Annotated in this window: 36 protein-coding genes, 1 tRNA gene and 1 pseudogene; 22 read left to right on the top strand and 16 right to left on the bottom strand. The window is 73.6% G+C overall.

The genetic code is table 11. From position 1 onward, the window contains the following. The first annotated feature begins 247 nt into the window (after positions 1-247). From FRAQA3DRAFT_RS36310 to FRAQA3DRAFT_RS31790, 4 genes are all read left to right on the top strand, one after another. Positions 248-1,639: a hypothetical protein gene (locus FRAQA3DRAFT_RS36310; protein WP_198286970.1), complete on the top strand. Its 1,392-nt coding sequence runs from the start codon at positions 248-250 to the stop codon at positions 1,637-1,639. Positions 1,640-2,012: 373 nt separating this feature from the next. Beyond that, entirely contained in the window at positions 2,013-3,128 is a 1,116-nt protein-coding gene (locus FRAQA3DRAFT_RS24710; RefSeq protein ID WP_009741782.1) for a PP2C family serine/threonine-protein phosphatase, read from the top strand. Then, positions 3,128-4,483: a VWA domain-containing protein gene (locus FRAQA3DRAFT_RS24705; RefSeq protein ID WP_009741781.1), complete on the top strand. Its 1,356-nt coding sequence runs from the start codon at positions 3,128-3,130 to the stop codon at positions 4,481-4,483. Before FRAQA3DRAFT_RS24710 ends, FRAQA3DRAFT_RS24705 begins: the two co-directional genes overlap by 1 nt. A 379-nt stretch (positions 4,484-4,862) precedes the next feature. Then, complete coding sequence (locus tag FRAQA3DRAFT_RS31790) at positions 4,863-5,858, top strand: FHA domain-containing protein (RefSeq protein WP_009741780.1); 996 nt, start codon at positions 4,863-4,865, stop codon at positions 5,856-5,858. Between the two features lie 151 nt (positions 5,859-6,009). Here the strand turns inward: FRAQA3DRAFT_RS31790 and cysS are convergent, their stop codons facing one another. The 5 genes from cysS to FRAQA3DRAFT_RS24675 form a co-directional block, all read right to left on the bottom strand. Then, complete coding sequence (cysS, locus tag FRAQA3DRAFT_RS24695; protein ID WP_009741779.1) at positions 6,010-7,536, bottom strand: cysteine--tRNA ligase; 1,527 nt, start codon at positions 7,534-7,536, stop codon at positions 6,010-6,012. Between the two features lie 47 nt (positions 7,537-7,583). Next, entirely contained in the window at positions 7,584-7,976 is a 393-nt protein-coding gene (locus FRAQA3DRAFT_RS24690) for a PPOX class F420-dependent oxidoreductase (protein ID WP_009741778.1), read from the bottom strand. A gap of 104 nt (positions 7,977-8,080) precedes the next feature. Then, positions 8,081-8,563: a 2-C-methyl-D-erythritol 2,4-cyclodiphosphate synthase gene (gene ispF / locus FRAQA3DRAFT_RS24685; protein WP_035923446.1), complete on the bottom strand. Its 483-nt coding sequence runs from the start codon at positions 8,561-8,563 to the stop codon at positions 8,081-8,083. Positions 8,564-8,634: 71 nt separating this feature from the next. Further along, positions 8,635-9,429 (bottom strand): 2-C-methyl-D-erythritol 4-phosphate cytidylyltransferase, encoded by a 795-nt coding sequence (gene ispD, locus FRAQA3DRAFT_RS24680; RefSeq protein ID WP_009741776.1) that lies wholly within the window; start codon positions 9,427-9,429, stop codon positions 8,635-8,637. A 276-nt stretch (positions 9,430-9,705) separates the two neighbouring features. Next, a complete protein-coding gene (locus tag FRAQA3DRAFT_RS24675) occupies positions 9,706-10,188 on the bottom strand; it encodes a CarD family transcriptional regulator (RefSeq protein WP_009741775.1) in 483 nt (160 codons plus the stop codon). A gap of 752 nt (positions 10,189-10,940) precedes the next feature. Here FRAQA3DRAFT_RS24675 and FRAQA3DRAFT_RS24670 point away from each other — a divergent pair. The 4 genes from FRAQA3DRAFT_RS24670 to FRAQA3DRAFT_RS24655 all read left to right on the top strand — a co-directional run bounded on the left by FRAQA3DRAFT_RS24670 (position 10,941) and on the right by FRAQA3DRAFT_RS24655 (position 15,494). Further along, positions 10,941-11,696, top strand: coding sequence for a copper chaperone PCu(A)C (locus FRAQA3DRAFT_RS24670; protein WP_009741774.1), 756 nt, complete (start codon positions 10,941-10,943; stop codon positions 11,694-11,696). 133 nt (positions 11,697-11,829) lie between these two features. Further along, positions 11,830-13,287 carry a DNA repair protein RadA gene (gene radA, locus FRAQA3DRAFT_RS24665; RefSeq protein WP_009741773.1) on the top strand — a complete coding sequence of 486 codons (1,458 nt, stop codon included), beginning with the start codon at positions 11,830-11,832 and terminating at the stop codon, positions 13,285-13,287. 129 nt (positions 13,288-13,416) lie between these two features. Beyond that, positions 13,417-14,496 (top strand): DNA integrity scanning diadenylate cyclase DisA, encoded by a 1,080-nt coding sequence (gene disA / locus FRAQA3DRAFT_RS24660; protein ID WP_009741772.1) that lies wholly within the window; start codon positions 13,417-13,419, stop codon positions 14,494-14,496. 35 nt (positions 14,497-14,531) lie between these two features. Then, on the top strand, positions 14,532-15,494 hold the full coding sequence (locus FRAQA3DRAFT_RS24655) for an A/G-specific adenine glycosylase (protein WP_009741771.1): 963 nt from the start codon (positions 14,532-14,534) through the stop codon (positions 15,492-15,494). A gap of 17 nt (positions 15,495-15,511) precedes the next feature. On the opposite strand, the gene FRAQA3DRAFT_RS24650 is transcribed toward FRAQA3DRAFT_RS24655, so the two are convergent. The 5 genes from FRAQA3DRAFT_RS24650 to pstS form a co-directional block, all read right to left on the bottom strand. Beyond that, positions 15,512-16,315, bottom strand: a complete 804-nt coding sequence (locus tag FRAQA3DRAFT_RS24650) for a response regulator transcription factor (protein WP_009741770.1) — start codon at positions 16,313-16,315, stop codon at positions 15,512-15,514. 32 nt (positions 16,316-16,347) lie between these two features. Continuing rightward, positions 16,348-17,124 (bottom strand): phosphate ABC transporter ATP-binding protein PstB, encoded by a 777-nt coding sequence (pstB, locus tag FRAQA3DRAFT_RS24645; protein WP_009741769.1) that lies wholly within the window; start codon positions 17,122-17,124, stop codon positions 16,348-16,350. A 127-nt stretch (positions 17,125-17,251) separates the two neighbouring features. Further along, entirely contained in the window at positions 17,252-18,319 is a 1,068-nt protein-coding gene (pstA, locus tag FRAQA3DRAFT_RS24640; RefSeq protein WP_009741768.1) for a phosphate ABC transporter permease PstA, read from the bottom strand. After that, complete coding sequence (gene pstC / locus FRAQA3DRAFT_RS24635; protein WP_009741767.1) at positions 18,316-19,359, bottom strand: phosphate ABC transporter permease subunit PstC; 1,044 nt, start codon at positions 19,357-19,359, stop codon at positions 18,316-18,318. The genes pstA and pstC overlap by 4 nt, the downstream gene beginning before the upstream one ends. Positions 19,360-19,675: 316 nt before the next feature. Then, positions 19,676-20,785, bottom strand: a complete 1,110-nt coding sequence (pstS, locus tag FRAQA3DRAFT_RS24630; RefSeq protein WP_035921447.1) for a phosphate ABC transporter substrate-binding protein PstS — start codon at positions 20,783-20,785, stop codon at positions 19,676-19,678. Positions 20,786-21,891: 1,106 nt separating this feature from the next. On the opposite strand from pstS, the gene FRAQA3DRAFT_RS24625 reads away from it, so the two are divergent. The 7 genes and pseudogenes from FRAQA3DRAFT_RS24625 to FRAQA3DRAFT_RS37620 form a co-directional block, all read left to right on the top strand. Continuing rightward, positions 21,892-22,200, top strand: coding sequence for a hypothetical protein (locus FRAQA3DRAFT_RS24625; protein ID WP_009741765.1), 309 nt, complete (start codon positions 21,892-21,894; stop codon positions 22,198-22,200). 139 nt (positions 22,201-22,339) lie between these two features. Beyond that, positions 22,340-23,746, top strand: coding sequence for a proline--tRNA ligase (gene proS / locus FRAQA3DRAFT_RS24620; protein WP_035923443.1), 1,407 nt, complete (start codon positions 22,340-22,342; stop codon positions 23,744-23,746). A gap of 219 nt (positions 23,747-23,965) precedes the next feature. Beyond that, positions 23,966-24,886: an acetyltransferase gene (locus tag FRAQA3DRAFT_RS24615; RefSeq protein WP_009741763.1), complete on the top strand. Its 921-nt coding sequence runs from the start codon at positions 23,966-23,968 to the stop codon at positions 24,884-24,886. Between the two features lie 53 nt (positions 24,887-24,939). Beyond that, entirely contained in the window at positions 24,940-26,568 is a 1,629-nt protein-coding gene (locus FRAQA3DRAFT_RS24610; RefSeq protein ID WP_232291741.1) for a long-chain-fatty-acid--CoA ligase, read from the top strand. Beyond that, positions 26,565-27,023, top strand: coding sequence for a hypothetical protein (locus FRAQA3DRAFT_RS24605; RefSeq protein ID WP_009741761.1), 459 nt, complete (start codon positions 26,565-26,567; stop codon positions 27,021-27,023). The genes FRAQA3DRAFT_RS24610 and FRAQA3DRAFT_RS24605 overlap by 4 nt, the downstream gene beginning before the upstream one ends. 95 nt (positions 27,024-27,118) lie before the next feature. Next, positions 27,119-27,544, top strand: coding sequence for a hypothetical protein (locus tag FRAQA3DRAFT_RS24600; protein WP_009741760.1), 426 nt, complete (start codon positions 27,119-27,121; stop codon positions 27,542-27,544). Positions 27,545-27,746: 202 nt separating this feature from the next. Continuing rightward, positions 27,747-27,961, top strand: a pseudogene (locus tag FRAQA3DRAFT_RS37620) (response regulator transcription factor); the annotation flags it as partial. 93 nt (positions 27,962-28,054) lie between these two features. Here FRAQA3DRAFT_RS37620 and pyrH read toward each other — a convergent pair. The 3 genes from pyrH to FRAQA3DRAFT_RS24585 all read right to left on the bottom strand — a co-directional run bounded on the left by pyrH (position 28,055) and on the right by FRAQA3DRAFT_RS24585 (position 30,292). Continuing rightward, a complete protein-coding gene (pyrH, locus tag FRAQA3DRAFT_RS24595; protein ID WP_009741759.1) occupies positions 28,055-28,849 on the bottom strand; it encodes a UMP kinase in 795 nt (264 codons plus the stop codon). A 387-nt stretch (positions 28,850-29,236) separates the two neighbouring features. Continuing rightward, positions 29,237-29,313: transfer RNA gene (locus FRAQA3DRAFT_RS24590), tRNA-Pro, on the bottom strand. Positions 29,314-29,383: 70 nt separating this feature from the next. Continuing rightward, complete coding sequence (locus FRAQA3DRAFT_RS24585; protein ID WP_369809476.1) at positions 29,384-30,292, bottom strand: metallophosphoesterase; 909 nt, start codon at positions 30,290-30,292, stop codon at positions 29,384-29,386. A 344-nt stretch (positions 30,293-30,636) separates the two neighbouring features. Here FRAQA3DRAFT_RS24585 and FRAQA3DRAFT_RS24580 point away from each other — a divergent pair, with 344 nt between their 5' ends. Next, positions 30,637-31,113, top strand: coding sequence for a GatB/YqeY domain-containing protein (locus FRAQA3DRAFT_RS24580; RefSeq protein ID WP_009741757.1), 477 nt, complete (start codon positions 30,637-30,639; stop codon positions 31,111-31,113). Positions 31,114-31,284: 171 nt separating this feature from the next. On the opposite strand, the gene FRAQA3DRAFT_RS24575 is transcribed toward FRAQA3DRAFT_RS24580, so the two are convergent. Beyond that, positions 31,285-33,969 carry a penicillin-binding protein gene (locus tag FRAQA3DRAFT_RS24575; RefSeq protein WP_009741756.1) on the bottom strand — a complete coding sequence of 895 codons (2,685 nt, stop codon included), beginning with the start codon at positions 33,967-33,969 and terminating at the stop codon, positions 31,285-31,287. Positions 33,970-34,521: 552 nt separating this feature from the next. On the opposite strand from FRAQA3DRAFT_RS24575, the gene FRAQA3DRAFT_RS24570 reads away from it, so the two are divergent. After that, positions 34,522-34,878: a WhiB family transcriptional regulator gene (locus FRAQA3DRAFT_RS24570; protein WP_009741755.1), complete on the top strand. Its 357-nt coding sequence runs from the start codon at positions 34,522-34,524 to the stop codon at positions 34,876-34,878. Between the two features lie 192 nt (positions 34,879-35,070). Here the strand turns inward: FRAQA3DRAFT_RS24570 and FRAQA3DRAFT_RS24565 are convergent, their stop codons facing one another. After that, positions 35,071-36,408 (bottom strand): ArsA-related P-loop ATPase, encoded by a 1,338-nt coding sequence (locus FRAQA3DRAFT_RS24565; RefSeq protein WP_198286969.1) that lies wholly within the window; start codon positions 36,406-36,408, stop codon positions 35,071-35,073. Next, complete coding sequence (locus FRAQA3DRAFT_RS24560; RefSeq protein ID WP_009741753.1) at positions 36,405-37,472, bottom strand: ArsA-related P-loop ATPase; 1,068 nt, start codon at positions 37,470-37,472, stop codon at positions 36,405-36,407. The genes FRAQA3DRAFT_RS24565 and FRAQA3DRAFT_RS24560 overlap by 4 nt, the downstream gene beginning before the upstream one ends. A gap of 162 nt (positions 37,473-37,634) precedes the next feature. On the opposite strand from FRAQA3DRAFT_RS24560, the gene FRAQA3DRAFT_RS34270 reads away from it, so the two are divergent. The 5 genes from FRAQA3DRAFT_RS34270 to FRAQA3DRAFT_RS24540 form a co-directional block, all read left to right on the top strand. Then, the gene (locus tag FRAQA3DRAFT_RS34270; protein WP_009741752.1) at positions 37,635-37,802 is read left to right on the top strand and encodes a DUF4177 domain-containing protein; all 168 of its coding nucleotides are present in this window, start codon (positions 37,635-37,637) and stop codon (positions 37,800-37,802) included. A 1-nt stretch (position 37,803) separates the two neighbouring features. Continuing rightward, positions 37,804-38,277 (top strand): RidA family protein, encoded by a 474-nt coding sequence (locus tag FRAQA3DRAFT_RS24555; protein ID WP_009741751.1) that lies wholly within the window; start codon positions 37,804-37,806, stop codon positions 38,275-38,277. Positions 38,278-38,357: 80 nt separating this feature from the next. Then, positions 38,358-39,308 carry an NUDIX hydrolase gene (locus tag FRAQA3DRAFT_RS24550; protein WP_009741750.1) on the top strand — a complete coding sequence of 317 codons (951 nt, stop codon included), beginning with the start codon at positions 38,358-38,360 and terminating at the stop codon, positions 39,306-39,308. A 68-nt stretch (positions 39,309-39,376) separates the two neighbouring features. Next, the gene (locus tag FRAQA3DRAFT_RS24545) at positions 39,377-40,219 is read left to right on the top strand and encodes an MBL fold metallo-hydrolase (RefSeq protein ID WP_009741749.1); all 843 of its coding nucleotides are present in this window, start codon (positions 39,377-39,379) and stop codon (positions 40,217-40,219) included. A gap of 490 nt (positions 40,220-40,709) precedes the next feature. Next, on the top strand, positions 40,710-44,256 hold a 3,547-nt coding region (locus FRAQA3DRAFT_RS24540), incomplete at its 3' end, for an adenylate/guanylate cyclase domain-containing protein (protein WP_009741748.1).

The following is a 44,256-nucleotide window of genomic DNA, read 5'->3' as shown; positions in this document are numbered from 1 at the left end:
ACGCAGCCGGCCCCGACCCGCCCCGCGGGCCGGCCAGGGGCCCCCGGCCGGGGGTCCGGCGGGCCCGAACCCGGCCACCTGCCGCGACATGGTCGTTCGGGGCTTCCCGGCGCCCTATCCTGAGGCGGCAGTCCCACGCCGGTGACCTGGGTGGTCCCGGCTGCCCTCGGCCAGGTCAGGAGGGTCCGGTGCACGTCGTTCGCCAGGCGTGGTCACGCGGTCGCGGGCCGTGGCCCAGGCGCGTGCCGTGCTGAGAGCCGGCGGGGGGCGGGTCACCCTCGATGACGTCGATGCCGACCTCACCATGCTCGGCGGGATGGTCGCGTCCCAGGCAGCGCTGTTGCTGGAGCTGGACGGCCATCCGGGCCGCTCGCTTCTCGACCCGGCCCACCTGACCGGCCGGACCAGGGCGCACGCGGTCGAGCTGGCCGCGCTGCTCGCCGACGCCTGGGCCGCCTTCATCGTGCTGCGCGACGCCGTCCACACCGCCCACCGGCTGCGCGGGCGCCGCAACCGGATCGACGCGTCGGCGCTGACCGAGCTGGGCGCCCTACTGCACGAGCCGTCGGTGCCCGCGCTGCTACCGCCCGCGGCACCCGCGCCGGCGGCGCGGCCGGGATCGGCGACGGCGACGGCGACGGCGACGGCGACGGCGACGGCGACGGCGACGGCGACGGCGACGGCGACGGCGACGGGTCGAGGATCGGGCCAGGATCCGGCCGGCGGGCGGCTACGGCCGCGCGAGCTGGCCCACCGGCTGGACCGGGCTCTCCTGATGATCAGATCCGCGCTGGCCGCTCACCGCGACCGTCAGGCCGCCCGCGTGGCCGCCGTTGCGGAGGCGGTCCGCGAGCTCGCCGCCGTCGAGGCCGCCGCCGACCGGGTCGGGGCGGATCCGGGCGACGCGGGGCTGGCCGTCGCCCGGCGGTTGGTAGGCGAGCTGGCAGAGCGGACCCGGCACGACCCCCTCGGGATCACCCCCGACCTGCCGGCCCGGGTCGAGGCCGCCCTCGCCGCCGCGGACGCGGCGCTCACGGACCTGGCCCGCCGGCGCGAGCGGCTGCCCGCCGAGCTCGACCGGGCCGGCGCGCTGCTGGCGGAGCTCGTCCGGCTCGACCACGCAGCCCGGCCGCGCCACCGCGCGCAACCCCGGGCCCGCCGACTGGCTCGACGATCCGCACCTCGGCCTGCGGCCGTGGCTGGCGCGGCTGCGCCGGCAGGCCACTGCGGGCCGGTGGAAGGAGGCCAGCCGCGGCCTCGTCGCCTGGCGGCAGGCAGCCGATGCGCTGACGGCGAGCCCGGCGCCGGCCGACGCGGCGCAACGGCGCCGGCAGGAGCTGCTCGGCCTGCTCGGTGCCTGGGAGGTCAAGGCGCGGCGACTGGGCGTCGCCGGCGCCGCCGAACTGCCGGACCTGGGCGCGCGGGCGCGGGCCAGCCTCGTGGCCGGGCCGCCGCAGGCGCCGGCGCCGTCGGTGGCCCGGGCGGAGCGGCTGGTCTCGGCCTACGGCGCCGCGCTGGGCGCGCTGCTCGCGCGGCCCGGGGATGGCGGGGCACCGCGGTCGGGGAGCGCCGGCCGCGGCGGCGTACTCACCTACGACACCCCCGGCCGGTCCGGCCCGAGCGGAGGTCCAGCCGATGATCGACGAGCCCGACCCCGAGTCGGCCGGCATGGCTGACGCCCCGGCAGCGGCATGGCCGCCGCCATCGTCGACACTCGACCCTTACGCTCTCTTAAGGTTGCGCGCCGGCGAAAGGGGATGCGCCGGGAACTCGCTCGCCCACGGCGATCTACGTCGTCGACGAGCCCCGGGGGAAGCTGGGAGAATACGTCCCCATGAATCCAGGATGACCAGCTCGACGCGTGTGACCAGTTCGTCCGGGCGCCGGCCGTGCGCCCTCGGCGTCGCGCAGCGACGGCGGCGAGCTCCGATGACCGGACCAGCAGGGGCAGGAGGCACCCAGCACATGGCTCTGCGCACACCGCCCGCACGCGAACGTTCCCTCCCGGCGGCATGACAGTGGACCTCAACCCGCACGACGACGCCCCCACGGTGGCTTATCAGCTCACCGGGAGCGGGGCCTTCGACCCCGATGACGACCTGGGCCGCTGCCCCGTGTGCGCGGCGCCGGTGTACTCGGACGACCACTACTGCGAGGTCTGCGGGCATCCGCTGGAGGGCCCGGACCCGGCGCACGGCGACGCCGACCACGCCGAGGTCGACCTCGGCGAGCTGGCCGGCGTGTGCGACCGGGGGGTGCGCCACACGACCAACGAGGACGCGATGGGGCTCGCCGTCGTCTACGGCACGCTCATCGCGGTGGTGTGCGACGGGGTCTCGACCACGCCCGGATCCGGTCAGGCATCGGCCGCCGCCGCGGCCACCGCGATGGCGGTGCTGGCGGACGCGGTGCGGGCCCACGGGCCCGGCCATCCGGTCCACCACGACACCCGCCCGCCCCGCGGCGGCAGCGCGGCCGACGACATGCTGGACATCCTGGAGCCGGCGTACCCGGGGTACGACGAGCCGCGCACGGCGCCGCGCGCGATCGTCGGGGGATTCTCCCCGGAGGACGCGGAGGCCGCGCTGCACGCCGCCGTCGACGCGGCGCAGGCCACGATCGCCCAGCTCAGCGCCGCCGAGGGGCGAATGGCCCCGTCCTGCACCTTCGCCGCCGCCATCGTCACCCCGCCCACACCGGACGGTCCGGGCATGGTCACCGTCGGCTGGGTCGGCGACAGCCGGGTCTACCTGCTCGGGCCGCGCTGGTGCGAGCGGCTGACCTCGGACGACACCTGGGCCGCCGAGGCCGCCCGGGCGGGTCTCATCCCGGCCAACGAGGCCGAGACGCATCGGCGGGCGCACACGCTGACCCGCTGGCTCGGCGGCGACGTCGAGGATGTGGCCCCGCACACGGAGATCTTCCCGATCGAGGTGCCGGCCACGGTGGTCGTCTGCTCCGACGGGCTGTGGAACTACGCCTCTCGGCCGGACGTCATGGCCTCGCTGGTCAACCAGCTCCCGCCGCACTGCACGGCGATCGAGGTCGCCCGCCACCTGGTCGACTTCGCCATCGACGCCGGCGGCCACGACAACATCACCGTGGTCGCCGCCAGGGTGGAGCACTGATGGGCGCATTCACCGCGGAGGTCTACCAGAACGAGTACCTCCCGGCCGGTGGGACGGACGTGCACGCCGTCATCACCGTGACGTCGACCGGCCGGCCCGACGGCCCGGACGGCCTCGCCGACCCCACCACCACGTACGGCTCCCCGTCACCGGAGGGCTCCCCCCCACCGGACGGCTCCCCGTCACTCGACGGATCGCGGCGCCCGGAGCTCGCCGAGGTCCTCCTGCTCGACTGCTCGGGCTCGATGGCGAACCCACCGGAGAAGATCGCCCAGGCGCGCCACGCGACGTGCGCGGCCCTCGACTGCGTGCCCGACGATGTCTGGTTCGCCATCGTGCGCGGCACCGGCGCCGCCAGCATGATCTACCCGGACAGCCCGCGCCTGGTGGCGGCCTCGCCCGCCACGCGCGAGCAGGCCCGCCTCGCGGTGGAGCGGGTGGAGCCGCACGGCGGCACCGCCATCGGCCGCTGGCTGGACCTGGCGCGGGCGCTGATGGCGACCAGGCCGCGGGCCATCGCGCACGCACTGCTGCTCACCGACGGCCAGAACGGTGAGCTGGCGAGGGACCTGGCAGCGGCCGTCGCCGCGTGCCGCGGGCGGTTCCAGTGCGACTGCCGGGGCATCGGCACCGACTGGCGCATCGACGAGCTGCGGCTGATCGCGACGAGCCTACTGGGCACGGTCGACGCGATCGGCAGCCCGGATGAGCTCGTCGCGGACTTCACCAGCGTGATCGCGACCGCCACCAGCCGAACCACGGACCGAGTGGCGCTGCGGGTGTGGACCCCGCGGGGCGCCGAGGTGGGGTTCCTGCGAGAGGTCTCCCCCATGCTGCGCGATCTGAGGGCCGAGGCGGCCACATCCGACGATCACAGCGTCGACTACCCTACCGGCGCGTGGGGAACCGAGTCGCGCGACTACCACCTGAACATCCGGGTGCAGGCCCGGCCGGTCGGGACCGAGGCGCTGGCCGCACGGGTCAGCCTCGTCATCGACGGCCGGGAAACGTCTCAGGCGCTGGTGAGAGCGATGTGGACGGACGACGAGACGCGGTCCGCTCCGGTCAGCGCGGCCGTCGCCCACTACACCGGACAGGCCGAGCTCGCGGCCTCGGTGCTGCATGGCCTGGAGGCGCGTCAGTCCGGCGACGAGGCCACTGCAACACTGTTGCTCGGACGCGGGGCCCAGTTGGCGCTCGCCTCCGGCAACGAAGACACCTACCGCCTCCTACAGAAGGTGGTTCACATCGACAATGCCACAACAGGTACGGTTCGGTTGAAGAAGAACGTCAAGAAGATCGATGAGATGGTCCTTGACACACGGTCGACGAGGACCCTCCGGGTGAACCGGTGATCAGGTGAGGGCACGTTGCCCTGCGGGGCACCTGTCTCACGACCCGACTACTGCGATCGGTGCGGAATTGGGATCATGAGTGGTCAGGAGAGGTACGAATACCGTCCGGACGACGGCGGTCGGTCTCCCTACGGAACGGACGAGCCAGGCGGCCAACGCCGGCGCGGCCCGTCCCAGCCAGACGGCCCGGACGCGGCCGAGGCCGGGGGGTACGACCCGCTGGGCATCCGGCGCTCGCCGGCCGACCAGTCCGGCGTGGCGGACCCGCCGCGCGGCGGCGACCCGTACGGCGGGTACGGCCGCGACGGCTACGCCGACCAGCCTCGCGGCGGTCGCGGCTACCAGGCGGACCCGTACGACGAGCCGGGCGGGTACGACCGTGATCCCTACGCCCGCCGGCGCGACGACCGGCCGGGCGCCGACGAGCGGGCCGACCGCGGACGCGACCCCTACGGGCGCGACGGGCGCGACGACCGCGCCCCGGCCGGGTACCCCGACGCCGACCGCGACCCCTACGGCCGCGCCCCCGACGACCGGGCCGACCGCGGACGCGACCCCTACGGGCCGCGACGACCGCGCCCCGGCCGGGTACCCCGACGCCGACCGCGGCGGGTACCCGCCGGCCCGGGAGGGCCGCGGGGCGGGTGGGTACGGCGAGGACCTGGATCGCGAGTCCGACACCCATCGCCGCACCCGGCGCGACGACGGGTACGGCTACGGCGCCGATCCGCTGGGCCTCGACCCGGGCGCCGCGCCCGCGGGCGCGCCCGATCGGAGCCTGCCGGGCCGCGGCGGGGATCCGCGGCACACCACCGACCCCCGCTACGCCCGGCCAGGAGGCGATCCGCGGCTCGACGACCCGCGGCTGAGCAACCCCGACCTCGGCGACCCGCGCCACGACGCGGGCCGGGGCGGCCGGCGCGATCCGATCGCCGACGACCCGCGTGGCGCCGGCGGGTGGGATCGTGACCGTTCCCCGGCGGGGGCCACCGTCTGGGAGGCCATCGTCGAGGCGGAGCGCGAGTACTACGACAGCGGCGACGACCACCGGGTGCCGTTCCCGACCTTCTACCCGCGCCGCGTCTTCGCGCTCGCCGGCGCGCAGATGCTCGTCGGACGGCGCAGCGAGTCGCGTGGCATCCACCCGGACATCGACCTGTCCGGCGCGCCGGAGGACCCGGGAATCTCGCGCAGCCACGCGCTGTTCGAGCAGCTCCCCGACGGCGGCTACGCCGTGCGCGACCCTGGCTCGACGAACGGCACCCGGCTCAACGACGAACCGGACCCGATCGAACCCGGGCAGCCCGTCCCGCTCCGGGACGGCGACCGCGTCTACCTGGGTGCCTGGACGCGCATCACGCTGCGCGCACGCTGATCGCCGGGCGCCGGCCCGTGGCTCAGGCCGGCGCCAGGGACGCCGCGCGGTTGTCTGCCCGGGTGCGACCGGCAGGCAACCCGCGCGCCGGCCATGACCCGGGGCCTGGCCGGCGCGGCGGCCCCGGTCACAGGACCGCCGCCGGCCGGCCTCAGGCCAGGTGCCAGCGCTGCCCCTCGGGGGTGTCCTCGACGATGAGGCCGGCGGCCGCGAGCCGCGAGCGGATCGAGTCGGCCTCCGCGTAGTCCCGCCGCGCCCGCGCCGCCGAGCGCAGATCCAGCGCGATCTGCATGACCCCGTCGAGCGCCGGCCGAAGCTCGGCACCGGCGGAGGGCCACTGCTCGTGCGGGTCGAGCCCGAGGACACCGAGCATCCGGCGGGTGACGTTGACCCAGCCCGCCAGCTTGCGGCTGTGCGCCTTCGACAGCACCTGGTTGCCCTGGCCCACCGCGCCGAAGATGGCCGCCAGCGCCCGGCCGACGGCGAGATCGTCGTCCATGGCCGCCGCGAAGTCCGCCCACGCCTGTTGCGGGGTCAGCCCCGCCTCGGCATCCGCCGCCGCGCCGCCCACGGCCTCGCTGCCGGGCCCACCTCGGGCCGCCCGTCCCCGCGCGCCCCCGGCCGGGGACGCGCCGTCGTCGGCCGCCAGCGCCGCCGCCTCACCCGGCCCGCCGAGGATGTCCAGCGCGTTGCGGACGAAGGTCTCCACCCGGTCGTGCGCCGCGGCTGACTCGCCCAGCGCCTCCGGGGTGTACTCCAGCGTCGAGCGGTAGTGCGCCGACAGCAGGTGGTAACGCAGCACCTGGGGGCGGACGGCGTCGAGGGCGTCCGCGACGAGCACCGAGTTCCCGAGGGACTTCGACATCTTCGTGCCGCCGGTGGTCAGCAGCCCGACGTGCATCCAGTACCGGGCCATCTCGCCGGTCTCCCCGGCAGCGGCGCCGCCCGCCGCGCAGACCGTCTGCGCCCGCTCGTTCTCATGGTGCGGGAAGACCAGGTCGAGCCCGCCGCCGTGGATGTCGAAGACCGGGCCGAGGTACTTCCCGGCCATCGCCGAGCACTCCAGGTGCCAGCCGGGACGGCCATCACCCCAGGGTGAGGACCAGAACGGCTCGCCGGGCCGGGCGGCTTTCCACAGCGCGAAGTCCCGCGGATCGGCCTTGCCGGGTTCCGACTCCGCCGAGGGCAGCATGGCATCCGGCCGCTGGTGCGACAGGGCCCCGTAGCCGGCGAAGAAACCGACCCGGAACCAGACCGAGCCCCCGCCGGCGTAGGCGTAGCCGCCGTCGATCAGAGCGGAGATCAGCGCGATCATCTCGGGGATGTGGCCCGTCGCGCGCGGCTGGATCGTGGGCGGCAGGATGCCGATCGTGCGATAGGCGTCGTCGAAGGCCCTGGTCTGGCGGGTGGCGAGCTCCCAGACCGAGGTGCCGTCCCGGTCCGCGTTAATAATGATCTTGTCGTCGATGTCGGTCACGTTCTGGACGAGCGTCACCTCGTGCCCGGACTGCACCAGCCACCGGCGCAGCAGGTCGAACGGCAGCGCCGTGCGGACGTGGCCCACGTGCGGCGGCGACTGCACGGTGGGTCCACACACGTAGACGCCCACGTGACCGGGGCGCAGCGGCTCAAATGGCCGCACGCGCCGCCTGCGCGTGTCGTAGAGGTGAAGACCCATCTGTCAAGGGTACGGCTCCCGCCCCCGTGGCGGGTATGCAGCCCGTGTCAGCCGACCGTCAGCACCCGGTCTGCCACGACCCGGATGACGACCCGGACCTCGCCCGGATCGTCCCACCGGTAGATGTCGCCGGTGTACTTCAGCGACAGCCGGTCGATCAACTCCCGGCCCCCCTGCTCGGTCAGCGTGGCGGTGCCGCGCACCTCCACGTACGAGTAGGGATCATCCTGGTCGAGGAACATCAGCCCGACCCGCGGATCACGGGCGATGTCCCGTTCTTTCGCACGCCCGCGCGCCGTGGACAGCAGCAGCTCGTCCTCGTCGCGATCCACCCAGAGCACGGTCATCCGCGGCGAGCCGTCGGCCTGGACCGTGGCCAGGACGACGTAGGTCCGCGCGTCCGCGAGGGCCCGCACCGGCTCGGGAAGGCGACCAGCCATCAGACTCCTCGGGGAGCGGCCAACGACGGCCCAGCCTTTCACTCACCGCCGGCACACTACCGAGCGATGACAGATCGGCATACCCCACCGGGCGCGGCCAGCGCTCAGGCGCGCACGACCAGGGCCGTGGCGATCGCCGCGAGCCCCTCGCCCCGGCCGGTCAGGCCGAGCCCGTCGGTGGTCGTCGCCGACAGGCTCACCGAGGCGCCCAGGGCCGCGGACATCGCCGCCTGGGCCTGCTCGCGGCGCGCCGCCATCCGCGGGCGGTTGCCGATGACCTGGACCGACACGTTCCCGATCACCCAGCCGCCGACGGCAAGCAACCGGGCCGTCTCGGCCAGCAGGACCGCGCCGGAGGCGCCCGCGTACTCCGGCCGGTCGGTGCCGAAGACCTTCCCCAGATCGCCGAGACACGACGCGGTGAGCAATGCGTCACAGGCCGCGTGCGCGGCGACGTCCCCGTCCGAGTGCCCGGCGAGGCCCGTCTCCCCCGGCCATTCCAGACAGGCGACCCAGCACGGCCGGCCGGCCGCGAACGGATGCACGTCGACGCCGATGCCGACGCGCGGCAGCACCACCGTGGTCACCGTGCTCGAGGCCGGGGCCGGTCGGTCGGTGGGTGCCACGCCGCCGTCCGCCGGCGCGGGCGTGTCCGGGCTCACCCGAGGCTCCGGACATCCGAGCCACCGCGCACGTCCGCGCCCCCGCGGGAGTCGGCCCCACCGCGGGGGTCCGCACCCGGGCGGGCGTCGCCCGGGGCCCAGCGGGCCAGCAGCGCCTCGGCGAGTATGAGATCGGACGGTTGGGTCACCTTGAACGCCTCCTGAGCGCCGGGGACGGTCGTCACCGGCACCCCGAGAGCCTCCACCAGACCGGCGTCGTCCGTCGCCGGAATGTCCTGCAGGGCATACGCGGCGGCGAGCACGTCACGCCGGAATCCCTGCGGGGTCTGCACGGCCCGCAGCCCGTCGCGCGGCGGGGTACGGATCACCCGGCCGTCCGGGCCGACCTCCTTGACGGTGTCCGTCAGCCCGAGCACGGGGATCACCGCCGGGTGGCCGGCGAGCACCGCCGCGGCGACCGCGTCGACGAGCGAGGGTGGAGTCAGGGGCCTGGCCGCGTCGTGGACGAGGACGACGGAGATGTCGTCGTCCACCGCGCGCAGGGCCCGGCGGACCGAGTCCACCCGCTCCGCGCCGCCGGCGATCACGCGCACGTCCTGCCCGAGCAGCTGAGCCACGACCTCCACCAGGGTGGGCGGTGCCGCCACGACGATCTGCGTCACCGACTCCGAGCGCCGCAGCGCCTCGATCGAACGCACCAGCATGGGCCGACCGCCCAGGGCCCGCAGCGCCTTCGGGGTGCCTCCACCCAGCCGCTCGCCGCGGCCAGCGGCCGGCACGATCGCCGCGACCCGCGGGCCGACCGCCCGCGACCGGAGACCTTCGCCCATCACCAGACCTCCCGTGTGCCATCCACCACGAGAGCATGGCCTATCCGGCCGACCGGATGCGAGCCGGCCGACCGGTACGCCGATCGGGCGTGCGCAGCCGGATGGGTGCGGGCGCCGCCATCGGACCGCGCCGGCCGGCGAACCCGGCCCACCGGACGACAGGGCGTCCGGAAGGGCCGACCTCCCGACCGGAAATCATATTTCCGTCAGTATCACGCCGACCCGAATTGATCGACCGGCGCCCGATCTATTACGACCGGGTCGACAAGGTCTGGATCAGCCGGCGAGAACCTCGTCGAGCATCGCCTCGGCCTTGTCCTCGTTGGTGCCCTCCGCGAGCGCGAGCTCACTGACAAGGATTTGCCGAGCCTTGCTCAACATCCGCTTCTCGCCCGCGGAAAGACCGCGCTCGCGATCACGGCGCCATAGATCGCGGACGACCTCGGCGACCTTGTTCACGTCACCCGAAGCGAGCTTTTCAAGATTTGCCTTGTAACGCCGGGACCAGTTCGTGGGCTCCTCGGTGTGGGGTGCCCGGAGCACCTCGAACACCCGTTCCAGCCCATCCTGCCCGACGACGTCGCGAACCCCGACCATGCCGACGTTGTCGGCTGGCACCCGGACAGTCAGATCGCCCTGGGCGACCTTCAGCACGAGATAGAGTCTTTCCTCGCCCTTGATGACGCGGGTTTCAATCGCGTCAATCAGAGCAGCACCATGATGCGGGTAAACAACGGTCTCGCCGACTTGGAACGCCATGTGTCACGTGCCCCTTCCGCCTCTACCAGCGTAACACGCACGCATCGCCGCAGGTCAGACGCGCGCTGCAAGCGCAAGGGCCGCAACGCCAAGCTGAGGGGCCCGCCGGCGTCTTCCGGTCGCCGTTCGCGACGACGGACACCGCCCGACACGGATCCACGCACCGGGCCCACATCCACGCGCAACGACACCGAACAGCCCTACCAGGTAAAACGGGCGACAGGTCGACGGATGTTGGCTGCGCGTTGAGTGTGAACCGCCCGGCGAACGTAGCGCGGCCGGACCCCGCCCGCGCGCCGACACGGCGGTGCTCGGCGCGGCGGCGGCGTGGCCCGCCGGCCGGGTCACGGCGGGCGACCGTCCGCGCGCCGGTCCGGTGCAGGGCGTGACTCTGCCCACGTCCCCGACCGGCCCTTCGTGGCCTGTCGGGCCGGTCAGCGCCGATGCCGACGCCCGGGCGCCGCCCCGGCGCACGTCGCCCACCGGCCCACGCGGGCTGGTCGGGGCCGGCGGCCTGGGCACGTGGCGCTGCCGGGTGGCTAGTGTTAGCCCCGCACGGAGGCACCCGCGGACGGACCATCAGCACCGGACCGTCGGCGGCGGGTCATCCGGGCACCGGGGGTGACCCCTGCACGCCGGGTCCGATTACCGGCGCCGGGGCGCGCCGCCGGGTGGCCGTCCCGCGTGACGGCCGTCGACCAGCACCGGCGCCGCCTAACGCGCCGGTCTTGTGCAGGAGGAGCCACCGAGCTGTGAGCCGCCGTCCGGGTGCCCGTTTCTCGTCAGTCACCGCCGTCGCCGATGCGACGCCCGCCGCCGCGGCACCCCGCGACGACGCCGCCCCGCGCTCCGCGTTCCGGCGGCGGATGACCTCCCGCCGGGTGGGCGTCGCCCTGCTGGCCTCGGTGATCGGTTCGGCCGGCCTGGCGAGCTGCGCCTCCGGCAACGACGCGATGACGAACCTCTCGCGGACCACGACCAACAGCGTCGCGGGGTCCGTCGGTCCCATCACCCTGCGCAATATCTACGTCGCCGGGCCCGTGTCCCAGGGCGACTCCGCACCGATCGTGTCGGCGTTCTTCAACGCGGGCGGCGAGCCGGACACCCTCGTCTCGGTGTCGTCGCCGGAGGCCGGCAGCGGCCAGCCGCCGAAGTCGGCGGACCTCCCGGCCGGCGGTGGCCGGATCTTCACCGCCGACGACTCCGCGCCGGCCCTGCGGGACGTGAAGAGGAATCTGCTGATCGGCTCCCAGCTCCCGATCACCTTCACCTTCGCGAAGGCCGGCAGCGTGACCCTGGACGTGCCGGTGGAGCCGCCCGCTCCGGGCGCCTCCGGCGCCCCGGGCGAGATCTTCGAGAGCCCGGTCGCGGCCACCAGCCCGGCGCAGCAGACGCCGGCCACCGAGTCGGCCACGCCGACCACCGGCGCCACCGCCAGCCCGGCCGCCGGCAGCGCCAGCCCGACCACCGGCGCCACCACCCCCGCCGCGACGGCGACCGCGGGCTGACCGCCGCAGCCTCCCGGCTCCGCCGCACCGCGCGGCACCGCCCTGCCTGCCGGTAACAGCCGGTACGGCGTCCCCGGGGCCGGTCCTGGTCACACAGCACCTGTGGGCGCCCCCACGCGCGGCTGGCTCCGACATGTCGGACCGGCCGGTTAACGTGGCGCCCATGACATCCACTCGGCCGGCGGCCGGCGGTCGCGCGTCCGGTCGCGCGGCGTCGGGCGGGTTCCGATGTAGCGGCTGCGGGACGGAGTCCGTCCGCTGGGCCGGGCGCTGCCCGCGCTGCCAGGAGTGGGGGACGCTCGAGGCTCAGGCGCCGGCGCCGCGCCGGGCCCAAGGCCTCGGCGGCGCGGGGCGGGCGGTGGCGGCCACGGAGGTCACGGCGCCGGCGCTGCCGGTGGTGTCCGTCGACGTCACGGCGGCCCGCCGCCGGCCCACGGGCATCGACGAGTTGGACCGGGTGCTCGGCGGTGGTCTCGTCCCCGGCGCGGTGATCCTGCTCGCCGGCGAGCCGGGCGTCGGCAAGTCCACGCTGCTGCTGGAGGTGGCCGCCCGCAGCGCCGCCGGCGGTGCCCGGGCCCTCGTCGTCACCGGCGAGGAGTCCGCGGCCCAGGTGCGGCTGCGCGCGGGGCGGACGGGCGCCCTCCACGAGGATCTCTGGATCGCGGCCGAGACGGATCTCGGCGCCGTGCTGCGCCACGTCGAGCAGGTCTCGCCGGCCCTGCTGGTGGTCGACTCGGTGCAGACGATCTCCGCCGCCGGGGTGGAGGGGGCGGCCGGCGGCGTCACCCAGGTGCGCGAGGTCACCGCCGCGCTGATCCGTACGGCGAAGGCGCTCGGCCTCGCGACGGTGCTTGTCGGCCATGTGACAAAGGATGGCCTGGTGGCCGGGCCACGTCTGTTGGAGCATCTGGTGGACGTGGTCCTGCATTTCGAGGGTGAGCGGCACTCCGCGCTCCGCCTCGTGCGGGCAGGCAAGAACCGGTACGGCCCCGCCGACGAGGTCGGCTGTTTCGAGATGGACGACTCCGGCATCCACGGGATCGCCGATCCCAGCGGGCTGTTCCTGTCCCGCTCGGGGGCGAGCGGTCTGGAGGCGGTGCCGGGGACGTGCGTCACCGTGACGGTGGAGGGCCGCCGGCCGCTCGTCGCAGAGGTGCAGGCCCTCGTCGCCGAGACGTCCGCCCAAGTGCCCCGGCGGGCGGTGTCCGGGCTGGATCCGGCCCGGGTGGCGATGATCCTCGCCGTGGTCGAGCGCCGGGCGAAGGTCCGGTTCGGCAAGGCCGACGTCTACGCCGCGACCGTCGGCGGGGTGCGCCTCGCCGAACCCGCGGCCGATCTGGCGACTGCGCTCGCGGTCGTGAGCGCGGCGCGGGACCGGCCGCTGCCGGCCGATCTCGTCGCCATCGGGGAGGTGGGGCTCGCCGGGGAGGTGCGGGCTGTGGGTGCGGTCCGCCAGCGGCTCGCCGCGGCGGCCCGGCTGGGATTCCGCCGGGCGCTCGTGCCCGCGGGTGCCGGGGCCGCTCCCGAGGGCATGAAAGTCACCGAGGTGCCCGATCTGATCGGCGCCATAACTCGAATGCATGAAGCGTAACTAGAAATATGTCGGTTTCGAGTATTTTCGTTACCCCATGAAGAGCTGGACCGCACCGACTCCGGTCGCCCCGATAGCATCGCGGCAGAGGTGGGAGACAGCGGGGAGCCGAGGAGCTGAGGGAGCCTGATGGCGGGACCACCCGGAGACGACATCTTCCGGGCGACACTGGCCGCGGTCGCCCCCGGAACCCCATTCCGCGACGGCCTGGAGCGCATCCTGCGTGGGCATACCGGGGCGCTGATTGTGCTCGGCCACGACAAGGTCGTCGAGGGTTTGTGCACCGGCGGCTTCGAGCTCGACGTGGAGTTCTCGGCCACCCGGCTGCGGGAGCTGGCCAAGATGGACGGCGCGATCGTGCTGTCCTCGGACCTGCAGCGGATCGTTCGCGCCGCGGTGCATCTGGTGCCGGACCCGACGGTGCCCACCGAGGAGTCCGGCACCCGCCACCGCACCGCGGAGCGGGTCGCCAAGCAGACCGAGTACCCCGTCATCTCGGTCAGCCAGTCGATGCACATCATCGCGCTCTACGTGGCCGGGCGGCGCTACGTGCTCGACGGCTCGGCCGCCATCCTGTCCCGGGCGAACCAGGCGCTGGCCACCCTGGAGCGCTACAAGCTCCGCCTCGACGAGGTCGCGGGCACCCTGTCCGCGCTGGAGATCGAGGATCTCGTCACGGTCCGGGACGCGATCTCGGTGAGCCAGCGGCTGGAGATGGTGCGCCGCATCGCGGACGAGATCGAGGGCTACGTCGTCGAGCTCGGCACCGACGGGCGGCTGCTGTCGCTGCAGCTCGAGGAGCTGATGGCCGGCGTCGAGACCGAGCGGGAACTCACCGTGCGCGACTACCTGCCCGCCGGGTCGAAGGCGGGGTCGGCCGCGCAGGTCCTCGGCGAGCTCTCCGCGATGTCGCCGACCGACCTGCTCGACCTCACCGTGCTCGCCCGGGTGATCGGCTTCTCCGGCGGGGCGGACATCCTGGACCGGCAGATCAGCCCGCGTGGCTACCGCATGCTGGCGAAGGTGCCCCGGCTGCCACGGATGGTGGTCGACCGGCTCGTCGACCACTTCGGCACGCTGCAGAAGCTGCTCGCCGCCGGGGTCGACGACCTGCAGACCGTCGACGGCGTCGGCGAGACCAGGGCCCGTGCCGTGCGCGAGGGCCTGTCGCGGCTGGCCGAGTCGAGCATCCTGGAACGCTACGTCTGACCCGCCCCGCGCCCGCCACCGGCGGGCCTGGCACGATGGCGAGGATGACCAGCGCACCGCGGACCGTGACCGCTCCCCCGGCCTCGACGCCGGCCTCGGTGCCGGCCCCCGCGCCGGCCTCCGCCGTGCCGGAGACGCTCGCCGGGCTGGTGCTCGACTGGTTCGCCGCCGCCGCCCGGGACCTGCCCTGGCGGCGTCCCGGGACGACTCCGTGGGCGGTTCTGGTCAGCGAGGTCATGCTGCAGCAGACCCCGGTCGCCCGGGTGCTGCCGGTCTGGGAGTCCTGGCTGGACCGGTGGCCGACCCCGGCCGCGCTGGCCGCGCAGCCCGCCGGCGAGGCGGTGCGCGCCTGGGGCCGGCTGGGCTACCCCCGCCGGGCGCTGCGGCTGCACCAGGCCGCGACGGCCGTCGTCGAGCGGCACGGCGGCGAGATCCCGGCAGACCTCGACGCGCTGCTCGCCCTGCCCGGGATCGGGACCTACACGGCCCGGGCGGTCGCCGCGTTCGCCTTCCGCCAGCGCCACCCGGTCGTCGACGTCAACGTACGGCGGCTGTTCGCCCGCGCCGTGGAGGGCCGGGCCGACCCGCCGGCCACCGTCAGCCGCCGGGACCTGGCCGCCGTCGCCGAGCTGCTGCCGGCCGATCCCGAGACCGCGGCCATGACCAGCGCCGCGCTGATGGAGCTCGGGGCGCTGGTCTGCGTGGCCCGTACCCCCCGCTGCGCCGCCTGCCCGCTGCTGCACCGCTGTGCCTGGGTGGGGGCGGGCAGCCCGGCCGGGGCCGGCCCCGCCCGCCGGCCGCAGGGCTACGCCGGCACCGACCGCCAGGTCCGCGGCCGGCTACTGGCCGTCCTGCGCGACGCCGAGCAGGCGGTCGACCAGGACCTCCTCGACCAGGTCTGGGACGAGCCGGTCCAGCGGGACCGGGCGCTGGCCGGGCTGATCGACGACGGCCTGGTCGTCCGCGTCGCTCCCGGCGTCTACGCCCTGCCCACCTGATCCGCCGCAGGGACCGGTCAGGTGGGGTCGGGCGCGGCGCGAAACCGGTAGCCGACCCCGCGGATGCTCTCGATGATCGTCGGCTCGCCGGCGGCCTCGCCGAGACGGCGGCGCAGCCGGCGCACGTGCACGGCCAGGGTGTTGGTCTCGGTGTGCGCCGAGCCCCAGACCTCCCGCAGCAGGGTCTCCCGCGGGACGACCCGCCCGGCCTGCTCCAGCAGCAGAGCGAGCAGCCGGAACTCCCGCGGCGGGACCGACACGACCGTGCCGTCGAGGCGGACCTCGTGGGCTGCCCGGTCCAGCAGCACCGGCCCGCCGCGCAGGACCTCGTCCCCCGCCGGCCGGGGCGGGTGCGCGCCGGGGCGCCCGGTCGCGATCACGCCGACCATTGCGAGGACCTCGGGCACCCGGTACGGCTTGCCGACGCAGGCACTCGCGCCCGCGTCCAGGCCGGCCGCGGCGGCCGGCCGCTCGTCGGGACCGACCGCGAGCAGGATCGGCACGTCGTCGTGCCCGGGCACGCTGCGGACCGTCCGCACGACGGTGACCCCGTCGACGACCGGCAGCCGGGCACTGATCAGCAGGGCGCTGGGTTGCTGGAGACCGATCTCCAGCAGGGCCAGCGCGCCGTCGGCCACCACGCTCACCTCGACCCCGCCACCGGCGATGGCGACGAGCATGTCGTCGTCGACCTCGGAGTCGGCGATCAGCAGCGAGGGCCGGCCACCCGACCCGACCTGCGCCGCGGCTCGGGACCGTTCGGCCGCCGGACCCCGGTCGTCTTCCCCCGGTTGACCAGGCCCGCGCCGTACCGGGAGCATCCGCGTGTCCTGTCCGTGAACTCCCGCCGCCGTCAGCCGAACCGCCCGGAGACGTAGTCCTCGGTCCGCTTCTCCGTCGGGTTACTGAAGATCTTCGAGGTCTTGTCGAACTCGACGAGGCGGCCGGGGTCACCGGTCTTCTCCAGGGAGAAGAACGCGGTGGCGTCACTGACCCGCGACGCCTGCTGCATGTTGTGGGTGACGATGACGATCGTGAAGCTCGACTTCAGCTTCGTGATCAGGTCCTCGATGGCCAGGGTGGAGATCGGGTCGAGCGCCGAGCAGGGCTCGTCCATGAGCAGCACCTGGGGTTCGACGGCAATCGCCCGCGCGATGCACAGCCGCTGCTGCTGGCCGCCGGACAGGCCGGCGCCGGGCCGGCCGAGCCGGTCCTTGACCTCCTCCCAGAGGTTCGCGCCGCGCAGCGACTCCTCGACCCGCTCGTCGAGCAGGGCCTTCTTGCGCACCCCGTTGAGCTTCAGGCCGGCGATCACGTTCTCGTAGATGGACATGGTGGGGAACGGGTTCGGCCGCTGGAAGACCATCCCCACCGTGCGGCGGACGTTCACCGGGTCCATGCCGGCCCCGTAGAGGTCCTCGCCGTCGAGCAGCACCCGCCCCTCGACCCGGGCTCCCGGAAGCACCTCGTGCATCCGGTTGAGGGTGCGCAGCACCGTCGACTTTCCGCACCCGGACGGCCCGATGAATGCGGTGACGTTCTTCGGCTCGATGGTCAGGTTCACGTCGGCTACGGCCTTGAACTTGCCGTAGTACGCCGTCAGCCCGTTTACGTCGATGCGGGTGGCCATGGCAACCTCGACTCACGATCTGTCTGGACGCTGTTCGGTGATCGGACGCTGTTCGATGATCGGACGGAACGGGGGCGGTACGGGCCGGCGGCGGCGACGTCGGCGGCGCCACCGGCCCGGGACTGGGTCATTTCAACCGGTTACGTCCGGCGAACAGCCGGGCGATGAGGTTCAGCACCATGATGATGATGATCAGCACCAGAGCGGCCGACCATGCCCGGTCGACCGCGAACTGCTGCGGCTGACCGGCCTGGGAGTAGATGTACAGCGGCAGGGACGACTGCTCGCCGGAGAACGGATTCGAGTTGATGAGGTTCGTCCCGAAGACGGTAAGCAGCACCGGGGCGGTCTCGCCCGCCACCCGGGCCACCGCGAGCATGACGCCGGTCACGATCCCGGGCAGCGCGGTGGGCACGACCACCCGCAGGATGGTCCGCCACTGGGGCACGCCGAGCGCGTACCCGGCCTCGCGCAGCTCGTTCGGGACGAGCTTGAGCATCTCCTCGGCGGAACGCACCACCGTCGGGATCATCAGCACGGCGAGCGCGAGCGCGCCCGCGAACCCGGAGAAGCCCTGGTCGAGCGCGAGCACCCAGAACGCCAGGATGAACAGACCCGCGATGATCGATGGCAGGCCGGTGAGCACGTCGACGAAGAAGCTGATCATGCGACTGATCCGGCCGCGGCCGTACTCCACCAGGTAGATCGCCACCAGCAGGCCGAACGGCACCGCCAGCACGCTGGCGAGCAGGACCTGCTCGACCGTGCCGATGATGGCGTGGTAGATGCCGCCGCCCACGTCCCGGGCGCCGATGCCGTTCATCGAATGGGTGAAGAAGTCGGCATCGAGCCGGCCGACCCCCTTGCTGATCACGCTGACCAGCACCGCGACCAGCGGGATCACGGCGAGCAGGAACGCGGTGTAGACGAGCGTCGTCGCGAACCGGTCCCGCGCCCGGCGCCCGCCCTCCACCGCCGTCGAGATGGCGGTCATCGCGATCACGAAGACGACCGCGGCCATCAGCACGATCTGGATCTCGCTGTCGACCGGCGTGAGCAGGTAGATCAGCAGGGAGACGACCACCGCGCCGGCGGCGACGGCGAGCGGCACCCAGCGCGGCAGGCTCTGCCCGCGCAGGCCCAGGCGGTCCGCGGTGCCGTCGACGGCCGGTCCGGACACGGTCGCGGTGGTCATGCGGCGCTCCCGGAGAACTCGCGGCGGCGCGCGACGATGGCTCGCGCGAGGATGTTCACGATCATCGTGACGATGAACAGCACCAGGCCGGAGGCGATGAGCGCGCCGCGGCCGATGTCGTTGGCCTCGCCCCAGCCGTTCGCCACGTTCGCGGCGATCGTGTTGCCGGCGGGCGAGAGGATGTGCTCGGAGATGTTGAACGAGGCGGGCAGGACCAGCGCGACCGCGATCGTCTCGCCCATCGCCCGGCCGAGGCCCAGCATCGACGCGCTGATCACCCCGGGCTTGCCGTAGGGCAGCACCGCGACTCTGATCATCTCCCACCGGGTCGCGCCGAGGGCCAGGGCCGCCTCGCGGTGCGCGATCGGCACCTGGAGGAAGACCTCACGGGACAGCGCGGCGACGATCGGCAGGATCATGATCGCCAGGACGACGGAGGCGACGAAGAGCGAGCGCCCCACCGAGTCGGCGTCGAACAGCGGGATCCAGCCGAAGTAGTCGTTCAGCCAGAGCTGGATGCCCTTCATGTGCGGGGCGAGGACGATCAGGCCCCACAGGCCGTAGACGACGCTCGGCACGGCGGCGAGCAGGTCGACGATGTAGCCGAGGATGGAGGAGAGCTGCCGGGGCGCGTACACGGTGATGAACAGCGCGATCCCGACCGCGACCGGCACCGCGATGATCATCGCGACCGCCGCCGAGACGACCGTGCCGTACAGGGTCGCGGCCACCCCGAACTTCGGCGGGGAGGCGTTGGGGAACCACTCCTCGGTGGTGAGGAAGTTCCCGGTGTTGGCGCTGAGAGCGTCGGTGGCGCGCAGCACCAGGAAGGTGGCGATCACGGCGATCAGCGCCAGCAGGCCGATGCCGGCCGTGCGGGTGAGGTTCTTGAAGATCAGGTCGGCCACCCCGACCCGGGCCTTGCCCGAAGATGCGGCCGCGGGCCCGCCGGCCGGCGGCGGGTCTGTCGGCGGGGCCGTCGCCGAAGCGGCCCCCCGCGGCTCGGCGGCGTCCGCCGAGCTGTCCGGCTCCGTCGTCATGGTTCTCTCCTTGTCGCCCGGACGGGGCTTCCGAACGGGGCTTGGCGATCAAGGTCCCGGGCGCGGCACGCGCGGCGGGACGTGGGTGCCGCGGCCGCCCTACATCGACGAACCCGCGGTGGGTCGTACGCCCCACCGCGGGCACCGGCCGGGCCGGTCAGGTCGTGCGGGCCACCCCGCCCGGTCCGGGACCATCCTGGTCCGGACCGGCGCGGGGCGACCGTGCTGGTAGCTGGTGCGCTGGTAGCTACGATGTGCGGCGGCCGTGGTGCCCGGGGGCCGCGCTGCGCGGGAGGTGTGACGTCGGACGGGCGGGTCAGGCCAGCTTGGCGACGACCGCGCGGACCTTCGTCGCGACCGCGTCCGGCAGCGGCGCGTAGCCGAGGTCGGCGATCGAGGACTGGGCGGCGTCCGAGGCGGTGTAGGTCAGGAAGGACTTGACCAGCGCGGCCTGGTCGGCCGGGAGACCCTTGGTGCAGGCGATCTCGTAGGTGACCAGGTAGACCGGGTAGGCGCCCTTCGTCGCGGTGCTGTAGTCGAAGGTCAGCTTCAGGTCGTCACCGTCGGCGATCTTGGCGGTGCTCAGGCCCAGGGAGGCACCGTCCGTGCTCGGCTTGACGTACTCGCCAGCGGCGTTCTTGACCTTGACGGTCGAGAGCCCGGCGTTCTCGGCGTAGGACAGCTCGGCGTAGCCGATGGAGTTCTCGGTGGACTTCACCGTCGAGGTGACGCCGTCGCTGCCCTTGGCGCCCTGGCCGCCGGGGGCCTTCCAGTCCGAGCCGGAGTCGAACGTCCAGTCGGCGCCGGCCGCACCCTTGAGGAACTTGGTGAAGTTGTCCGTCGTGCCGGAGCCGTCGGAGCGGTGCACCGAGGCGATCGGCGCGTCCGGCAGCGAGGCAGCGCTGTTCTCGGCCTTGATGGCCGGGTCGTTCCACTTGGTGATCGTGCCAGCGAAGATCTTCGCCAGGGTCTGGGCGGACAGTTGCAGGCCGTCGACGCCGGACAGGTTGTACATCAGCGCCACCGGGCCGACGGCCATCGGCAGGTCGGCCGCGGCACCGCCGGTGCAGCGCGCGTCCGCGTCGGTCTTCTGCTGGTCCTTCAGCGCCGAGTCCGAGCCGGCGAAGGAGACCTGCTTGGCGATGAACTGCTGGCGACCGGTCGAGGAACCCGTCGACTGGTAGTTGATCGTCGCGCCGGAGCACGCGTTCTGGTAAGCCTTGACCCACTCGTCGATCGCGTTCTTCTGAGCGGACGAGCCGGAGCCCGTGATGGACCCCTTCGCACACGAGATCGCGTTCGCCGCACTCGACGGCGCCGCGTTGCTGCCGCCGGAGTCGTTGTTGTCGTCAGTTCCGCACGCCGCCACGGTGAGCAGTGCCACCATCGCGGCCCCGACGGCGGCCTGACGCTTGCCTCGGTTCACAAGCAACCCTTCGTCCCTCGCGCCGTTCACGGCGCCGAATGTCGTCCGCCCCCCGGACTGGGGTGCCGGCAAGAATCGAAGCGATCCAGAGTGAACGGAGCATGAACAAGCGCATACGCCAACCCATCACCAACCAGAACACATCCATGTCGGATGATTTAGGGCCTGTTGACTGGACCCGATGACCTCACTCCAGAACACCGCGTACTGAGTTATAAGCGCTTCGTTACCAACGGCCGGCGGGGCCGTCCACCCGGCACCCCATGACGCAGCGGCCGCCGGGGGCGCGTGACGGGTCGTCGCGGGCCGCGGCCTCCGATCCGCAGGCGTCCGCCGAGCGGGCCCCCGGCGACCTACGACGCCTGACCGAGACCGCCATCCAGGAGCTACGCGCCACCCTCACACCCGCGAACCCTGGGACAACCATCGGACAAGTTGATGACAAGACGGTGCGGACGCGGGGACGGGCGGCGGCGCGCCCGGGAGGATGGGCCGGCCACCCAGGTGCCGTCGGGCCGGCCGGCCCGACGCCCGGATTCTGGCTTTTCGAGGTCATCGAGCGACATCGAGCCGATCGGGAATCTTGCGCCGCTGATACCGAATGTTCATCGGCGCGCGTCATGCCCGACCCAGCCCACTGCGCCCGGCGACGCAGTGGGACGGAGCCGGCGAAGCGGCCAACCCGCACGCGGCGCTACGCAGATGATCAGGACTTGCGCCCCCAGTCACCGGACGTCCGCTCTGCCCGGAGATCGACGGTGGCGTTCCACACGCTCCCGTGCTTTGCTTGTAAGCAACATCGACGTAGCTGAAAGCATCCGGTCAACACCGGACAGTCCGATAGCGGAGAGCGATTCCGCATGACAGTAACAATAAGAAACAGCAAGGTAACGTAGCGAAGTTGTCCCGGCCCGGGAAAGCCCGAAGCCGCCAGACCGCCGGAGCCGGCCGTACCCAACCCGCGTCCCATCGGGACGGTCGCCTGCCAAGGCGGTCGTCCCCACGGCCCGGCGCCATCCGGCGGCCGTCGACCACGCGGTCGACCACGCCGCCGACGAACGCGACACGCATCGGAACCGACACGCATACAGGAGGACGGCCAGAAGATGAACACCGTCGACAACGACGATCTCCTACCAGAGCCCCGGCCGATCACCGGGGGGCGGCCCGGCTCCCTCGCCGAGGTGGTAACCGTCCATGACGGCCTGGTGGTGCGGCACGAGCTGGTCCTGGCGCCGGGAGCCACCGCGGCCGACCTGACGACCGCCATGATCCTCGTTCCGCCCACGGCCTGCCTGGTCAGCCACCACGGCGACGTCGACGTCGCCCTGGTGTTCCAGGAGGTCTCCCGCGACGGGCGGCCCGAGCCCGGCGCCGACCCACTGCCCCACCGCCGAGGCCTGCCTCACCGCTGACCGGCCCGATCGGCCGCCCGGCCGAGCACCGGCACGAGCCCGGCGCGGGGACCCCGAGCGGCACCTCAGGGTGCCCGTGCCGGGCCGACCTGCCCGTCCCGATGGCCCCGCAGCTCGGCGCAGGCAATATCGTGGCGTGGTGGCTGTACTCACCCCCCGTGCGACCGACTTCCCGCGCTGGTACCAGGACGTGCTCGCAAAGGCCGAGCTGGCCGACAACGGCCCCGTCCGCGGGACCATGGTCATCCGACCGTACGGCTACGCGATCTGGGAACGTATGCAGGCGGATGTGGACGCCCGGATCAAGGCCGCGGGCGCGGTCAACGCCTACTTCCCGCTGTTCATCCCGGAGAGCTACCTGCGCCGGGAGGCCGAGCACGTCGAGGGCTTCAGCCCCGAGCTCGCCGTGGTCACCATCGGCGGCGGCAAGGAGCTGGAGGAGCCGGTGGTGGTGCGGCCGACCAGCGAGACCATCATCGGCGAGTACCTGGCCAAGTGGACCCAGAGCTACCGCGACCTGCCGCTGCTACTCAACCAGTGGGCCAATGTGGTCCGCTGGGAGCTGCGTCCCCGGCTGTTCCTGCGCAGCAGCGAGTTCCTCTGGCAGGAGGGGCACACCGCGCACGTCGACGAGGCCGAAGCCGCCGCCTACGCTCGCCGGATCGCGCTGGAGGTCTACCGCGACTTCCTCACCGAGGTGCTCGCCATCCCGGTGTTCATCGGCACGAAGACCCGCAAGGAGCGCTTCGCCGGCGCCACGAACACCATGACCTGCGAGGGCATGATGGGCGACGGCAAGGCCCTGCAAATGGCGACCAGCCATGAGCTGGGGCAGAACTTCGCCCGGGCCTTCGACATCGACTTCCTCGGCGCGGACGGCGCGAAGCACCTGGCCTGGACGACGTCCTGGGGCAGCTCGACCCGGATGGTCGGCGGCCTGATCATGGCGCACGGCGACGACAACGGCCTGCGCATCCCGCCCCGGCTCGCGCCGACCCAGGTCGTGGTGCTGCCGGTGCGCGACGACGAGACCGTCGTCGCGAAGGCTCGCGAGATCGGCTCGGCGCTCACCGACGCCGGCCTGCGGGTGCAGGTCGACGCCCGCCCGGGGCTGTCCTTCGGTCGCCGGGTCACCGACGCCGAGATCAAGGGCATTCCGGTGCGGGTCGAGGTCGGCCCGCGCGACCTGGCCGCCGGGAACGTGACCCTGGTCCGCCGGGACACCTCGACGAAGACGCCGGTGCCGCTGGCGGAGGCGGCCGCCCGGGTCCCGGCGCTGCTCGACGAGGTGCAGGCCAGTCTGTACGCCGAGGCCCTGGCCCTGCGCGAGAGCCGGACGGCGGACGTCACCACGGTCGCGGACGCCGCGCAGGCGGCGCAGACCGGCTTCGCCCGGATCCCGTGGCGCCTCGTCGGCGAGGAGGGTGAGGCGCGCCTCGCCGAGGACGCCCTGACCGTCCGCTGCCTGCAGACGCCCGACGGCGAGATCCCCCCTGCCGGCGGCGACCCCGACGACCTGGTCTGCCTGATCGCGCGCTCCTACTGACCGCGGCCCGCGGTCCGCGGCGCCACCACCACCCCCGTCCGGCGCACCGGATCGGGGGTGGTTTGGTGACGGGGTGGGCCGGCGGGTGACGCAGGGGCGCTAGCCGAAACGGGTTATCGGCTTTGCGGCCCTTCGGCTCGTTTGCTAACGTCACCAATGTCCGACCTGCCCGAAATCGTCCTTATTTATTCTGTCTTTCGCGCACGCAGAACAGGTAGCATGCTCCGACAAGACGAATTCGAGCAGCTTATTGCCCGGAAACTGGGTCTCGCCGACTCGGCGGTCGCCGGTGGCAGCCGGCTCCACGAGGACCTCGGGCTGGATTCCTTCCGGCTCCTGGAACTCTGCCTGTACGTGATTGAGCTCGGAGTCGACCTCTCCGAGGCGAACTGGCTGGAAATCGAGACCGTCGACGAGCTGTACAGCCGCTATCGCGCCGGCCCGCCCACCGCGGACACCCGGGCGCAGGGCGCTGCACCAGCGGGGGTTGGCGTCGGTGGACGACCGCTCGACGGGCCCGCCGGCCTCGCCGGGCGGGGGATGACCGGCGCCGAAGCCGCGGCCACAGCCGGGACCGCCGGCGCGCTCGCGCTGCCGCCGCCGCGGTTCGCCGGGCGGTTCCTGCGGCTGATGCCGGTGCTGCCGGCGTCGACGCCGTTCCTGTACGAGCTTGCGGTGACACCCGAGATCGGCTTCCGCTGGCGCTACCGGGGCTCGGTGCCGTCGTACCCGCAGTTCGAGCAGGAGCTGTGGCAGGGCGTCCTGACCCAGTTCGTGATCGAGTCGATCGAGACGGCCCGGCCGGTCGGCCACGCGATCTGCTACAACCCGGAGTTCGCGCTGGGGTACGCGTACGTGGGCGCGGCGATCTCGGCCGACTACACCGGTTCGGGTCTGGCCGTCGAGGCCCTGGACCTGTTCGTGCGTTACGTCTTCGACATCTGGCCGTTCCGGAAGCTGTATTTCGAGGTGCCGGAATTCAACTACCCGCAGTTCGCGGGGGCCGACCGGGGCAACTCGGCCGGTGGAGCGCTCGAAATCGAGGGACGGCTGCGCAAGCACGACTTCTATCGCGGCCGCTACTGGGACCGTCTCATTCTCGCCGTCTACCGGGACAGCACGGACGGCGACGCCCGATAACGGGATCGTCCGTCGGAAGAGGGCCGTCGAAAATGGTTTATCTGCTGGATCGCATGAGGCGTGCGAGCACCGGTCCGAACACGGTGACCTTCCTCGCGCCGGACGGCGGTCGACGGGTCGGCTGGGGGGAGCTCTACGGGGACGCCTGCCGCGTCGCCGCCGGCCTGCAGTCGCGCGGGGTCGGGCCGGGCCGTCCGGTCGTCATCCTCGCCGACACGTCGCAGGAGACGATCACCGCGGCGATGGCGGCGTGGCTCGCGGGCGGCAGCCTCACGATGGCCCCCACCCCCGCCCGCACCGTCGACCTGGCCCGGTACCTCGCCGACACCCGCGACCGGTTCGACTCGCTCGGCGAGCCGCTCGTGCTGGTCGGCGCGCCGTGGGAGGACGCGGTGCCCGCGCTGTCCGGCGGGGCCGGGCGGGTGATCCCGCTGGCCGAGGCGGTCGGCTCCCCGCCGGCGACGCCGTGGCGCCCGCCCATGCTGACCGCGGACGCCCCCGCGATCCTGCAGCTGACCAGCGGCACCACCGGCGCGCCGAAGATCGCCCGGATCAGCCATGGCAACCTCGCGGCGAACGTCGAGGGCATCCGGGTGGCGACCAGCCACGAGACGGTGCACGGCCGGATGCTGTCCTGGCTGCCGCTGTCCCACGACATGGGGCTCATCGGCGGGTTCATCCTGCCGATGGCGTGCGGCCGCTGCGACGCGCTGCTGTCCTCGCCCGCCGATTACCTGGCCAGGCCGGCGAGCTGGATGCAGCTGATCTCCCATCACCGCGCCACCAACACGGTCGGACCCAGCTCCGCCTACGCCGTCGCGGCCCGGCTGCTGCGCACCGGCCCCCGGCTGGACCTGTCCTGCCTGGCCTACGCGCTGTGCGGCGGGGAGCCGATCGATCCCGCGATCGTCGACGACTTCCTCGACGCCGCGGGCGACCACGGCTTCCACCCGGCCGCCTTCATGCCCGCCTACGGGCTCGCGGAGGCCACGGTCGCGGTCACGTTCTCCGCGGTGGGACGCGGGCCGCGCTACGACACGGTCGACGCGGATGCCCTGGCCGCGGGCACGGCCCGGTTCGTGCCCCCCGAACCGGGCGACCCCGGCGTGCGCACGAGGCGGCTGGCGCTGCTCGGCGAGCCGATCCCCGGCCTGTCGGTCCGCGTCGTCGACCCGGACGCGGGCGGGGTCCTGGCCGAGCGGAAGGTCGGCGAGGTCCAGGTCCGCGGTACCTCGGTGGCCGCCTCCTACCATGACGATCCCGAGTCGGCGGCGGCGCTGCGCGCCCGCGACGGGTGGCTGGCCACCGGCGACCTCGGCTACCTCACAGGCGGGGAACTCGTCGTCTGTGGTCGCCGCAAGGACGTCATCATCCTCGGCGGCCGCAACATCTACCCCGAGGAGGTGGAGCGGGCCGCGGCCCGGGCCGAGGGTGCCCGCGCTGGCAACATCGTCGCGTTCGGCTACCCCCGCCCCGGCCACCTCGGCGCGGAGGGCCTCGCCGTGGCCGTCGAAACCCGTGGGGCCGATCCCGCCGCGTTGAAGAGCGCCGTCGCCGAGGAGATCCGCGCCGCACTCGGGGTGATCCCGCACGCGGTGGTGGTGCTCGAGCCGGGCTCGGTGCCGAAGACCCCCTCCGGAAAGCTGCAACGGGCCGAGGCCCGGCGGAGGTTCGCCCCGTGAGCCCCCAGCCCGCCGCGCGACACGACGCGCACAGCGTCGGGGCGGGCAGCGACGCCGCCACGGCCGAACGGCTCGCCGCCCTGGCCGACGGCCTCTACGCCGCCTGGGCGGAGGCTGCGGTGTCCCGGCGCGACGAGCTGCTCGCCGCCTGCTGCATCCCCGCGGTGACCTACGCCAACCCGCTCGGCGAGGCGGCCGGCATCATCGAGTTCGCCGATCTCATCGGCGAGTTCCTCGCGCCCTACCCGGGGCATCGCCCGGTGCGCACCAGCGGGGTCGACGTGCACCACCGATGCGCCCGCTGGGAGTGGGGGCTGCGCAACGGCATCGGGCAGATCGTGCTGGTGGGCCTCGACGTCGTCACCTTCACCGAGAGGCCGCGCCTCGCGACCATCACCACCTTCTTCGGGCCGCCACCGCGGCAGGTCTACTCCTTCGGCGCGGCACCGGCCTGAAGCCCTGACCCATCCCGCGCCGGCGTCAGCCGCGCGCCACCGACCCCTTCCGCTCCCTTCCGCCCAGATCCCCAACTCCCCACCTGGAGGAAACCTTGCCCAGCACCCGCGCAGCACTGCGGACCGCGGCCGTCGGCGCGACGGGAGCCGTGGCGGCGAGCCTGTTCGGCGCCGCCCCCGCCGCCGCGTCCACCCCGATCCAGGGGACCGGCTGCACCGTCACCGCCTGGCCGCCCACCGGTGGATCGACGATCTTCGGAAACGGCGGCATCACCTGTTACGGCCAGCCCTCCGGCAACATGCAGATCAGCAACCAGCTCCGGAAATACGCGAACGGGCAGTGGACGTCCGTCGGGACCCCCGTCAAAAAGTCGTTCTGGGGTAGTTCCGGCATCGGCGACGGCACCTCGGTGCCCTGCACCTTCAGCGGCCAGGCGCAGTTCAAGACCGTGACCACCGGCACCGCGGACGGCATGTCCGTCACGGACACCTCCCCCGCCGCGACCTACTCCTGCTACTGATCCACTGCCGCTGGCCAACCACCGCCGCTGAGCCCGGCGCCGGTACCGGCCCGGCTCCGGCCGGCGGTGTACGCCCGCCAGACGTACACCGCCGGCCGGAGCAGCTACAAAGATCGGTCTGCTGGCCGGCGTCCGGATGGATGTGCGCATGCCCGGCATGGATGCCGATCAAGGCGACCGGCGCCGCCGGTGGCGGGGCGGCGGCGCGGATCGCCGGCTCGACCGGCTGACCGAACGGGAACGGGACGTGCTGGGCGAGGTCGCCGCCGGGCTGTCCAACGCGCCGGATCGCCGCGCACCTGGTCCGTGTCGGAGGCGACCGTGAAGACCCACGTCGGGAGAATCCTGACAAAACTCGAACTACGGGACCGGGTCCAAGCCGTCGTCTCCGCCGGTGAAACAGGAATGGTGCGGCCTACCGCCAACCCGCCGCGGCGGAAACAGTACCCGCGGCGCCGACCAGCGGCAAGCGTTGGCGCATCCGGGGACCGGGCCGGGCGCGACCGGTGGCTACACCGTCGTTTCGGCGGGACTCACCAGCGCATCGGAATCCGACTTCCCGCCCGTGGTGTCGATGACGGTCCCCCGGTGTTCACCCCGGCAGATCGCCGTCATCGCGCCCTGCTGCTCGATGTCGAAGATATGCAGCGGGATACCGAAGTCACGGGCCAGAATGAATGCCGACTGATCCATGACCCGCAGACCCCTGCTGATCACCTCGTCGTAGCTGAGGTGGGAGAATCGCTGGGCGTCCGGGTTGATCTTCGGGTCGCTGTCGTAGACGCCGTCGACGCCGTCCTTGGCGGCGAGCACCGCGTCCGCGCCCAGCTCCAGCGCGCGCTGCACCGCCGGGTAGTCCGTGGTGAGGAAGGGCTGGCCGTTCCCGCAGGCGAGAATGACCGTCGCCCCCTTCTCCAACAGGTGCACGGCCCGCAGCCGGATATAGGGCTCGGCCACCGCCGGGACCGGGACCGCCGTCATCACCCGCAGGTTGTCCTCCCCGAGGGCGGTCAGTTTGCCCCGCAGCAGCAGGCTGTTGATGACGGTGCCGAGCATCCCGATGTTGTCGGCCTCGACCCGGTCGATCCCCCACCGGTCCGACTGGTTGCCGCGGAAGAGGTTTCCACCGCCGACGACGATCGCCACCTCGACCCCGGACTGACGCACCGCGATGATTTCCCGGGCGAGATGTTCCAGCGCATTGGAGTCGAAGCCGAATTCGGCGGAACCGGCGATCGCCCGGCCACTTAGTTTTACGACCACTCGACGGTATTTGGCCACAGTCTCCCGCTTCCCCTTTTCCATCGTGCGATCTTAACGTAGCCGGGCCAATGATCGATCATGCGCCCAGGAAGTACTGGGTACACGGTAGAGCACCCGACTCCCGGCACCGCACCATGACCTGCCGGCCACGAAAACGACCTGTGCCGGCCGCCACGGGTCAGGAGTCGGCGGGAGTATGCCCGGCCGCGGCGGCTTCGCACCGCCCCACCACGGACTGCGGCGCCACCGCCGGCCTGCCACCGCCGACCCGCCGCGGCGGCCCCGGCCGCAGCGCCCCGGCGGCCCGCCTGCGCGCAATCCACGCATCGACGGCGCTGGGGTCTGGTCGCCGGGACATGGTTGGCGAGGGCAGACACGGACGAGCCCTGACCATCTATTGGATGATCAGGGCTCTGGTAGTGCAACCGCTGGTCGGGGTGGCGGGATTCGAACCCACGACCTCTTCGTCCCGAACGAAGCGCGCTACCAAGCTGCGCCACACCCCGCGACCGAGATGAAGCATACCCGACGGACCCGTGGTTCCGGGCGGGGGGTGGCCACGGGTTCGGCCGGACGTCAGGCCGGGACCGCGGTCAGGCAGAGCAGAGTCGCCTCGGGACGGCAGCCGAGGCGCACCGGCGCGAAGGGTGAGGTCCCCAGCCCCGGGGACACGTGCAACCAGGACGCTGCGGCGGCGGTCACGTGGCGGGACAGCCCGCGAACCCGGGACCGGTCGAGCCCGCAGTTACTCACCAGCGCCCCGATCCCGGGCAACCGGATCTGGCCGCCGTGGGTGTGGCCCGACAGGATGAGCCCGACGCCGTCCGCGGTGAATGCGTCGAGCACCCGGGGCTCCGGCGTGTGGGACAGGCCGAGCGCGAGCTGCGTGCCGGGCTCCGGCGGGCCCGCCACGAGGTCGGGCCGGTCGCGGCGCAGCCGGGCGTCGTCGACCCCGCGCACGTCGATCCGGCAGCCGCCGGCCGCGAGGACGGCCCGGGTGTTGGTCAGCTCCGTCCAGCCGCTCGCCGCGGCCAGGTCCTTGGCGAGGCCCGCCCAGTCCAGCGGGGCGCCGGTCGGCTCGGCCTCGTCGGAGCGGCGCAGGTAGCGGTGCGGGCTGGTCAGCGTGGGGACAAAGTAGTCGTTGTTCCCGGGGACGAACACGCCCGGGAACGAGTACAGCGGCTCCAGCGCGGCGAGCAGTGGGCCGCGGGCGTCCTCGGCGCTGAGCACGTCGCCGGTGAGGACGACCAGGTCGGGGACCAGCCGGGCCAGCTCCGACAGCCAGGCGAGCTTGTCCCGCTGGCGCGCCGTGACATGCAGGTCGGACATGTGCAGCACGCGTAGCGGGCGCGAGCCGGCGGGGAGCACGGGGATCGACACCCGGCGCAGCGTGTAGGCGCTGCGCTCGTACAGCGCGCCGTAGGCGAGCGTGACCGCCCCGGCCGCCGCGACCGACACCCCGAGCCCCGCGACCGCGCGCGCCACCCGGCGACGCCGGCCACCCGCCGTCACCCCGCCCGACGCTGCGCTCGCCACCCCGACACTCGCCACCCCCGCACTCGCCACCACGACCTCCTCGTGCCCCGGCGCCTCCGGCGTCGATGCCGGCGGGCCATCCGCCTCCGGGAGCCGCCCCGGCCGCGTCAGTACCTCCCAGCGCGCCCGACGGTCCCACCGCGTCGGAGGTACCACTCCCGGGGCGGCGGCGCGCCACGGGCCGCGCACCACAGTCTCATCCCCGGTTCGCCGCGGCCGGGCGCCACCCCGGCCGTCGCACCGCCGTGGCCAGGCGTGACCAGGTCACCCGCGGACCATAGGCTTCGTTGACTATGAGCACCCCCACGGAACGGAGCACGCTGCACCAGCGGCTCCGCGCCGACCTGACCACCGCGATGAAGGCCCGCGACGAGCTGCGGACGTCCACCCTTCGACTGGCGCTGGCCGCCGTGAAGGACGCGGAGGTCGCCGGCGCCGCCGCCCGCGTCCTCGACGACGCGGAGGTCTCGAAGGTCCTGACCCGCGAGGTGAAGAAGCGGCGGGAGGCGGCCGACGCCTACGCCGCCGCCGGCCGCGCCGAACAGGCTGACCGGGAACGCGCCGAGGGCGAGGTGCTGGGCGAGTACCTGCCCCGCCAGCTCGGCGACGACGAGCTGGCCGCCATCATCGACCGCGTGCTCGCCGAGCTGGGCCTGTCCGGGCCGAAGGCGATCGGCCCGGCGATGAAGTCCGTGCAGGCCGCCGTGGCCGGCCGGGCCGAGGGCGGCCGGGTGGCCGCGATGGTGAAGGCCAGGCTCGCTGGCGGCTGACCGCCGCGGTCTGCCGCCGCCAGGCCGACGCCGACGGGTGCCGACGCCGACGGGTGCCGACGCCGACGGGTGCCGACGCCGACGGCTACCGACGCCGGGGTGAGCCGACGCCGGGGTGAGCCGACGCCGGGGTGAGCCGACGCCGGGGTGAGCCGACGCTGCCGGGCCGGCTCAGGCGCCGCGGCGCTGCACGCGGTTGCGGCGCTGCCCGCCGAGCCAGGCCAGCGGGCCGTTCCCGGGGCCGGCCGGCGCGCCGAGCTGCTCGCGCGGGTTCGCGCCGAAGATGCCCGGCGGGACGGGCTGGCCCAACCCCGCCGGCGGCGAACCCCCGGGCAGCACCGGTGCGCCGGTCAGCCCACCGGAGATCGCCAGCTTGATCTCCGTGTTGAGGGAGACCGGGCCGCCGGGCGCCGGGGACATGTTCACCACCGTCCCGGGGGCGGCCGGTGCGGGGACCGGCTGCGACGAGACGTGGAAGCCGAGCTGGACGAGCGTCTGCTCGGCCACCTGCTGCGGCTGGCCGAGCACGTTCGGCAGGACCTTCGTCGGCACCTGCGGCTGGGTGGCGTCCGGCGCCGGCAGCGGCTCGACCGGCAGGCCGAGACCGTTGATCGTGCGGATCATGGTCCGGGACCACACCTGCGCCGGGTAGCCGCCGCCGAAGACGTCGCGGCCGAGCACCTTGGTCAGCGGATGCGAGGTCGGCCCGCGCGGGTCGGCGAGGGTGACCGCCGCGGCGAGCTGCGGGATGTACCCCGCGAACGACGCGGTGCTGAAGCCCTCGGCGGTGCCCGTCTTACCGGCGGCCGGCCGGCCGATCTGCCCGTTGCCGCTGGCGGTCCCGTGGTTGATGACGCCCTGCAGCACGGCGCTCACCTGGTCCGCGATCTTCGGGTCGAGCACCTGCTGGCAGGGTGCGCCGGCGTTGAACGGCAGCGGCCGGTCGGCGCCGCCGACCCGCTGCGTGATCGCGAGGACGGTGCGCGGGTCGCACCGGCGCCCCCGCGCCGCCAGCGTCGAATAGGCGGTCGCCAGGTCCATCGTGCTGATTTCGTTGGAGCCGAGGATCGACGAGCCGTCGACGCGGCTGATCCCGTCGACCCCCTTGCATTCCGGATCGTCGTTGTTGTGCGGTCGGATCCGGCAGGAGGAGACACCCATACGGCGGGCGACCTCGGCCGTCTTCAACACGCCCAGCTTCTCGGCGAGCTGAATGTAATAGGTGTTGACCGATCCCCAGGTGGCGGTCGTCAGCGAGTAGAAACCGTCCTCGCTCGGGTCGGCGTTGCCGTAGCAGTTCTTGCGTTGCGGATCGGGGTTCGGGAAGACGTTGGAGTGATAGCAGACGGGGGCGTGCAGCGTCGTCGACAGCGGCAGACCGGACTCCAGGGCGGAGATCAGGGTGAACACCTTGTAGGTCGATCCCGGGGAGAAGGAGTCCTCGTCGACCGGGTAGATCTCCTTCGTGTGCACGAAATCCGTCGACAGGCTCGCCGGCTGGCCGTCGTCCGTCGCCCCGTACTCCCGGTTGATCGCGACGGCGAGCACCTGGCCCGTGCCCGGCTGCATCATCGCGACGCTCGCCGCCACCCGGTTGCCGATCGGGATGACCTCCGCGGCGGCCGACTGGGCGGCCTGCTCGGCGACCGGATCCAACGTCGTTCTGATGGTCAGGCCGCCCTCGAACAGCAGCCTGCGGGCGTCCGCCTCGGTGGGGGCGAAGGTTCTGTCGTTGAGGAGCTGCTGGCGGACCAGCGCGCAGAAGAACGGCGCGCCCGAGTCGGCGCACGCGTCGGCCGACCGCTCGGGACGGTCGAGCACCAGCTCGCTGTCGTGCGCCAGGCGAAAGTCGACCTGGCTGAGGTGATGCAGCTCCAGCATCCGGTCGAGCACCACGTTGCGCCGTTCCCGGGCCGCCTGCGGGTGCAGCACCGGATTGAAGGCGGTCGGGTTTTTCACCAGTCCGGCCAGGGTCGCCGCCTGCGGCAGGGTGAGCCGCTCCACGTCGACGTTGAAGTAGTGCTTCGCCGCGACCTGAATGCCGTAGGCGCCGTCGCCGAAATAGGCGATGTTGAGGTAGCGCTCGAGGATCTCGTCCTTGCTCAGGTGCGCCTCGAGGTAGAGCGCGTACCGCGCCTCCCGCAGCTTGCGCTGCACGGTCTGCTCGGTGGCGGTCTTCTTCTCCTCCGGCGTGGTGGCCGACATCAGCAGGACGTTCTTGACGTACTGCTGGGTCAGCGTGGACCCGCCCTGGGTCACCTCGCCGCTCTCCCGGTTGGTCAGATAGGCGCGGAGGAGGCCCTTGTAGTCCAGCCCGTTGTGTTCGTAGAAGCGCGAGTCCTCGATGTCGATGACGGCCTGGCGCATCACCTGGGGAACCCGGCTCAGCGGGACGACCTCGCGGTTCTGCTCGCCGGACAGGACGGCGATCTGGTTGCCGCGCGCGTCGAGGATGCGCGACGCCTGCGCGGGCGGGGGAACCGTGAGGTTCGCCGGCAGGTTCATGAAGTCGTCGGCGCTGTCCTTGACGGTCAGCCCCACCGCGCCGACCACCGGCAGCGCGAGCATGCCGACCAGCACTCCGGCCACCACGCTGAGCACAGCCACGCCGGCCAGCCGGCGAGCGGTCCGCCGCGCCCGGTGGCCCCTGGTGGCGTCCCGGCCGCCGGCGCCGCCCGGGCCAACCGAGCCGTTCGGGCCAACCGAGCCGTTCGCGGAGAACCCCGGACGGTAGAGGTCGCCGACCTCGCGGTCCCGCGCGGCACCGGTGGATGTCGGCCCGGCCGACGATGTCGGCCGCCGCCTCGGGGGCGGCCGCCGCCCAGAGGGCACCGGGTACCCAGGGGGCGTGGTCATCGGCGGACCTCCGTCCAGCCAGGCTGGGACACCAGTCGGAGCATACGGGCCAACATCTGATCAACCCTCCCCGCCCCGGGTGGGCAGTCCGGTAGAACCACGCTCGGATGGCCGCCCAAGCGGGTCGATAACGCCGTGACCTGGGACACCGCAATTCCGGCGGCGGGTGCCGTGGCCGGCCGCGCAGGGCGAGCCCCGGACGAGCGTGACGACCTCCACATCACCGCGCCCGGCGCAGGCCCGCCATGCCCACCAACGGGCTACCGGATTGGAGGGGGCCCTGCATGGGAGTTCCCATGTCAGCCGGACAACGGGACCATGGAAGAACTACTCGGTCCATGCAGCGATACGTGATTGTCACCCATCCGACATACGGTTGTCACAGACCGCACTACTGAGGCGATCCGGATCAATGGCCCGGACTAGTCATTTGGACAACCACCCGTGTGGGGTCTGTGCCGTGGCCACGCCACTCCGTACGGTTTCGGGTCAACGCCACGTCACCACCCGCACGGGCCCCCTGACCCGGACTCGAGAAGAAAGGCAGGTGGCATGACCAGAAGCCTGGCCCCCGCCGTCAGCACGACCCTGCGCGCCAACACGACCCGCCTCGTGGGTTCCACCGTCGACGGCGACTGGACGGCGCACGCCGCCTGTCGCGACCTCGACCCGGATGAGCTGTTCGTCCAGGGCGCAGCCCAGAACCGGGTGAAGACCCGTTGCTTCGGCTGCGCCGTCCGCACCGAGTGCCTCGCCGACGCCCTCGACAACCACGTCGAGTTCGGCGTCTGGGGCGGCATGACCGAGCGGGAGCGCCGCGCGCTGCTGCGTCGCCGTCCGGACGTCACGTCCTGGCGCAAGCTGCTCGCCGACGCCCAGGCTGATCATCGATCAGCGTCCGCCGGTTAGCCCGGACGGGGACGCCCCGCCCACCGTGCCGGCCCGGTCGACCACCCGGCCCGACACCACGAGGCAGCGCACCCGCCCGACAAACGCATGACCGGCACGGGCCTGCCAGCCCGTGACCCGCACCCGATTCCGCCCGAGGACAGCGTCGTCCCGGTTCGGAACGCAGTCCTCCCGCCGGCCGCTGCGGCCGCGTCAGCCGGCCCGCTCCAGCCGCTCGACCCGGGCCAGCGCGTAGCCGATCTCCCGCAGCCCCGCCAGGTCGTGCACATCCTCGGACAGCGCCTCCACCTCCACCAGCGGGGTGTCCGGATGGGCGCTGGTGAACCGATCCCGCAGCCGCGCCTCCCGGCTGGCCAGCCGCACCCGCTCGGCGTGGATGCGCAGCACCGCCGCCGCGAGTGGATGCTCCCCGTGCTCGTCGAGCTTCTCGGCGGCCGCCAGGCTGCGTTCGACGGTGAGCGCCACCGCGTCGCTGTGATGCATCCGGTTCACCACCAGCCCGGCCAGCGGCATCCCCTCCGCGTCGAGCCGGTCGACGAAGTACGACGCCTCCCGCAGCGCCGCCGCCTCGGGCGCGGCGACGACGACGAACGAGGTGCCGGGATTGCCGAGCAGGCGGTAGGTCTCCTCCGCCCGGGCCCGGAAGCCCCCGAACATCGTCTCCAGGGCGGCGACGAACTGGCTGAGGTCCATGAGCAGCTGGGCGCCGAGCACCTTGGTGATCACTCTGGTGAACATGCCGATGCCGGCGCCGAGCACCTTCGCGTAGGCCCGGCCGCCGGCCTTGGCGGGCGCGAGCAACAGCCGCAGCAGCCGCCCGTCGAGGAAGGTGCCCAGCCGCGTCGGCGCGTCGAGGAAGTCCAGGGCCGACCGGGTCGGCGGCGTGTCGACGACGATGAGATCCCACTCGCCGGTCGCGTCGAGCTGGCCGAGCTTCTCCATCGCCATGTACTCCTGCGTCCCGGAGAAGGAGGACGACAGCGACTGGTAGAACGGGTTCGCGAGCAGCGCCTCGGCCCGCTCGGGCGAGCTGTGCGCCAGGACGATCTCGTCGAACGTCCGCTTCATGTCGAGCATCATCGCGTCGAGGCGACCGCCGGCGGTGCCGTCGACCCCGGCCACCTCGCGCGGGGTGTTGTCGAGCGCGGTCAGGCCCAGCGACTGGGCGAGCCGGCGGGCCGGGTCGATGGTCAGGACCACCACGTCGCGCCCGCGCTCGGCGGCACGCAGCGCCAGCGCCGCGGCCGTGGTGGTCTTGCCGACGCCACCCGAGCCGCAGCAGACGATGATGCGCTCGGTGTCGAGCATCGCGTCGACGTCGAGCAGCGGCGCCCCCGCCGGGTGCGGCCGGACCCGGCGCGGCGCGGGCCCGACGGACCGGGCCGCCGACCCGGCGGAGCGGCGACGCGTGCCCTTCGCGCCGCTCGCCGCGCTGGTCGCCTTCGCCGGCTTCGCTGCGGATCTGCTCGACCGAGAACTCGTCTCGGCCTGCGGCCGGTCGTCGCCGGGCGTCGAATCCACGGCGCTCACCCCACCATCTGCTGCGCGCGCAGCATCTCCGCAAACCGGTAGATCGTGCCGACGTCAACCCCGTCCGCGACCAGCGGCACCTCGTACACCGGGCGGCCGAGCGCGGCGATCTCGGCCCGTTCGGCCGTCTCCAGCGCCACCCGGTCGGCGTGCTGGGACGCCTCCCAGGCCAGCGCGTCGACCAGTTCGCGGGTCGGTTCCAGGCCCGCCTCCTTGATCCCGGCGACGATCTCCTCCCGGTCGAGCTCACCCCGGCGGGCCAGCCGCGACTGGTTGACCTTCAACAGCGGCGAGCGGGCCATGTTGACGATCACTCCACCGAGCGGCAGCCCAACCCGGGTGAGCTCGGCGACGGCGTCCACGGTCTCCTGGACGGGCATCTCCTCCAGCAGCGTCACCAGGTGCACGGCGGCACGTTCGGGCCGCAGCACCGCCATCACGCTGTCGGCCTGCGCGCGGATCGGCCCCATCTTGGCCAGTCCGGCCACCTCGGCGGTCACGTTGAGGAAGCGAGAGATCCGGCCGGTGGGCGGCGCGTCGAGCACCACCGCGTCATAGGCGAGCCCTCCCGGACGGGTGGCGTCGGGGCGGTTGACCGCCTCCTTGACCTTGCCGGTGAGCAGCACGTCGCGCACCCCGGGCGCCACCGTCGTCGCGAAGTCCACCGCGCCGATCTTGCCCAGTGCCTTCCCGGCCCGGCGCAGGTTGTAGAACATCTCCAGGTATTCCAGCAGGGCCTCGTCCGCGTCGATCGCGAGCGCGAACACCTCCCCGCCGCCGGGCGCGCTGGCCACCTTGCGCTCCTGGTAGGGCAGCGGCGGGGTGTCGAACAGCTGCGCGATCTGCTGGCGGCCCTCGACCTCGGTGAGCAGGATCCGCCGACCGCCGGTCGCCAGCGCCACCGCGAGCGCGCCGGCCATCGTCGTCTTACCGGTTCCGCCCTTGCCGGTGACGATGTGCAGCCGCCGGTCCCACGGACCGCTCGCCTCGCCGTCCACGTCCTCGGTCACCGTGCGCTTGCCGCTCACACGCTTGACCGTACCCGCGCGCCCGGCCCTCGCCATGTCGGAAAGCGTGAGCTCCCGCGCGGCGGCCGCCTGGCGGGCCGGACGACCGCCGTCGTCCCCGGCGTCCGGGACCGTCCGCGGCGTCCGGCGACGGCCGCTTCGCCGCCGGCGGGACGAGGTGTCCGGGGCCGCCGACCGGATGCTCTAAGGTCCGGTGTCATGCAGACGAAGTGGGAGTACTTCACGGCCCCGTTGCTGATCCACAACACCAAGCAGATCCTCGACACCTTCGGCGAGGACGGGTGGGAGCTGGTTCAGGTCATCCCCGCTCCCACGAACCCCGAGGGCCTCGTCGCCTACTTCAAGCGGCCCAAGGGCCAGTCCTGACATGGCCAGCCCGAGCGCCCGCCTGGCCGGGCTGGGACTGACGCTGCCGCCGGTGGCGAGTCCGGCAGGCGCCTACGTCCCCGCGATCCGCGACGGCGATCTGGTCTGGACCGCCGGGCAGCTGCCGATCGTGGACGGGCGGCTGGCCGTCACCGGCCTGGTCGGCGAGGCGGTCGACGCCGAGCAGGCGGCGTCGCTGGCCCGGATCGCGGCGCTCAACGCGCTGGCGGCCGTCGCCGCGCAGGCCGGCGGCCTGGACGGGATCGTCCGGATCGTGAAGCTGGTCGGGTTCGTCGCGAGCGCCGCCGGGTTCACCGCCCAGCCGGCGGTCCTCAACGGGGCGAGCGAGCTGTTCCTCGACGTCTTCGGCGACGCCGGCCGACACGCCCGCTCGGCGGTCGGGGTCGCCGCGCTGCCGCTGGGCGCTCCGGTGGAGCTCGAGGTGGTAGCCCGGGTGACCGCCGCCGGAGACTGAGCGGACCCGCCGCGGCCCGGGCGGCGAGGCCCGGCCTCGATCGGCAACGGCTGCCGGTGGTCGTCACTAGCATCTGACCCATGGTCGATCACAAGGCTGCCCTGCTCGCCCGGCTGCAACGGTCGCTGGTCGTCGTCCGCGACCCCGCCGCTCCCGCTGCCGGGGCGGGGTCGCCGCGGCCGTCGGCGGGCTCGGCGGCGCCCGTGCGCGACGCCGCCACGGTCGTCCTGCTGCGCGACGCGCCGGGCGGTCGTGGCATCGAGGCGTACCTGCTGCGGCGGGTGGCGGGGATGGCCTTCGCCGGCGGGATGTACGCCTTCCCCGGCGGTCGGGTGGACCCGACCGACATGGGGCCCGACGTGCCCTGGGCCGGCCCACCGGTCACCGAGGTGATGCACGCGCTGGACGCGGACCCGGCACTCGCCCGGGCGCTGGTGTGCGCCGCGGTGCGCGAGACCTTCGAGGAGTGCGGCGTCCTGCTGGCCGGCGCGGTCACGCCGGGCCCGGCCGGCAGCACGGCCGCCACGGAGATCCTCGACGAGGCGGCCCGCGCCGAGGCGCGCCGGGCGCTGGAACGCCACGAGCTCGGGCTGAGCGAGCTGCTGCGCCGCCACGCCCTGGCGCTGCGGGCCGACCTGCTCGCGCCCTGGGCCCGGTGGGTCACCCCGGAGATCGAGCCGCGGCGCTATGACACCCGGTTCTTCGTCGCGGCCCTGCCCGGCGGGCAGTCCCCCGACCAGCCCTCCCGGGAGGCCGACCGGATGGAGTGGATGCGGCCCGCCGACGCGCTCGAACGACATGCCGCCGGCGCGTTGGGCATGCTGCCGCCCACCGCGTTCACGCTGGCCGAGCTGTGCGAGCACGACGACGTCGCGTCGGTCCTGGCCGCCGCGCACGCCCGCGACCTGTCCCCGATCATGCCGAAGATCCTCGTCAGCGGCGGGGAGGCGCACATGCTGTTGCCGCACGACGAGGCGTACGACCCGCCGGGCGCCGCCGGAGCGGCCGGCCCGCCCGACGGCGTCGGCTGACGACCGTCGGGACACGGGTCCGGCGAGACCGGGCGACAGCGGGGCGGACCAGCGGTAAGGCTGCCTTCATGACGACTCCTCGACAGGTCACCCCGCTGGCCGCGGTGCTGCTCGCACCGAACCCGGGTCCGATGACGCTGGACGGCACCAACACCTGGCTCCTGCGCGCCGCCGGCGAACAGGGGTGCGTGGTGGTGGATCCCGGGCCCGACGACGCTGGACATCTGGCGGCGGTGGCGGCCGCCGGACGCGTCGAGCTGATTCTGCTCACCCACGGTCACGCCGACCACAGCGCCGGCGCCGCCGCGTTGCACCGGCTCACCGGCGCCCCGGTCCGCGCGCTGGACCCGGCGCACCGGCTCGGCTCGGAGGGGCTCACCGCCGGCGACGTGATCGCGACCGCGGGGATCGAGCTGCGCGTGCTGCCCACCCCCGGCCACACCTCGGACTCGCTGTCGTTCCTGCTGAGCGGGGACGACCGCCCGGCGCCGGGCTCCCACGCGGACGCCGACGGCACCGCCGGCCTGCCGTCCGGACCGGGGGTGCTGACCGGGGACACGATTCTGGGCCGTGGCACCACCGTCGTCGCCCACCCCGACGGCCGTCTCGGCGACTACCTCGACAGCCTGCGGCTGCTGCGTGAGCTGGGGGAGACCACGGTGCTGCCGGGGCATGGCCCGGAGCTGCCCGCCGCCGGCCGCGCCGCGGAGCACTACCTGGCTCACCGCCAGGCCCGCTTGGACCAGGTCCGCCGCGCGCTGGCGGACGCCGGGGTCGACGCTGTCGAGGCCGACCCCGCCGACGTGGTCCGCCGGGTCTACGCGGACACCGACCGGGCGCTGTGGTTCGCGGCCGAGCTTTCTGTCAGGGCCCAACTGGACTACTTGCGGCAGCATCCCGACATCCCCTGAACGAGCCAGGCACTTCAGGTTGGTCCCGGTGGACGCGGCCCGTGACATATCCTCGCGGCGGCCGCAACCGGGGCCACCCGTTCGCACCCGGATGACATCGGGCCTGGCCTGGGGCCCGCCGGCCCTCCCGCGGGCCGCTGACCAGGCAGATTATGGTGCCGGCCCAGGGACGGACGGCACCCGATCGAGCCCGGCGGTACCCGACGGCGGAGCCCGGACGACCCCGGTACCACCCGGAGGCACCGACGCGGCCGCGGCCGGTCACCCGACGGGAGGGGATCCCGGGAAGGAGACCCAGACCACTAAACTCTGGCGCGGAGGGAACCGATCGTGCGCAGGATGACGACTTCGACCAGCCGGAGGCCGAGCGGCCGGTCCGGGGCGGCCCGTGGCCACCCGGTCGGGCGAGACGCGGCACCGGTGACGTCCCTACCCCGGGAGGCCCACAGATGAGGGTGCCCGCGCGATCCCCACGTCCCGGACCGCGGCCATGGTGATCACCCCACCGCACACGGGGCCGCTGCGCTGTCCCCGGTGCGGCTCGGCGGCCGTCCCCGGCGGGCGGTTCTGCTACAGCTGCGGCCTGGAGTTCACCCCCGCCGAAGCCCCGGCGTCCGAGGTCCCGGAACGGCGCGTCGTCACCGTGCTGTTCGGCGACCTGTCCGACTTCACCGGCTGGGCCGAGGACCGCGACCCGGAGCGCGTCGGCGAGATGACCGACCGGGTGCTCGCCGCGCTGGCCCATGAGATCGACGAGGTCGGCGGGCGCGTCGACAACCTCACCGGCGACGGCATCATGGCCGTGTTCGGTGCGCCGACCGCCCACGAGGACGACCCGGAACGCGCCGTGCGGGCCGCCGCCGCGATGCAGGAGACCGTCCGCCGGCTGGTGCAGGACACCGCGGGCGACAGCGCCGAGGGCCGCCTCGGCCTGCGAGTCGGGATCAACACCGGCGAGGTCCTGGCCGGGGTGCAGGCGGCCATCTCGTACACGGTCATCGGCGACACGGTGAACACCGCGGCCCGGCTGTCGGCCGCGGCCACGATCGGCACCGTGTACGCGGGCCGCGAGACGGTGCTGGCGACCCGGTCGGTGGCGAGCTGGCGAGAGCTGCCCGACCTCGTCCTCAAGGGCAAGCGGGAACCGGTGCCGGCGTACGAGCTGATCAGCCTGCGCCCCTCCAACGTCGCCCGGCCGGGGCTCGCCGACGACGCGCCGTTCCTCGGCCGCGACGCGGAGCTGGCCGTCCTGGAGACGCTGTTCGCCGAGGTCGTCACCCGGCGCTCGCCGGAGGTCGCGCTGATCGTCGGCGAGGCCGGAATCGGCAAGACCCGGCTGGCCAGCGAGCTGGCGAGCCGCGCGGAGCGCACGCCCGGCACGGTGGCGCTGTGGGGACGCACGGTCCGCCACGGCGACGGCCGCGGGCTCGCGCCCCTCGTCGACGTCGTGCGCAACGCCTGCGGCGTCACCGACGGCGACTCGCTCGACCGGGTGGCCGACCGGGTCCGGCGCACCGTGGCGGGGCTGTCCCATCCCCTCACCGGAGCGCGGCTGCCCGCCGGCATCGCGGACCGGTTACTCCTGCTGCTCGGCGTGCCCCTGGACCGGCGGTCCACCATCCCGGCCACCACCCCGGGTGACCCGGCGGCCCGCGCATCGCACATCGAGGAGGCCGAACAGCGCGCCGTGGAGGCGACGGTGGAGGCCGTCGCGCTGCTGCTCAGCGCGCTGGCGCGCTCCGGGCCCATCCTGGTGCTGATCGACGATCTGGAGTGGGCGACGAGCCAGCTCAGCGATGCGGTGAGCCGGCTTGCGTCGCGCCTGTCCGGGCCGGTGCTGCTCGTCCTGCTAGACCGGGCCGGGCCGCGCCTGGCCACCCTGCCGCGGATCCGGCGCATCGACCTGCAGCCGCTGAGCACGCAGGCGTCCGGCCTGCTGCTGCAAAGCCATCTGCGGGGCAAGACGCTGGAACCGCAGACCCGCGACGACCTGCTCGCCCGGGTACACGGCAACCCGTTCTTCCTCGTCGAGCTGCTCAACCTCCTCATCGACCGGCGGCTGCTGCACCCGTCGGACGGCACCGGCGACGGCGACCAGGCCGAGCTGGTGCTCGACGGCTCGCTGGCCGAGACCCCGCTGCCCGCCGGTGTGCAGTCCGTGCTCGCCGCCCGCATCGACGATCTGGACCCGGTCGGCAAGGCGGTGCTGCGGGCCGCGGCGGTGCTCGGCCGGCGCTTCCCCGCCGAGGCGCTGCCGATGGTCGACGAGCGGCCGGCCGAGGAGGTCACCCGGGCGCTGGAGGTCCTGACCGAACGCCAGCTCGTCCGCCCACCGCGGGCGGCCGAGACCCGCTGGCGCTTCGTCCATCCGATGGCCCGGGACGTGGCCTACGCCGGCCTGCCGAAGGTCGAACGGGCCCGCCGGCACGCCACGGCCGCCCGCTGGGGCGTCACGGCGATGATCGGCAGCTCCCGCTCGGTGTCGACCTTCGTCGCCGGCCACGCCCTGCGCGCCTATGATCTGGCCGCCTCGATGGGCCTGCCGCCTGGCGACCCGGCCTGGTCGTCCCGGATGTCCGGTTTCCATGCGCATGTCCGGCTGGCCCGGGCGGCGCTCGCCCGCGACGACCACCGGGCCGCGGCCGACCTGCTCGCCCATGCCCGCCGGCTCGGCCGGGGCATGATCGATACGCAGGAGGACAACGTCGTCCGGGTGCTGCACGCCGAGGCCCTGGTAGGGCTGCGTCACCTCGACGAGGCCGAGCGCACCCTGCGCCCGGCGCTGCGGGCGGGTGCGCCCGCCCGGCGGGCTGCCGCCTTCTCCGTGCTCGGGGAGCTGCGACAGAAGCAGGGCCGGGCCGAGGAGGCGGCCCAGTGCCTGCTCACCGCGCTGGAATCGGCGCGCCAGGCCGGGGACGAGCGGGCCACGGCCGCGGCGCTGCGCCGGCTCGGCATGCTGGAGTACAACGCCGGCCGGATCGGTGCGGCCGAGGAGCGGTATCGCGAGGCCCTCGCGATCGCCCGGCAGGTCGACGACCCGCGCGGGGTCGGCTGGGCGCTGCAGCACCTGGCCTGGAGCGCCACCACCCGCGGGGACTACCCGCGGGCCGAACGGACGCTGCGTGAGGCGTCCGCCGTGTTCGAACGGCTGGAGGACACCGGCGGGCTCGGCTGGTGCCGGGGCACGGAGGCACTGGTACTCCTGCTGTCCGGCCAGCTCACTCGGGCCCGCAAGCTCACCCGCGAGCTGATCGAGATCGCGGGTTCCGTGGGCGAGCAGTGGGGCATGGGCGTCTGCCTGACCGTGGACGCGATCGCCGCGGCGGAGCTGGGGGACATCACCGCCGCCGAGTCCCACGCGCAGCGGGCCACGGAGCTGTTCGAGAGCTCCGAGTACACGTGGGGATCGATGCTGGTGCTGGTCGCCAGGGGGCTCGCCGCCCGCGGCGCGGGAGAACCGGCCCGCGGGGCGCGGTACCTGGAGCAGGCCTGCGACCAGGCCGCCGAGCGCGGCCACGTGGTCGTCGGCGCCCTGGCGCGGGTGCTGCTCGGGCTGACCCTGCTCGACGCCGGCGAGGTCGACAAGGCCGCGCAGGCCGCCGAGATCGCCCTCACCGACCTCGAGCACCTGGAACTACACCCGCACGCCCAGCTCGGGGCGAAGGTGCTCGTCGCCCAGATCGCCCGCGCCCGCGGCCGGACCAAGGCCGCGCTGGACCTGCTGCGGGAGGCGCTGTCGGCGAGCGAGCCGGCGACGTTGATGTTCCCCCGCCGGCAGGCGTACGCGCACCTCGCCGGCATCCTGCTGGACGCGGGGCAGCCGGCCGAGGCACTCGAGGTCGCCCGGCGCGCGATCGCCGTGGACGCCGAGGACGTCCGTGCCCAGGTGCTGGGATACCGGGCGCTGGGCACGGCACTCGTGGCCAACGGCGATCTCGAGGGCGGCCGCAGCGCCTACCTGCGGGCGCTGGCGGCGGCGACCGCGACCGGGGCCGTCAGCGAGGCGCCGCAGACCCGGCGGTTGTTGGCCAGCCTGC

Source organism: Frankia sp. QA3, from assembly GCF_000262465.1.
Lineage (GTDB): Bacteria > Actinomycetota > Actinomycetes > Frankiales > Frankiaceae > Frankia.
The sequence above is the reverse complement of the archived record's forward strand: the minus strand, read 5'-3'. Positions and strand labels throughout refer to the sequence as shown.

Excerpts from the sequence above, each read along its gene's own strand:
- FRAQA3DRAFT_RS24655 (WP_009741771.1), top strand. The coding sequence starts at position 14,532 with ATGGCGAGGATGACCAGCGCACCGCGGACCGTGACCGCTCCCCCGGCC.
- FRAQA3DRAFT_RS24650 (WP_009741770.1), bottom strand. The coding sequence starts at position 16,315 with ATGCTCCCGGTACGGCGCGGGCCTGGTCAACCGGGGGAAGACGACCGG.
- disA (WP_009741772.1), top strand. The coding sequence starts at position 13,417 with ATGGCGGGACCACCCGGAGACGACATCTTCCGGGCGACACTGGCCGCG.
- pyrH (WP_009741759.1), bottom strand. The coding sequence starts at position 28,849 with ATGGAAAAGGGGAAGCGGGAGACTGTGGCCAAATACCGTCGAGTGGTC.
- FRAQA3DRAFT_RS24610 (WP_232291741.1), top strand. The coding sequence starts at position 24,940 with ATGAGGCGTGCGAGCACCGGTCCGAACACGGTGACCTTCCTCGCGCCG.
- FRAQA3DRAFT_RS24690 (WP_009741778.1), bottom strand. The coding sequence starts at position 7,976 with ATGGCTGGTCGCCTTCCCGAGCCGGTGCGGGCCCTCGCGGACGCGCGG.
- FRAQA3DRAFT_RS24575 (WP_009741756.1), bottom strand. The coding sequence starts at position 33,969 with ATGACCACGCCCCCTGGGTACCCGGTGCCCTCTGGGCGGCGGCCGCCC.
- FRAQA3DRAFT_RS24625 (WP_009741765.1), top strand. The coding sequence starts at position 21,892 with ATGAACACCGTCGACAACGACGATCTCCTACCAGAGCCCCGGCCGATC.
- FRAQA3DRAFT_RS24705 (WP_009741781.1), top strand. The coding sequence starts at position 3,128 with ATGGGCGCATTCACCGCGGAGGTCTACCAGAACGAGTACCTCCCGGCC.
- FRAQA3DRAFT_RS24710 (WP_009741782.1), top strand. The coding sequence starts at position 2,013 with ATGACAGTGGACCTCAACCCGCACGACGACGCCCCCACGGTGGCTTAT.
- radA (WP_009741773.1), top strand. The coding sequence starts at position 11,830 with ATGTCGGACCGGCCGGTTAACGTGGCGCCCATGACATCCACTCGGCCG.
- FRAQA3DRAFT_RS24550 (WP_009741750.1), top strand. The coding sequence starts at position 38,358 with ATGGTCGATCACAAGGCTGCCCTGCTCGCCCGGCTGCAACGGTCGCTG.
- FRAQA3DRAFT_RS24570 (WP_009741755.1), top strand. The coding sequence starts at position 34,522 with ATGACCAGAAGCCTGGCCCCCGCCGTCAGCACGACCCTGCGCGCCAAC.
- cysS (WP_009741779.1), bottom strand. The coding sequence starts at position 7,536 with ATGGGTCTTCACCTCTACGACACGCGCAGGCGGCGCGTGCGGCCATTT.
- FRAQA3DRAFT_RS24560 (WP_009741753.1), bottom strand. The coding sequence starts at position 37,472 with ATGGCGAGGGCCGGGCGCGCGGGTACGGTCAAGCGTGTGAGCGGCAAG.
- FRAQA3DRAFT_RS34270 (WP_009741752.1), top strand. The coding sequence starts at position 37,635 with ATGCAGACGAAGTGGGAGTACTTCACGGCCCCGTTGCTGATCCACAAC.
- FRAQA3DRAFT_RS24615 (WP_009741763.1), top strand. The coding sequence starts at position 23,966 with ATGCTCCGACAAGACGAATTCGAGCAGCTTATTGCCCGGAAACTGGGT.
- FRAQA3DRAFT_RS24675 (WP_009741775.1), bottom strand. The coding sequence starts at position 10,188 with ATGGCGTTCCAAGTCGGCGAGACCGTTGTTTACCCGCATCATGGTGCT.
- pstC (WP_009741767.1), bottom strand. The coding sequence starts at position 19,359 with ATGACGACGGAGCCGGACAGCTCGGCGGACGCCGCCGAGCCGCGGGGG.
- pstB (WP_009741769.1), bottom strand. The coding sequence starts at position 17,124 with ATGGCCACCCGCATCGACGTAAACGGGCTGACGGCGTACTACGGCAAG.
- FRAQA3DRAFT_RS24545 (WP_009741749.1), top strand. The coding sequence starts at position 39,377 with ATGACGACTCCTCGACAGGTCACCCCGCTGGCCGCGGTGCTGCTCGCA.
- FRAQA3DRAFT_RS24580 (WP_009741757.1), top strand. The coding sequence starts at position 30,637 with ATGAGCACCCCCACGGAACGGAGCACGCTGCACCAGCGGCTCCGCGCC.
- FRAQA3DRAFT_RS24555 (WP_009741751.1), top strand. The coding sequence starts at position 37,804 with ATGGCCAGCCCGAGCGCCCGCCTGGCCGGGCTGGGACTGACGCTGCCG.
- ispD (WP_009741776.1), bottom strand. The coding sequence starts at position 9,429 with ATGGGCGAAGGTCTCCGGTCGCGGGCGGTCGGCCCGCGGGTCGCGGCG.
- pstA (WP_009741768.1), bottom strand. The coding sequence starts at position 18,319 with ATGACCACCGCGACCGTGTCCGGACCGGCCGTCGACGGCACCGCGGAC.